The 57,671-nt window shown below is 38.4% G+C and carries 62 protein-coding genes and 4 tRNA genes (2 of these 66 running past the window's edge); 8 read left to right on the top strand and 58 right to left on the bottom strand.

Going from position 1 to position 57,671, the window contains the following annotated elements; translation table 11 throughout:
- From VCHSUH04_RS03355 to VCHSUH04_RS03215, 29 genes are all read right to left on the bottom strand, one after another.
- Positions 1 to 724 carry the 5' portion of a LamB/YcsF family protein gene (locus VCHSUH04_RS03355; RefSeq protein ID WP_105085346.1) on the bottom strand. It extends 47 nt beyond the left edge of the window, so 724 of the gene's 771 nt are visible here — the first part of the coding sequence; the start codon lies at positions 722 to 724; the stop codon falls past the left edge of the window.
- A gap of 271 nt (positions 725 to 995) precedes the next feature.
- Entirely contained in the window at positions 996 to 3,200 is a 2,205-nt protein-coding gene (locus VCHSUH04_RS03350) for an ATP-dependent Clp protease ATP-binding subunit (RefSeq protein WP_105085345.1), read from the bottom strand.
- Between the two features lie 303 nt (positions 3,201 to 3,503).
- A complete protein-coding gene (locus VCHSUH04_RS03345; protein WP_105085344.1) occupies positions 3,504 to 4,703 on the bottom strand; it encodes a type I restriction enzyme HsdR N-terminal domain-containing protein in 1,200 nt (399 codons plus the stop codon).
- 57 nt (positions 4,704 to 4,760) lie between these two features.
- Positions 4,761 to 5,918, bottom strand: coding sequence for a type I restriction enzyme HsdR N-terminal domain-containing protein (locus VCHSUH04_RS03340; RefSeq protein WP_105085343.1), 1,158 nt, complete (start codon positions 5,916 to 5,918; stop codon positions 4,761 to 4,763).
- 143 nt (positions 5,919 to 6,061) lie between these two features.
- Positions 6,062 to 6,138 (bottom strand) — tRNA-Arg (locus VCHSUH04_RS03335).
- A gap of 110 nt (positions 6,139 to 6,248) precedes the next feature.
- Positions 6,249 to 6,322, bottom strand: a tRNA-Gly gene (locus VCHSUH04_RS03330).
- Positions 6,323 to 6,331: 9 nt separating this feature from the next.
- A tRNA-Pro gene (locus VCHSUH04_RS03325) sits at positions 6,332 to 6,408 on the bottom strand.
- A 277-nt stretch (positions 6,409 to 6,685) separates the two neighbouring features.
- Positions 6,686 to 7,891: an NADP-dependent malic enzyme gene (locus VCHSUH04_RS03320; RefSeq protein ID WP_105085342.1), complete on the bottom strand. Its 1,206-nt coding sequence runs from the start codon at positions 7,889 to 7,891 to the stop codon at positions 6,686 to 6,688.
- 267 nt (positions 7,892 to 8,158) lie between these two features.
- Positions 8,159 to 8,941 (bottom strand): adenosylmethionine decarboxylase, encoded by a 783-nt coding sequence (speD, locus tag VCHSUH04_RS03315; RefSeq protein ID WP_105085341.1) that lies wholly within the window; start codon positions 8,939 to 8,941, stop codon positions 8,159 to 8,161.
- A gap of 86 nt (positions 8,942 to 9,027) precedes the next feature.
- Positions 9,028 to 9,525, bottom strand: coding sequence for a metallophosphoesterase (locus tag VCHSUH04_RS03310; RefSeq protein WP_105085340.1), 498 nt, complete (start codon positions 9,523 to 9,525; stop codon positions 9,028 to 9,030).
- A 66-nt stretch (positions 9,526 to 9,591) separates the two neighbouring features.
- Complete coding sequence (locus VCHSUH04_RS03305; protein WP_105085339.1) at positions 9,592 to 10,167, bottom strand: XTP/dITP diphosphatase; 576 nt, start codon at positions 10,165 to 10,167, stop codon at positions 9,592 to 9,594.
- 1 nt (position 10,168) lies between these two features.
- A complete protein-coding gene (gene rph, locus VCHSUH04_RS03300; protein WP_105085338.1) occupies positions 10,169 to 10,924 on the bottom strand; it encodes a ribonuclease PH in 756 nt (251 codons plus the stop codon).
- Between the two features lie 104 nt (positions 10,925 to 11,028).
- Positions 11,029 to 12,447 (bottom strand): histone deacetylase, encoded by a 1,419-nt coding sequence (locus VCHSUH04_RS03295; protein WP_105085337.1) that lies wholly within the window; start codon positions 12,445 to 12,447, stop codon positions 11,029 to 11,031.
- Positions 12,437 to 14,146, bottom strand: coding sequence for a hydantoinase/oxoprolinase family protein (locus VCHSUH04_RS03290; RefSeq protein ID WP_105085336.1), 1,710 nt, complete (start codon positions 14,144 to 14,146; stop codon positions 12,437 to 12,439). Before VCHSUH04_RS03290 ends, VCHSUH04_RS03295 begins: the two co-directional genes overlap by 11 nt.
- 64 nt (positions 14,147 to 14,210) lie before the next feature.
- Positions 14,211 to 14,861: a coenzyme F420-0:L-glutamate ligase gene (locus tag VCHSUH04_RS03285; protein WP_005387981.1), complete on the bottom strand. Its 651-nt coding sequence runs from the start codon at positions 14,859 to 14,861 to the stop codon at positions 14,211 to 14,213.
- Positions 14,862 to 14,873: 12 nt separating this feature from the next.
- The gene (locus VCHSUH04_RS03280) at positions 14,874 to 15,413 is read right to left on the bottom strand and encodes a hypothetical protein (RefSeq protein WP_105085335.1); all 540 of its coding nucleotides are present in this window, start codon (positions 15,411 to 15,413) and stop codon (positions 14,874 to 14,876) included.
- A 12-nt stretch (positions 15,414 to 15,425) separates the two neighbouring features.
- Positions 15,426 to 16,229: a glutamate racemase gene (gene murI, locus VCHSUH04_RS03275; RefSeq protein WP_105085334.1), complete on the bottom strand. Its 804-nt coding sequence runs from the start codon at positions 16,227 to 16,229 to the stop codon at positions 15,426 to 15,428.
- Entirely contained in the window at positions 16,222 to 16,641 is a 420-nt protein-coding gene (locus tag VCHSUH04_RS03270; RefSeq protein ID WP_105085333.1) for a thioesterase family protein, read from the bottom strand. Before VCHSUH04_RS03270 ends, murI begins: the two co-directional genes overlap by 8 nt.
- 118 nt (positions 16,642 to 16,759) lie before the next feature.
- Positions 16,760 to 17,104 (bottom strand): YkvA family protein, encoded by a 345-nt coding sequence (locus VCHSUH04_RS03265; protein WP_060924113.1) that lies wholly within the window; start codon positions 17,102 to 17,104, stop codon positions 16,760 to 16,762.
- 19 nt (positions 17,105 to 17,123) lie between these two features.
- On the bottom strand, positions 17,124 to 17,975 hold the full coding sequence (locus VCHSUH04_RS03260; protein WP_105085332.1) for a hypothetical protein: 852 nt from the start codon (positions 17,973 to 17,975) through the stop codon (positions 17,124 to 17,126).
- A 138-nt stretch (positions 17,976 to 18,113) separates the two neighbouring features.
- Positions 18,114 to 18,881, bottom strand: a complete 768-nt coding sequence (locus VCHSUH04_RS03255; RefSeq protein ID WP_105085331.1) for an SDR family NAD(P)-dependent oxidoreductase — start codon at positions 18,879 to 18,881, stop codon at positions 18,114 to 18,116.
- 11 nt (positions 18,882 to 18,892) lie between these two features.
- Entirely contained in the window at positions 18,893 to 19,687 is a 795-nt protein-coding gene (locus VCHSUH04_RS03250; protein WP_105085330.1) for a TSUP family transporter, read from the bottom strand.
- Between the two features lie 65 nt (positions 19,688 to 19,752).
- Positions 19,753 to 20,049, bottom strand: coding sequence for a YerC/YecD family TrpR-related protein (locus tag VCHSUH04_RS03245; RefSeq protein WP_004693609.1), 297 nt, complete (start codon positions 20,047 to 20,049; stop codon positions 19,753 to 19,755).
- 9 nt (positions 20,050 to 20,058) lie between these two features.
- Positions 20,059 to 20,712: a methionine ABC transporter permease gene (locus VCHSUH04_RS03240; protein WP_105085329.1), complete on the bottom strand. Its 654-nt coding sequence runs from the start codon at positions 20,710 to 20,712 to the stop codon at positions 20,059 to 20,061.
- A complete protein-coding gene (locus VCHSUH04_RS03235; protein ID WP_105085328.1) occupies positions 20,693 to 21,739 on the bottom strand; it encodes a methionine ABC transporter ATP-binding protein in 1,047 nt (348 codons plus the stop codon). The genes VCHSUH04_RS03240 and VCHSUH04_RS03235 overlap by 20 nt, the downstream gene beginning before the upstream one ends.
- Before the next feature lie 55 nt (positions 21,740 to 21,794).
- The gene (locus VCHSUH04_RS03230) at positions 21,795 to 22,652 is read right to left on the bottom strand and encodes an aminotransferase class IV (RefSeq protein WP_105085327.1); all 858 of its coding nucleotides are present in this window, start codon (positions 22,650 to 22,652) and stop codon (positions 21,795 to 21,797) included.
- A 171-nt stretch (positions 22,653 to 22,823) separates the two neighbouring features.
- Entirely contained in the window at positions 22,824 to 23,945 is a 1,122-nt protein-coding gene (locus VCHSUH04_RS03225) for an acyltransferase (RefSeq protein ID WP_105085326.1), read from the bottom strand.
- 10 nt (positions 23,946 to 23,955) lie between these two features.
- Entirely contained in the window at positions 23,956 to 25,761 is a 1,806-nt protein-coding gene (locus VCHSUH04_RS03220) for a DUF4127 family protein (protein WP_105085325.1), read from the bottom strand.
- Positions 25,762 to 25,889: 128 nt separating this feature from the next.
- Positions 25,890 to 26,537 carry a trimeric intracellular cation channel family protein gene (locus VCHSUH04_RS03215; RefSeq protein ID WP_105085324.1) on the bottom strand — a complete coding sequence of 216 codons (648 nt, stop codon included), beginning with the start codon at positions 26,535 to 26,537 and terminating at the stop codon, positions 25,890 to 25,892.
- Positions 26,538 to 26,620: 83 nt separating this feature from the next.
- On the opposite strand from VCHSUH04_RS03215, the gene tadA reads away from it, so the two are divergent.
- The 3 genes from tadA (at position 26,621) to VCHSUH04_RS03200 (ending at position 28,831) form a co-directional block, all read left to right on the top strand.
- Positions 26,621 to 27,166 (top strand): tRNA adenosine(34) deaminase TadA, encoded by a 546-nt coding sequence (tadA, locus tag VCHSUH04_RS03210; RefSeq protein WP_199176430.1) that lies wholly within the window; start codon positions 26,621 to 26,623, stop codon positions 27,164 to 27,166.
- A tRNA-Ser gene (locus VCHSUH04_RS03205) sits at positions 27,120 to 27,210 on the top strand. Before tadA ends, VCHSUH04_RS03205 begins: the two co-directional genes overlap by 47 nt.
- A 433-nt stretch (positions 27,211 to 27,643) precedes the next feature.
- The gene (locus tag VCHSUH04_RS03200) at positions 27,644 to 28,831 is read left to right on the top strand and encodes an MFS transporter (protein ID WP_105085323.1); all 1,188 of its coding nucleotides are present in this window, start codon (positions 27,644 to 27,646) and stop codon (positions 28,829 to 28,831) included.
- 48 nt (positions 28,832 to 28,879) lie between these two features.
- Here VCHSUH04_RS03200 and VCHSUH04_RS03195 read toward each other — a convergent pair whose 3' ends face one another.
- The 4 genes from VCHSUH04_RS03195 to VCHSUH04_RS03180 all read right to left on the bottom strand — a co-directional run bounded on the left by VCHSUH04_RS03195 (position 28,880) and on the right by VCHSUH04_RS03180 (position 32,340).
- Complete coding sequence (locus VCHSUH04_RS03195; protein WP_105085322.1) at positions 28,880 to 30,127, bottom strand: serine dehydratase subunit alpha family protein; 1,248 nt, start codon at positions 30,125 to 30,127, stop codon at positions 28,880 to 28,882.
- A 1-nt stretch (position 30,128) separates the two neighbouring features.
- A complete protein-coding gene (locus tag VCHSUH04_RS03190; protein ID WP_105085321.1) occupies positions 30,129 to 30,500 on the bottom strand; it encodes a RidA family protein in 372 nt (123 codons plus the stop codon).
- A 117-nt stretch (positions 30,501 to 30,617) separates the two neighbouring features.
- Complete coding sequence (locus tag VCHSUH04_RS03185) at positions 30,618 to 31,394, bottom strand: hypothetical protein (RefSeq protein WP_105085320.1); 777 nt, start codon at positions 31,392 to 31,394, stop codon at positions 30,618 to 30,620.
- 1 nt (position 31,395) lies between these two features.
- The gene (locus VCHSUH04_RS03180; protein ID WP_105085319.1) at positions 31,396 to 32,340 is read right to left on the bottom strand and encodes a hypothetical protein; all 945 of its coding nucleotides are present in this window, start codon (positions 32,338 to 32,340) and stop codon (positions 31,396 to 31,398) included.
- A gap of 273 nt (positions 32,341 to 32,613) precedes the next feature.
- Between VCHSUH04_RS03180 and menA the strand changes: the two genes are divergently transcribed.
- Entirely contained in the window at positions 32,614 to 33,510 is an 897-nt protein-coding gene (gene menA, locus VCHSUH04_RS03175; protein WP_105085318.1) for a 1,4-dihydroxy-2-naphthoate octaprenyltransferase, read from the top strand.
- Between the two features lie 252 nt (positions 33,511 to 33,762).
- Entirely contained in the window at positions 33,763 to 34,584 is an 822-nt protein-coding gene (locus tag VCHSUH04_RS03170) for a MetQ/NlpA family ABC transporter substrate-binding protein (RefSeq protein WP_105085317.1), read from the top strand.
- Between the two features lie 108 nt (positions 34,585 to 34,692).
- Here the strand turns inward: VCHSUH04_RS03170 and VCHSUH04_RS03165 are convergent, their stop codons facing one another.
- Genes VCHSUH04_RS03165 through VCHSUH04_RS03150 form a run of 4 tightly spaced genes read right to left on the bottom strand, consistent with a single transcriptional unit; the run spans position 34,693 to position 37,760 of the window.
- Positions 34,693 to 35,088: a cytidine deaminase gene (locus VCHSUH04_RS03165; RefSeq protein ID WP_105085316.1), complete on the bottom strand. Its 396-nt coding sequence runs from the start codon at positions 35,086 to 35,088 to the stop codon at positions 34,693 to 34,695.
- A gap of 10 nt (positions 35,089 to 35,098) precedes the next feature.
- Positions 35,099 to 36,400 (bottom strand): pyrimidine-nucleoside phosphorylase, encoded by a 1,302-nt coding sequence (locus tag VCHSUH04_RS03160; RefSeq protein WP_105085315.1) that lies wholly within the window; start codon positions 36,398 to 36,400, stop codon positions 35,099 to 35,101.
- Between the two features lie 53 nt (positions 36,401 to 36,453).
- On the bottom strand, positions 36,454 to 37,116 hold the full coding sequence (gene deoC / locus VCHSUH04_RS03155) for a deoxyribose-phosphate aldolase (protein WP_105085314.1): 663 nt from the start codon (positions 37,114 to 37,116) through the stop codon (positions 36,454 to 36,456).
- A 14-nt stretch (positions 37,117 to 37,130) separates the two neighbouring features.
- The gene (locus VCHSUH04_RS03150; RefSeq protein WP_105085313.1) at positions 37,131 to 37,760 is read right to left on the bottom strand and encodes a 3'-5' exonuclease; all 630 of its coding nucleotides are present in this window, start codon (positions 37,758 to 37,760) and stop codon (positions 37,131 to 37,133) included.
- Between the two features lie 203 nt (positions 37,761 to 37,963).
- On the opposite strand from VCHSUH04_RS03150, the gene pyrF reads away from it, so the two are divergent.
- Both pyrF and pyrE read left to right on the top strand, forming a co-directional pair.
- On the top strand, positions 37,964 to 38,683 hold the full coding sequence (gene pyrF / locus VCHSUH04_RS03145; protein ID WP_105085312.1) for an orotidine-5'-phosphate decarboxylase: 720 nt from the start codon (positions 37,964 to 37,966) through the stop codon (positions 38,681 to 38,683).
- Positions 38,680 to 39,267 carry an orotate phosphoribosyltransferase gene (pyrE, locus tag VCHSUH04_RS03140; protein WP_105085311.1) on the top strand — a complete coding sequence of 196 codons (588 nt, stop codon included), beginning with the start codon at positions 38,680 to 38,682 and terminating at the stop codon, positions 39,265 to 39,267. The genes pyrF and pyrE overlap by 4 nt, the downstream gene beginning before the upstream one ends.
- Positions 39,268 to 39,456: 189 nt before the next feature.
- Here the strand turns inward: pyrE and VCHSUH04_RS10205 are convergent, their stop codons facing one another.
- The 17 genes from VCHSUH04_RS10205 to VCHSUH04_RS03055 all read right to left on the bottom strand — a co-directional run bounded on the left by VCHSUH04_RS10205 (position 39,457) and on the right by VCHSUH04_RS03055 (position 54,892).
- The gene (locus VCHSUH04_RS10205) at positions 39,457 to 39,936 is read right to left on the bottom strand and encodes a transcriptional regulator (protein ID WP_146104563.1); all 480 of its coding nucleotides are present in this window, start codon (positions 39,934 to 39,936) and stop codon (positions 39,457 to 39,459) included.
- Positions 39,937 to 40,056: 120 nt separating this feature from the next.
- Entirely contained in the window at positions 40,057 to 40,479 is a 423-nt protein-coding gene (locus VCHSUH04_RS03130) for a transcriptional regulator (RefSeq protein ID WP_105085310.1), read from the bottom strand.
- A gap of 9 nt (positions 40,480 to 40,488) precedes the next feature.
- Positions 40,489 to 41,064, bottom strand: coding sequence for a DUF1700 domain-containing protein (locus VCHSUH04_RS03125; RefSeq protein WP_105085309.1), 576 nt, complete (start codon positions 41,062 to 41,064; stop codon positions 40,489 to 40,491).
- On the bottom strand, positions 41,057 to 41,380 hold the full coding sequence (locus VCHSUH04_RS03120) for a PadR family transcriptional regulator (RefSeq protein ID WP_105085308.1): 324 nt from the start codon (positions 41,378 to 41,380) through the stop codon (positions 41,057 to 41,059). The genes VCHSUH04_RS03125 and VCHSUH04_RS03120 overlap by 8 nt, the downstream gene beginning before the upstream one ends.
- Positions 41,381 to 41,584: 204 nt before the next feature.
- Positions 41,585 to 42,055 carry a hypothetical protein gene (locus VCHSUH04_RS03115; protein WP_105085307.1) on the bottom strand — a complete coding sequence of 157 codons (471 nt, stop codon included), beginning with the start codon at positions 42,053 to 42,055 and terminating at the stop codon, positions 41,585 to 41,587.
- Positions 42,056 to 42,099: 44 nt separating this feature from the next.
- A complete protein-coding gene (locus VCHSUH04_RS03110) occupies positions 42,100 to 42,654 on the bottom strand; it encodes a DUF1700 domain-containing protein (RefSeq protein WP_105085306.1) in 555 nt (184 codons plus the stop codon).
- A gap of 1 nt (position 42,655) precedes the next feature.
- Positions 42,656 to 42,970 (bottom strand): PadR family transcriptional regulator, encoded by a 315-nt coding sequence (locus VCHSUH04_RS03105; protein ID WP_105085305.1) that lies wholly within the window; start codon positions 42,968 to 42,970, stop codon positions 42,656 to 42,658.
- 275 nt (positions 42,971 to 43,245) lie between these two features.
- Entirely contained in the window at positions 43,246 to 44,340 is a 1,095-nt protein-coding gene (locus VCHSUH04_RS03100; RefSeq protein ID WP_105085304.1) for a S1C family serine protease, read from the bottom strand.
- Between the two features lie 577 nt (positions 44,341 to 44,917).
- Complete coding sequence (locus tag VCHSUH04_RS03095) at positions 44,918 to 45,607, bottom strand: response regulator transcription factor (RefSeq protein WP_005387927.1); 690 nt, start codon at positions 45,605 to 45,607, stop codon at positions 44,918 to 44,920.
- Positions 45,604 to 46,944 (bottom strand): sensor histidine kinase KdpD, encoded by a 1,341-nt coding sequence (locus tag VCHSUH04_RS03090; RefSeq protein WP_105085303.1) that lies wholly within the window; start codon positions 46,942 to 46,944, stop codon positions 45,604 to 45,606. The genes VCHSUH04_RS03095 and VCHSUH04_RS03090 overlap by 4 nt, the downstream gene beginning before the upstream one ends.
- 423 nt (positions 46,945 to 47,367) lie before the next feature.
- On the bottom strand, positions 47,368 to 48,486 hold the full coding sequence (locus VCHSUH04_RS03085) for an IS1249 family transposase (RefSeq protein ID WP_105085302.1): 1,119 nt from the start codon (positions 48,484 to 48,486) through the stop codon (positions 47,368 to 47,370).
- Between the two features lie 263 nt (positions 48,487 to 48,749).
- Positions 48,750 to 50,102 carry a pyruvate carboxylase subunit B gene (locus VCHSUH04_RS03080; protein ID WP_105083499.1) on the bottom strand — a complete coding sequence of 451 codons (1,353 nt, stop codon included), beginning with the start codon at positions 50,100 to 50,102 and terminating at the stop codon, positions 48,750 to 48,752.
- Between the two features lie 528 nt (positions 50,103 to 50,630).
- Complete coding sequence (locus VCHSUH04_RS03075; protein ID WP_105085301.1) at positions 50,631 to 50,957, bottom strand: hypothetical protein; 327 nt, start codon at positions 50,955 to 50,957, stop codon at positions 50,631 to 50,633.
- Positions 50,944 to 52,116: a glycosyltransferase family 9 protein gene (locus tag VCHSUH04_RS03070; protein WP_105085300.1), complete on the bottom strand. Its 1,173-nt coding sequence runs from the start codon at positions 52,114 to 52,116 to the stop codon at positions 50,944 to 50,946. Before VCHSUH04_RS03070 ends, VCHSUH04_RS03075 begins: the two co-directional genes overlap by 14 nt.
- Positions 52,117 to 52,185: 69 nt before the next feature.
- The gene (locus VCHSUH04_RS03065; protein ID WP_105085299.1) at positions 52,186 to 53,130 is read right to left on the bottom strand and encodes a hypothetical protein; all 945 of its coding nucleotides are present in this window, start codon (positions 53,128 to 53,130) and stop codon (positions 52,186 to 52,188) included.
- Between the two features lie 8 nt (positions 53,131 to 53,138).
- On the bottom strand, positions 53,139 to 54,077 hold the full coding sequence (locus tag VCHSUH04_RS03060) for a phosphodiester glycosidase family protein (RefSeq protein ID WP_105085298.1): 939 nt from the start codon (positions 54,075 to 54,077) through the stop codon (positions 53,139 to 53,141).
- Between the two features lie 11 nt (positions 54,078 to 54,088).
- Positions 54,089 to 54,892 (bottom strand): polysaccharide deacetylase family protein, encoded by an 804-nt coding sequence (locus VCHSUH04_RS03055; protein ID WP_105085297.1) that lies wholly within the window; start codon positions 54,890 to 54,892, stop codon positions 54,089 to 54,091.
- A gap of 310 nt (positions 54,893 to 55,202) precedes the next feature.
- Here VCHSUH04_RS03055 and VCHSUH04_RS03045 point away from each other — a divergent pair, with 310 nt between their 5' ends.
- Complete coding sequence (locus tag VCHSUH04_RS03045) at positions 55,203 to 55,994, top strand: carbon-nitrogen family hydrolase (protein WP_105085296.1); 792 nt, start codon at positions 55,203 to 55,205, stop codon at positions 55,992 to 55,994.
- 101 nt (positions 55,995 to 56,095) lie between these two features.
- On the opposite strand, the gene VCHSUH04_RS03040 is transcribed toward VCHSUH04_RS03045, so the two are convergent.
- From VCHSUH04_RS03040 to VCHSUH04_RS03025, 4 genes are all read right to left on the bottom strand, one after another.
- Positions 56,096 to 56,308: a hypothetical protein gene (locus VCHSUH04_RS03040; protein WP_105085295.1), complete on the bottom strand. Its 213-nt coding sequence runs from the start codon at positions 56,306 to 56,308 to the stop codon at positions 56,096 to 56,098.
- Between the two features lie 10 nt (positions 56,309 to 56,318).
- Entirely contained in the window at positions 56,319 to 56,585 is a 267-nt protein-coding gene (locus VCHSUH04_RS03035) for a type II toxin-antitoxin system RelE/ParE family toxin (protein ID WP_105085294.1), read from the bottom strand.
- Positions 56,575 to 56,796, bottom strand: coding sequence for a type II toxin-antitoxin system RelB family antitoxin (gene relB, locus VCHSUH04_RS03030; protein WP_009352129.1), 222 nt, complete (start codon positions 56,794 to 56,796; stop codon positions 56,575 to 56,577). The genes VCHSUH04_RS03035 and relB overlap by 11 nt, the downstream gene beginning before the upstream one ends.
- Positions 56,797 to 57,189: 393 nt before the next feature.
- Positions 57,190 to 57,671: the 3' portion of a phosphate ABC transporter ATP-binding protein gene (locus tag VCHSUH04_RS03025; RefSeq protein WP_105085293.1), read on the bottom strand. Its footprint extends 262 nt past the window's final position; the window shows 482 of its 744 coding nt (coding positions 263-744); its start codon lies beyond the right edge, outside the window; the stop codon is at positions 57,190 to 57,192.

Raw genomic sequence — 57,671 nt, 5'->3', positions numbered from 1 at the left:
GGCCTTCACGGATGTAATTTGTGAAAGCTATCGCTTCTGGGTTATCGCCATGGACGCATACAGAATCAGCTACAATATCAATAGTATTTCCTGTATTTGTTACAACCTTGCCTTCTGTAACCATCATAAGAACTCGTTCAAGAGCCTCTTGAGGGTCTTTTATGAAAGCGCCAGGTTCTGTACGAGGTACCAATGTACCTTCATCAGTATAACCACGATCAGCAAATACCTCCTGAATTACAGGAATGCCTCGACGCTCTGCTTCTTTTGCAATATAGCTACCGCTCAACACCATAGCTGCAATATTAGGGTTTACCGCTTGTAAGCCATCTAATACAGCATCTGCCAATGCAGGAGTTACACATGCGGTGTTATAAAAAGCACCGTGTAATTTCATATGTTGCAATGTAACGCCATAGCTATCACAGAAGGCTTGCAATGCACCAACTTGATATATCATATACGCTTTTGCCTCTGCTGGATTTACTGCCAATGCTCGACGGCCAAAGCCCATTAAATCAGGATACCCAGGATGAGCCCCTACGGCTACGCCCTTTTCCTTGCACATGCGAACTGTAGCATCCATAATGAGAGGATCCCCAGCATGCCATCCACAGGCAACATTAGCACTCGTGACGTGATTTAACACTTCACTATCCATGCCTAATGTGTAGTTGCCAAAACTTTCACCTAAATCACTATTTAGATCTACATAATGTGACATCAATAATCTCCTCCCTTTCTTCATCTCTTTTTTAAATTCTATAGAATATTGAATTTATAGATATGATTATACTAAATAAATCGATATATTAGCAATGATTTTTATCATGTATACAAAATTTCTTTATTAATACACATGTTAAAATGCATATTAAGACACAAAAAAGCACCCCACATTATGTGGGGTGCTCTCAGTATCAATAGGTCTATCATTAGTTTGTATATGGAGAGAGTTGTAAGGGATTCATTAGTTAGTGTCGATAGCCTATCGATTATTTATTATCCTTGGATGCAGCATCATCAGCTTGTTTGCTGTCGTCTGCAGCTTTATCATCTGCAGATTTATCATCAGATGTATTAGCAGCATCTTTGTCGCTAATTACAATATGACCATCTACAACATCAGCAAGCAAGTGTTTTGCATCGATGTGATCCAAGTAGAAGTCAGTTACATTATCGCGGATTTCAGATTCGATAACACGACGTAATGGACGAGCGCCCATAGTTTTATCATAACCTTGTTCCATCAATAATTCTTTAGCTGCATCAGTTACATCAAGAGTGATGTCTTTTTTAGCCAAAGTTTTGTTGACTTGATCAAGCATCAAGTCTACGATTTTCTTCAAGTCGTCTTTGCTTAATTGGTTGAACTCAATTACTGCATTGAAACGGTTCAAGAATTCTGGACGGAAGAATGGAGCAATACGTTCCATTACATCAACTTTGTTTTCATCGTCATTATTTTGACCATAACCAAAGCCTGCGTTAGATGTAGCAATGATAACTGTATTTTTGAAGTTTACTGTGTTACCTTGACCATCTGTTAAGCGGCCATCATCCAATACTTGAAGAAGTAATGTAATAACTTGAGGGTCTGCTTTTTCGATTTCGTCGAACAATACGATGGAGTAAGGATTACGACGAACGCGTTCAGTCAATGTGTTGGAGTTATCTTCGTAACCAACATAACCAGCTGTAGCACCAATCAATTTAGAAACGGCTGTGCGATCACTGTATTCGGACATATCCAAGCGAATGATTGCATCTTTGTTACCAAACATATCAAGTGCTAATTGTTTAGCCAATTCTGTTTTACCAACACCAGTAGGACCTACGAATAAGAAGCTACCGATCGGACGGTTACCTTCGTCAAAGCCTGCACGGTTACGACGAATAGCTTTGGATACAGCTTCTACTGCTTTATCTTGACCAATTACATGAGCTTGTAAACGAGATTTCATGTCTTTCAAGCGTTCAATATCGGATGCACCCATTTGAGATACAGGAATACCAGTCATTCTTTCAACCGCTTCCGCTACGTCATTGACTTGAGCCACAACCTTTTGGTTTTCAGTGTGGTTGTCGATTTCTTCTTGTAATTTTTGAATACGCATTTTTTCATTAATAGCGGATTCGTAATCTTCTTTTTGAGCAAACTCTTCTTGTTTTGCCTTAGCTTCTGCAATATCTGCTTCTAATGTTTTGATATCAGTTACAGGATGTTGGGAAGCCAAGTGAGCTGCTGTTACATCGATCAAGTCGATAGCTTTATCTGGTAAGCTACGTTGAGGAATGTATTGTACGGAATAATCTACAGCTGCTTTCAACACGGCATCTGGCAATTCGATATTATGATGCGCTTCATACAATGGACGAATGCCTTGTAAAATTTTGAAAGTATCTTCTGGAGATGGTGCATTTACCTTAACTTCATTGAAACGACGAGCAAGAGCTGCGTTTTTCATGATTGTGTTACGGTATTCATCTTGTGTTGTAGCACCAATAACAGTCATTTCACCACGGGACAAAGCAGGTTTCAAGATATCTGCTAAACCTTTAGAACCTTGACCATCACCTGTGGAACCAGCGCCCAAGATTTGATGGATTTCGTCGAAGAACAAGATGATATTACCAGCAGCCTTAACCTCTTTGATAAGGTTTTGGATATTTTCTTCGAAGGAACCACGGTATTGAGTACCAGCTTCCAAACCGGAAATATCGATGGAAATAATTTCTTTATTTTTAATAGCTGCAGGAACATCGCCATTGACGATAGCTTGTGCCAAGCCTTCTACTACAGCTGTTTTACCAACACCAGCATCACCTACGAGTACAGGATTGTTTTTAGTACGACGTGCTAAGATTTCTGCTGTTTCTTGGATTTCTTTATTACGGCCAATAACAGGATCGAGTTTACCATCACGAGCTTGTTGAGTTAAGTTTGTACCTAACTTAGCAAGGATACCATCTTGTTTCATTTTACCTTGTTGTGCAGCTTGAGCAGCTTGCATTTCTTCATTAGAAGGCAAACGACCAGTTTGACGATAGAAAGCAAACTCTTCCGGAGTCACTTCACGACCATTAATTTTATAACGACGATTTTCTGTGGAATAACCACCCATGTTACCCATCAATTGATTGAACAAATCATTCATGCTACCGAAATCGCTACCAAAGTTATTGAAATTGTTGTTCATATTAATTACCTCACTTTTTTGACTACAAGTATATCAGTTTGACTTTTTAAGTCTGTTTAATTTCTTGCTTTATTTCTAGGTTTCTTCAACCTTATGACATTATAATAATCTGATTAAGTCAAAAAGTCAATAGGTCAAAGATAAAATTTTTGACTTTTTTTGACTTTTATTTTGACTAATTAGATTTATATGGTAAGAACATAGATAAATACTGTGTTTGTGAGAGATAATTAAATTTACACTTTTGATTTGATTATATAAAAACAAAAAGACCATTCGACGAATGGTCTTTTATTAACAATATTACTTTGATTTCTTATATTCTGCTCTAAATCCATCACGAAGTACAGCATAACGTAACAAATTCCTTATGAAAGATTGTACATTAGAGTCATTCCACTCTAGCAAACGAGAATTATTTAGACGACCAAGATATATTTCATCACCATGAACAAGCTCAGGCGCACGGTCCTTAATATATGCAATAACATCAGCTCTTTTAGCCGCTCCACCTTTACCTCTTGTTAAAGAACCGTTATGTGTAATATCTACTATATTAGTAAGCGGATTATATCGACAGCACCTATCTAAATTTAATTGAAGAGAATGATGTCTTGATTCTTTATTGGTTATAGATACATTTAATTGAGTAGTACCAGTACGGTTCCCCCAATGCGGATCATTCTCTGTATGTGCCGTAGCACATATACTAATACCTAGAACTTGGTCTCTATTGAGATAATCTTTTGCAATAAACATATGAGACCAAACTTGATAATTACCACCGCCACTATTACCAAAATGTGGCATACTTACACGGCAATCGTCGGATACACCTAATTTTTCCAAAAACTTACTATTTTTAATCTCTTTATAAATAATTAGATTGATCAAATTAAGAGCAAAGCCTTTTATATATTGAGGCGTATATTCACTAATATCACAATTCTCTGCAAATGCCTCTTGAAACTCGTCTGACATAAGCTCTTCATATCTAAATGCCTCAAAGGGTTCCGGCTCGACAAAAGAAATTTCTTTCCTTAAAAGCTCCTCTAATAAAGGAATATCCTTAACTTCATGATATGCTCCATCATTATAATAATATATAATGGCCTCTATACCATTAACCAGCATAATATACTCAGCGTTAAGTATCTCTCTATATCCCGAAGCTTGCTTAAAGACCTCATCACCAAGTATGTTAATATGAGCAGCCTTACATTCTATAATCATTAGTACATCTGTACACTCGTCATCACGATAGATAACAATATCTGCTCTTCCACGGGCGCCCTTTTTAGTATGCGCCATTGACTCTTCTACAAAAATCCGATTAACAGGTATCCCTAATTCCTGTTGCAAGAATACAATTGTTTTTTGACGAACACACTCCTCCGGTGTCGCAGCTAACAAAAAACAACGTATAGGATCATATATACAATCTCCATCTCGTTGAAATTTTTCAAGTTCTATCTTATCAAAAATCTCTTCTATATACTTCATAATAGATTATCTCCTAACGTTATTAGTCCAGTCTTAACAATTAAAGCCTTATAGATATTACTTCCTTTTATATTTTGTACGTACTTCATCACGAAGTATTCCATATCGAAGTAAGTTTTTTATAAAGTTTTGCACGTCCGAATGCTCCCACTCCAACAACCTAGAATTATCTATGCAACCAAGATATACTTTATTCTCTCTAATTAAATCTGGTGCTTTATCCTTTACATAATCTATAACAACTTGACGTTTCATAGATCCACCTCTACCAAATGATAATGCTCCATTATGTGTAACAGTTACCATATTGGTAACTGGATTATACTCACAAAATTTATCCAGATCTAATTGTAAAGAGTGATGTCTATTTTTCTTATTTGTTATCGATACATTTAACTGAGTATTATAATAACCAATCATACTAAGACCCCAAATTAAGTCTTTATTCTTATTGTCTTTAGCGATAAACAAACGTGTCAACTCCTGATAGTTATAACCAGCACTATTTCCAAACCTAGTTCTTTTTACACCAAAATCCTCTGACACACCTATCCCAATTAAATCATCATGATTAATAGCAGTTTTTAATAAAATTAAATTTAAGAAATTAAGTGCAAATAATTTTATATCATGAGGTGTAGAATCACCTAAATAATTTTCTTTTTGAAATGCACGTTGAAGGTCCTTTGATAAAATATCATGATAACTATATGCTTTTATCGGCAATGCTTGAGCATACTCTACTTTATCATTTAAAAGTTCCCTATAAGAAGGAATACCTTCAATTTCTATAGCAAGTCCAGAATTATATTTATACATTATAATCTGATGCCCATTAATCAACATATAATAATCAGCATCAAGAATTTTAAGATACCCTTCAGCCTGCTCACGTACTATATAACAAGATACATCCACCTCAGAGGCCTTACATTCAATTACTAAAAGTGCATCTTTTTTCTTATCATCCCTATAAACAACTATATCCGCTCTTCCCCGTTTTCCTCTTTTCACATGAGCCATAGATTCTTCAACACTAATTCTTTCAATAGGCACACCCAAATCTCGTTGTAAAAACAGAATTGTTTTCTGTCTTACTTCCTCCTCTGGTGTACACTGAACAAAAATATTGCGTACAGGATCAGCATAAGCCCTTCCTCCAGATTTATATTTTTGCAACTTTATATCTTTAAAAATCTTCTTTATATTTATCACAATACGTCCCCTAACACGTCCGCAACACTTTTCATCTATTTTTCATTTTTACTATTATAACACATATAAATTTTACTGTCTTTTAGACCAATGTATATAGTAAAAAAGCGGATAGCTCATCACGAGCTATCCGCTTATTTCTTTGGTGATCCAGGAGGGATTCGAACCCCCGACCCACGGCTTAGAAGGCCGTTGCTCTATCCAACTGAGCTACTGAACCATGTGGATTACCTATATATGTAATTATCTATTATAGTATAAATTATGTAGTATGTATCGTCAACTGTGCTCTATTTTATTTTAGTTTACCCTAAAAAAGGCAAAAAAAAATGGAGCGGGTGAAGGGAATCGAACCCTCGCGACCAGCTTGGAAGGCTGGGGCTCTACCATTGAGCTACACCCGCAAAAAAAAATGGTCGGAGCAGCAGGATTCGAACCTGCGACCCCCTGGTCCCAAGCCAGGTGCGCTACCAAACTGCGCTATGCCCCGTCATTAATTACTTGCTAATTATAGCAAACCTGGTAGTTGATGTCAACCACTACTCTTGCTGAGTTTTTACTCTATTGAGTATCGCTCTGCAACGAAAATTATTATATCATCGATACAAATTAGTGACAAGTACTTTTTTACAACTTCATTAATTTTTTAAATTTTATTAGTTCATATTCAAAAACATGCACCCCTTTCGAGGTGCATGTTTGTATTGTTTATATTATCTTACTTAGGTTTTAAGAGGCTATTAAGCATTAAGCTCATAGCAATTAGATTAACCTTCGTAGCTGCCGTCTTCTACTACTTGTGGATTTCTTGCAATACCTTGTTTTACAGCAACTTCAGCAACTGCTTTTGCAACTGCTGGAGCTACACGAGGATCGAATACGGATGGCATAATGTTTTCTTCGTTCAATTCGCTGTCCGGAATCAAGTTAGCCAATGCGTCAGCAGCAGCCAATTTCATTTCATCAGTAATTTTAGATGCACGAACATCGATAGCGCCGCGGAATACGCCTGGGAATACTGCTACGTTGTTGATTTGGTTAGGAGCGTCAGAACGGCCTGTACCAGCAACGCGGATACCAGCAGCTTTCATATCAGCATAGGTTGCTTCTGGGTTAGGGTTAGCCATAGCGAATACAATTGCATCATCAGCCAAGTTTTCCAAGATTTCTTTTGTGAAAGCACCTGCAGCAGATACGCCAAGAAGAATGTCAGCACCTTTAGCATTTTCAGCCAAGTTGCCATGTTTTTCTTCAAGTTTAAGCAAGTCGATCAATTCAGCTTGTAAGGAATCAAGACGTTTATAGTCTTTGTGCAATACGCCGGAGGACACTAACAATGTAATGTCTCGAGCGCCTGCAAGGTATAACAAACGAGCGATGTTTGCACCAGCAGCACCAGCACCATTTACAACGATTTTAGCAGTTGCTAAATCTTTTTTTACAAGGCGAAGAGCGCCTTTTACACCAGCTAAACAAGCGATAGCTGTACCGTGTTGGTCATCATGGAATACAGGGATTTCCAATTCTTCTTTCAAACGGTTTTCGATTTCATAACATTTAGGAGAAGAGATATCTTCCAAGTTAATACCAGCAAAGTTCTTTTGCAATAATTTTACAGTGTTGATCAATGTATCAGCATCTTTAGTATCTACAACCAATGGAATGCAGTCTACATCGCCGAATTTTTTGAACAATAAGGATTTACCTTCCATTACTGGCAATGCTGCTGCAGCGCCGATATCGCCAAGACCAAGTACACGAGTACCGTCAGATACAACGGCAACCATGTTGGAACGGCATGTTAATTCGAAGGATTCTGCTTCATTATCTTTAATACGCAAGCATGGTTCTGCTACACCTGGTGTGTAAGCTACAGATAAATCATGAGCGTCTTTTAATTCATATTTTGTTCCTACAGTAAGGAAACCTTTTAATTCACGTTTTTTTTGTACAGCTAATTCACGTACATCCATAACAATTCTCCTTTGTGGATAAACTCGGACTCTTTTGAGTCGGTAATTAATACCTTTACTAATTTTATTATACAAAATGATATATGATAATTCAAGTTTTTTCGATATAGTCTTTCGAAGGTTTTAGAATTAAATTCTATTAATTTATATTAGTAAAAAAAATGATAAATAAAGAAAAAGTAGATAAGCCAGACAAGGCTTATCTACTTTATGTTTTATTCGTATTATGCGATATGTTTTAACATATCTATAACATATGTATTTTATTTACGCTTTTACAGATGGCAAATTACGGCCATAGAAAATTTCCATCATTTCTTGTTTTAATTGATGTTTAATTTGCTTGATTTCTCGTTCGCTCAATTCCGCTTCAGTAATACCAAAGAGATAGTTATCTAAATCAAATTCTTTTAACATCATTTTTGTGTGGAAAATATTTTCTTGATATACGTTCACATCAATCATGTTGTACATGTTGCGAGTTTTTGCATTGATGTAGTTTTGGATAGAGTTGATGCGATGATCGATATAAATTTTCTTGCCAGATACGTCGCGTGTAAAGCCGCGTACATGGTAGTCCAGTGTAAGGATATCGGAATCAAAGCTTTGAATCAAATAGTTAAGTGCTTTAAGAGGAGAAATCTGACCACATGTGGACACTTCAATATCTGCACGGAACGTACTAATCCCTTTGTGCGGATGGCTTTCAGGGTAAGTATGTACAGTAAGGTGAGATTTATCAAGATGCATGACTACATCTTCCTTTTCAATTTCCTCTTCAGAAATCAAAATCGTAACAGACGCACCTTGAGGGTCGTAGTCTTGTTTCGCTATGTTGAGGATGTTAGCACCGATAATACGGCTAACTTCCGTCAAAATAGCTGTTAAACGATCTGCATTGTATACTTCATCAATGTACTGAATGTATTGTTTTTTCTCTTCTTCCGTACGAGTATAACAAATATCATAAATATTAAAACTCAATGTCTTTGTGAGATTATTAAAACCATATAATTTCATTTTAGGCTTTGCTTTAACTGGTGTATCCATGATATGTCATAACCCTTTCCATGCATAGACTTACTATTTTTTTGAAAGCTTTTCGAACCATTGAGGTCAAAGCTTTCACCATATAACTAAACAATATCTTGTTTATACACAAACTCTACATCAAACTGTCCATTATCGTAGGTAACGATAGCAAATGTACCGCCTGAGCGGTCACGAGCCAACGATATACTGCCGGGATTCACAAATACCGCATCACGAACTCGAACCTCACCATGATGATGACTATGACCGGACACGATGAGTCGCGCCCCCATATCAGTGCCTAACTCAATCAGTTTTTGTATTCGATTATAATATGATACCTCATGACCATGAGTCATGTAAATATAGGTATCCTCTAGAGGAATCAACTGTTCTCGCGGTTCAAGAGGCTGTACACGGTCATTATTACCGCGTACTGCATATACAGGAATATCAGTATGTTCCTGCATATAGCGTGCATCATCGCCATAATCACCAGCATGAAGCCACATATCAATTTCTTGGTCTGCTGTAGCCTCCAAGACAAGATCTATATCATCTAGATACCCATGGGTATCACTTAAAATACCAATTCGTTTCATTTTATAAGTTCTCTAATACTATTATATTACATATTTATATGAACTATACCATATAGTTCGAAAATATTAAAGCTTGTTAATTAATTTGCGTAAAGCACGGCCACGATGGCTGATGGTTTCCTTTTCTTCAATGCTAAGTTCTGCCATTGTCTTTTCAAATTCAGGTACATAGAAGTATGGATCATAGCCAAAACCATTGTCCCCTTTTGGCTCATCTTGAACAAGTCCATCACAATAGCCTTCAGCTGTCACTTCACGGCCATCAGGATATACGAGTGCTAAGGCGCATACATAATGAGCTGTACGATCAGTTTTTCCTTGTAACTCGTGAATTAGTTTTTCATTGTTAGCGTTATCATCACCATGATGACCGGCATAACGAGCAGAATATACGCCTGGCGCCCCATTAAGAGCATCTACGGTGATGCCAGAGTCGTCCGCAAGGCATGGACGATTGGAAGCCTTCGCGTAGTAGCGCGCCTTTAAAAGCGCATTTTCCATAAAGGTTGTACCTGTTTCCTCAGGTTCCTCAATGGTGATGACCTCTTTTACCGGTACACAGTCGATAGATAAATGGGAAAAAGCCTCAGAAAATTCACGAATTTTCCCTTTATTGCCTGTAGCTAATACGATTTGTTCCATCTTACACCTCCGGAGCTGTAGGATATACTTTACCTACCTTATCTGCTGTCGTACCAAGTACTTCCCGTTGTTTAGCCATAAGCTCATCTGTAGCATCCTCTGCTAAATCGAGTAATGCATTAAGCTCATCACGATTGAACGTACCATGTTCGCCTGTACCTTGTACCTCAACCATATTGCCAGAGCCTGTGCGTACCACATTCATATCAACGATAGCCGCACTATCTTCTTCGTAGCAAAGATCCGTAATAGGACCTTCTGGGCCAATCCCTACGGAAATAGCTGCGCAGAAGTCAGTAATCGGGAATTTACCGGCCCCACCAAAGGTGAAGTCCACCGCATCAACGAGGGCCACAAAAGCACCTGTAATAGAGGCTGTACGCGTGCCACCATCGGCTTGGATTACATCGCAGTCAATCGTAATAGAACGTTCACCAAGCGCTTCAAGGTCTACAACAGCGCGTAATGCACGACCGATAAGGCGTTGAATTTCTACAGTGCGGCCCGTTTGTTTACCCTTTGCAGCTTCACGGCTTACGCGAGTTTGCGTAGAACGTGGCAACAAGGAGTATTCTGCTGTTACCCAACCTCGGCCGGAACCTTTGAGCCAACGCGGCACAGAATCCTCCACAGTAGCTGTACAGATAACCTTAGTCTTGCCGCACTCAATGAGTACAGAACCTTCTGCATACTCTGTAAAATTCCGTGTTATTTTAATAGGTCGCAATTGACCTGCTGTTCTATTATCGCTGCGCATAGGAACCTCACCATTCTAAATCTAAACATTAGAACGCCCCTTACACAAAGGGGCGTTATCTTTTCCTATTATATCACAATTTAACTATTTTTTATCACTACGAATCAGATTATGTATTGTCCATCGCCAAGTGGATCCACCACAACATAACGACTTGCACCGCCTTCTGCTTTAGCCCGTTTGGCCTCTGTAATGGCATCTTGACGAGTTCCCTCATCAGCTTGCCAAGGAATGAACATGGCATAAACACTTTGTGGCCCATAGGGTCCATATTGACCATGTGAAAGTACGCTATGCCATCCAACTTTATCTTCGTACATACGCACCTTTTCAAGCCGTTCCTCTTGTACACCTGTTTCATCATAGTACACATTGTAACGGTTCGACCATATATCTCCCACACCGGTGCGTTCCTCTTCGGCCATCTTATGGCGATTAGCCCATTGCACCTTCCATTTAGCAATGAGGTCATCTATATAGGTAGTTACATTTTGACTTTGCTTATATTTAACAGGATCAAAGGCAGGTTCTACGACCTTGCTGTAATCAAGGCCTGCCATAGATAATATGATACCTGTATTTACATAAGGCAACGCTTCCTGTACAGAGTAACCACCTTCTAATACAGCTATATCTGCTTGCAATAAATCTACAAGCTCGGCATAGCCTTTTGCGGTAACTTGCATATTCGCCAAAGGATCGCTAAAGTGATTATCTTGCCCCGCTGAATTGATGACGATATCCGGATTAAACTCCTCTAATATAGGTAATACTAATTCGCGCATAACCTTCATCAACCCTTCGTCACCAGTTCCTGGGGGCAATGGAATATCTATATTGCCACCAATAGCTTGAGGACCGCCAAACTCATCCATAAAGCCAGTGCCTGGATATAGCGTGCGTCCATCTTGATGGAAACTAATATATAGAGTATCGGGATCGTGGTAGAACACATCTTGAGATCCATCGCCATGGTGCACATCTGTATCCACTACAGCAACCCGTTTTATACCATAGGTTTGACGCATATGTTGAATCATAACAGCTTCAATATTTATGGTACAGAACCCACGAATACCATGAACCATAGCCATCGCATGATGTCCTGGAGGTCTAACGAGGGCAAAGGCACGGTCTACCTCTCCGCGCATAACCGCATCAGCAGCCACAATAGCACCACCTGCAGATACACGATGTGCTTCCGTTACCCAAGACTCTAAGTCAGGTGCCCCTACATGAACACGCTCTATCGTATCCCAATCAGCTACAATAGGATTATATTCCCTAATATTTGGTATATCTAATAAACCTTCCTCTACGATTTGATCTCGCGTATAAAGCAAACGCTCCTGTCGTTCAGGGTGAGTTTCTGAAATTTTCCAGTCAAAAGCAGGGAAAAATACTAGACCTAAACTGTGATGATAGTTAGCTTTATTAGTAGCAGAGCTCATAGCCTCATCCTGTTTAATATCCATATTTATAATGCCATGACGCTCACGATAGGATAGACCCTTATTCCACATAGTATTTCACCCCCGCTTCTAGTTGTACTTTCACCGTAATTAGACGTTCCATCGATTGCCAACCCTCAACAACAGGGAAGTCTTCAATACTAATAACCTCGACCTCTTGCGTTTTATCTAGGCCCAAGCGTAATGACTCTTCAATAAGAGCCTCTTTTGCGCGCTCTACTACTTGTTCAGCTCGTTTTAAGGTACAGGTTTGTTGTTTAATCCCTAGTTCAGGAATAACGAGTAAGCGTCGTTTTGTATCGACATGAACAGTGAGTTCAATGGTCGATAGTGCTAATGCTGCTCCGATAGCATTAGCCACCGCCGCATTTTCTGGTATGGTAATCGGTAAATCCATATATTTACCTATGCTAGGTCCAAGGCTTGGTGCCGTTCCACCTACTACCACGATTTGAGCCGGTACAAATACATCGGGGTTCACAATATCCGCTACTACATAGATAGGTCGTTTGTTTTCTGCCCTTACCACCTCATCTATGCCATGCTGAATTATTTGTAACGCCTTATTTACGATTAATTGAGCAACGTCAGAAGCAGTTACATTCTCCCCTAATTGTTGTTGATTCTGAGCTGTATCTCCGTTTGTACTAGCAATTAGTCTACTAGCCAACACCTCCATAGCTCGTTCAGCTAATTCAACCTCACCATAGCTCGCATACCCTAGTACGATGAGAGTATCCCCTAGTGTAGGTTCTGTCCCACCTAATGCTACCGATGGGCCCACCCGTTCAGGTCCGACAGTAATTTCACCATCTACAATGCGAACGACAGATTCACCACCGATGCCGACGGAGGTAACCGCAAAGGATCTCACTGCACTTGGATATTCACGAATGGATACGCCATTCTTCGTCATCAACGGTCTGCCTTGTTTCCACAAAGAAATATCTGTAGTGGTACCTCCAATATCTAAAGCAACTGTATGTTCATTCCCAATAGCTCCAAGAGCAGATAAACCCAGTACGGTTGCTGCAGGTCCTGTAAAAGCAGTTTCTACAGGTCGACTTACCATATGTTCCATAGGCAAAGAACCTCCATCGGCCTTTAATATATGAAGTGGAGCCTTAATGTTTCGCACGCTTAACGCATCTTCTACATTCTTCTTAAATACTGTAAATACCGGTGTTACAGCACTATTAAAATATGCGCTAATAGTGCGACGTGGAAAATTCAAAGAGCCGCTTAATAAGCTACCATTAGAGATAGTATTATATCTATCTTTCAATGCTTCTGTTATAGATGATTCTTCTTGAGGATTCCGTACCCCAAATTTAGCAGATACAGCAGCCAAATCTGTGCCACTGCGAGATTGTACCATTTCAGCTATATCTCGAACTGCATTTGTAGGTGTACGTTCCACCACAATACCTCTATGATCAGTATAACCTTGAAGATAGATAGGATTTACAGGGAATATATCGTCCACATTTCGGCCAGGTCCCGTTACTACAAACAGGTCTACCACTTGTTCTTTCTCTTCCACGATGGTATTTGTTACCACAGTAGTAGACAACGTAACTTGATCAATATTTGTAGTATCACAATGTTGGAGAATTGCATCAAGGGCCTCGCCTATGCCTTGCATTAAATTATCTTTGGTAGTCCGTCTTTTAGCAGATGCTACTACACGATGGCCATCGATGATGACTGCATCTGTAAAAGTACCACCTACGTCTAAACCTAGTAACATACGACCTCCTAATTAGTATAAAAAAAGGCTGTACCCATCTCTATGTGATGAGTACAGCCTTCTGTTATTTACCAGATACAGATGCGTAATTTTTAATGATAACAATCGGAGTCATTTGGCTATCATTACCAAATGGATTGTCAATCAACAATTGTGCAATTTTATTACCATCAATACCACGGCTTGTACCTAACACAGCGGAACGTTTCAAGTCATTAACGTCAGCTACAACAGCGCCATAACAGCCTGTGCGAGATACGATTTTCTCAGCTACTTTATCTGGATCCTTTGGACCAAATACGATGTGCTTGTCAAATGGAGGCATTGTACCAGTTACATCATCTGTTAAAGATGCTGCACGAGCAATTGCATAGAATACACCTGGTTTGCGGAAAATCTTAGCAATAGCGCCTAAAATGAAGGCACCCAATACTTTCCATTTACCATCTAGATTCATAGCGGATTGCATGCCATAAATGGACGCCATAGATCCATCTGGATGGATAAAACGATTGATTAAACGCGCTTGCCAACAAACATTTAGCTCTTCAGGACGTGTAAAACGACCTTGTGTAATAGCTACTACAGATTCAGCTACACATACGATATCTTCAGGTCCAATATTATGACCGCCAAATTCAACGATAGCATCCACGATGTCATCATTATCTGTAAGAATACGTGTTGGCACACATACTAACTCTAATTCTGCCATTGTTATGCCTCCTTATTGAACCAATGCTGCTTGAACTTCTTCAGCAGTCAAACGAATACGTTGTTTATCGATATGATAATCTGTACGACCTACGATTTGGTAGTAAATATCGATGTCCATATAAGGGAAGCCCTTAATATCTTCACGAATATTGCCATTTTTACCTGTTAAGGTAACGAATACACGAATAGTACCGCCTTTACGAGGTTTAATAATAACAGCTTCAAAATAGCCATCATGACGAGGACGATTAATGTCCATAGCCCATGCATCTACTTTCACAGCATCAAAATGTTCCTCTGGCAACAATGGACGTGGGAATAAGTCCATAATTGTACCAAGTTGACGTCCTTTGTTCACAAATGGAATATCACAGAACAAGGTAATAGATTCAAAATTACGGTCAGATACTTGAAAGTTTGTTGCACGTTTTGGCAATAAAATAACCTTTTCATTACCTTGTTTCAATACGAACAAACGGAATAATAAATACAAAGCTGCAATAGCTACAATAATAGCTATTACTACACTTAGGATGTTATAAAACCACATAGGGCATCTCCTTTATAATGTAATATGTTCAATGCTGCGACGACTTGTATCAAGGAAAGAGGCACTCAGCGTATCACCAAGCTCAATATCCTTTGTAAAATACAATGACACAGTCCCCGCCGTTTTTTGAGGGTTAAATAAGTCTTTACCCTCTAATCTACGGCGAACAAGTTCACTCGTTTCAAAAGCAGGGTCAATGAATTGAATGCGCCCTGACGTTAGTTCCTCTAGCAAAGGTTGTACAAATGGGAAATGAGTACAGCCCAAAACTACAACCTCAATTTCTCGGGACAATAAAGGCTCTAGATATTCAGTACATACATCGCGTACAAAATTGTCATCTAAATGACCTTGCTCAATGAGGCCTGCCAATTCAGGACAAGGTTGTTCCCAAACAAGCACTTCATGATCAACTTCAAGGGCTACATGTTTATGAATATGACTATTCACAGTTGCTGCCGTCGCCATGATACCAATTGTCTTGCTTTTGCTTTCACTAATCGCTGTTTTTACGCCTTGTGATACGCCAATAACGGGTACAGACACCCGTTCACGTACCGCATCAAGGGCTACAACAGTAAACGTATTACAAGCAATAACCATCAATTTTACAGGCTGTTTTTCAAGAGCCTCTGCAATATGACAAGCTAAATAAGTAATTTCATTATCACTACGATTCCCTACAGGGTTATTCGCATTATCACCAATATAGATGAAGTCTTCGTTAGGGAATTGTTCTTGTAAGACCTTTAAAACAGATAGCCCGCCTACACCGGAGTCAAACACGCCGATAGGCAATTGTTGTACATTACTCATTAGGCATCTCCTCAACAGCTGCTAACATAGGCTGATAAAAAGTATCGTCTAATCGCACAATTTTACCTGTTGATTTTGACATAAATGCATTCTTAGTCTCTCCCGTAGCTAGGAGAGCACCATCACTGGCACGGCGCATACGATAACGAAATACCATCTGTGCACGTGTCATCTTAACTAGATACGTTTCAATATGAAGCTCATCATCAAAATTTGCTGGTTCTTTATAATTGCAAGATACGTTCATAATGGGAAATACAATATCCTCATTCATCATATCCCACAGGGTTACACCGATTTGACGAAGGAATTCAATGCGTGCCATTTCAAACCATCTAAAATGATTACTATGGTGCGCAATACCCATCATATCGGTTTCGTAAAAGCGTACATTTACTGAAGCAATATGCATATATTTATCCTTCTTTTTTCATAGAATACAACCTTCATTGTATATCTATTACTTTAGCGTGTCAAATAAATAAAGGCAGTTCAATCGCAACGGATCAAACTGCCTTAATGGTTAAAAGCTAGTTACTGCCACCAAATGGGAAGTATTTTTTTGCCTCTTCTTGATGACGAGTTTTAATGTAACGATTGGCAACCTTGAAGGCAAGTCCAAGCACTGCTACATCATCTATCCAACCTAATACAGGAATTGTATCCGGTACAATATCAATAGGTAATACGAGATACCCTAAGGCACCAGCAATGACTGCTTTTACATATTTTGGAGTGTCCTTGTCACGCATACAAAGGAACAAGGTCACTGCTCGTTGTACAAAGGCAAGCTTCTTACCATATCGTCCTAAAAAAGCGGCGAATTTAGATTCGTTAAAATACTTACCATATGTAATAATTTTTAATGGATTCATCTTCCTAATCCTTTAGCGCCTATTTGCGCAAACCACCAATTTTATCTTTTGCTGTATTAACAGTGTTTGTAGCAACATCTTTTGCTGTTTCAACAGCATCATTAGCTTTAGTTTTTGCAGTTTCTACTGCAGCTTGTGCAGAAGCTTTAGCTACTTCTACACCACCTTTAGCTAATTCTTTAGCTACATCAATATTTTCTTTAGCAACATCAATTTTCTCTTTTGCCGCATCGGTTACTTTCGCCACAACTTCTGCTGCATTATCATGGATTTGATATTTTGTTTCTGTATTCCATTTATCGATAGCAGGTGTTACTTTTTCTTCGTAAACTTGTTTCAACGTTTCTTTAGCAAGACCTGTTTCATTAGCAATACCAGCCCAAACGTCGCGTTGACCTTGTGTGAAAGGAATGCTAGCGCTTGCATCACGGATGATATCACCTGCTATAGCTTTACCGCTTTCAAGGAATTCAGCAACCATTGGTTTATAACGTTCGATATCAGAAGGCATACCATCTTGGATCCAAATGTGAGCAATTTTACCGATAGCATATGTTAAACCAACTGCTACAGGAACGCGAACTGCTTTTAGAGGAATAAGAAGAGAAATAGCCGCTGTACCTACAGCTGTGCTAAGACCACCAACTAGCCCCACTACGGCACCAGACTGCAATTCTACTTCATAAAGATGTGCAATGCGAGTTACCATATACGTTGCATTGGCGCACAAAGCAACACTGCTGAATTTAGGGGACAATGCCAATGCCGCTGCACGACTTGCACCCCAGAAAATAAATTGTTCAACTTGATAGTCACGATCTTGAGAACCATCCATAAGTGGCTCAAGTGTTACGCCATTATATTCTGCCATAAGTATTCTCCTTTGTTGTGAACCAACTATAGGTCATATTATTAGTATTATTATACCATTCTATTGATATAAGGGGAATGAATTTTTACAATTCTCCTAAGATTTAAAAAAGCAAAATATTATCTAAGATTTTCTATATTACCAACTAGTGAGACCACCATCGATAGTCCATGCTGCCCCCGTTACAAAGGAAGCTTTATTGCTCAATAAAAATACAATAACCTCTCCAATTTCATGAGGTTGACCAATGCGACCCAATGGGTAATGTTGTCCCATTTCAGCCTTGGCAGCCTCTGCATCTTGCTGAGCATTTGCAATTTGTTTATCTACTAAAGAGGTATCCACATCACCAGGACAAACACAGTTAACGCGCACATTATGTGGTGCCATTTCAAGGGATAGTGATTTCGTAAAACTCACTACCGCACCTTTTGAAGCACCGTATACAGAGCAAGCCACATTGCCTTGTAATCCTGCATCACTAGCTACCGTTACGATACTGCCCTTTGTAGCGCGCAAATAGGGCAATGCCGCTTGGCACAAGAAAACCGTACCTTTCACATTGGTACCAAACATTTCATCAAAAGCCGCCTCTGTCACGTCTGCTAGAAGCTCTTCCTCATAATAGCCAGCCGCTGTTACGAGAGCAGAAACACCGCCGAATAATTTAACGGTTTCTTTTACAATACGCTGACAATCTTCAATCTTCGATACATCTCCTTGTACATACTGTACCCTTGAAGAATGGCGGCGCAATTTCATCTTAGCTTTTTGTCCTGACTTTTCATCACGACCATTGATGACGACACACCAGCCTTCCTTAAGAAGCAATTTTGCCGTAGCAAATCCGATGCCCGATGTGCCACCACTAATCAATGCCACTTGTACATCACTTTTATGAGGCATACCTTGCCCTCCTATAATGTGGAAACATAGTCATAGACTAATTTCAACAACATAACTGTCGTTACCGACAAGAATACAACACGTACCAACGACGATCCTTTAGCAATAGCTAAATGAGAACCTAAATAAGCACCTATAATTTGTCCAACACCTGTAGCTAGACCGTACTTAATATTGACGTGACCTAGATACAAAAAAACAATTAATGATGCTAAATTACTAGTAAAATTCAATATTTTTGCATTTGCAGATGCATGCAGAAAATCAAAGCCAGTAAAGATAAAGCCCATAATCAAAAATGTACCTGTACCAGGTCCAATAAAACCATCATAGACACCAATACCAAGAGCGAAAGCCATGCAAATATATAGAGCTTTACCCGCTACTGCTGAGGTACGATTTATTTCGCCCCAATCCTTTTTAAATACCACAAAAAGTGTGACACAAACGAGTAGGACGATAATAATTGGCTTTACATACAAGGGTGGCAATGATACAACTGCTAAGGTACCAAGCATGGATCCTATAAATGTAAAGGGTAGTAATTTACGAACTAGAGAAAAATCAACCATATGATTTCGCAAAAACGTAATAGATGCACTGCCAGCACCAAAAATACTGGATAATTTGTTACTGCCCAAGGCCATACTCGGCGGAAGGTTGGTTAATAGCATAGCAGGAACAGAGATTAGGCCCCCACCACCCACAATGGAGTCTACAAAGCCGGCAAAAGCACCTGCTACAGCGAGCAAAACGAGAATTAGGATATCAAATGGTAAACCTGTTACCTCAATAAGCCACTCCATATAAACCTCCTACAGATAGCACATCAACGGTCGCCAAAAGGCCACCGTTGTCATGCTAGTTTATTTTATTTTGCACCTAGACGATCTAAAGCTAATGTGTATCCATCAGCACCATAGACTAAGCATCGTTTGACACGACTAATAGTAGCCGTGCTCGCACCTGTTTCTTCTACAATTTTTTCGTAGCTATCACCGGCGCGTAGCATTTTTGCTACTTGTAAGCGTTGAGACAAAGCCTTCAATTCATTAATCGTACAGATATCTTCAAAGAATGCATAGCACTCCTCTGTATTTTCAAGCGTTAATATAGCGGTGAATAACTCATCGTTTTGTTGACTTCTCAATTTTTCATTGATGCTCATAGGATCCTCCTACTTCTTATTCATCGCTTTAGACCAAGCATCACCAATCATTTGTACAACTTGTACCAAAACAATCAAGATGATGATGGTAGCAATCATAACATCAGCTTGGAAACGTTGGTAACCATAGCGGATAGCAATATCACCAAGGCCACCGCCACCGATAGCACCAGCCATTGCAGAGTAACTGATGAGGTTAACGATAAGAACCGTTACATTATCGATAATCGTAGGCAATGCTTCAGGTAATAATACTTTCCAAATGATTTGGAGTGGGCTTGCACCCATAGATTGAGCCGCCTCAATAACACCAAAGTTAATATCTTTAATAGATGTTTCTACAAGACGCGCTAAGAATGGTATTGCAGCGATTGTTAAAGGTACACAAGCTGCAGTTGTACCAATAGATGTGCCTGCCACCATACGAGTGAATGGAATGATAGCTACCATCAAAATGATAAATGGTATGGAACGTGTTGCATTGACGATAGCACCTAGCACCTTATTAAGCGCTACATTTTCTAAAATATGACCCTTAGAGGTTACTACCAAAATAACACCGAGAGGAATACCAAATAACATAGCCATGACCGTAGAGATAATGGTCATTTGCAATGTATCAAGGGTACCAGTTATGAGAAGATTAATGATTTGCTCTGACATAACCGATCACCTCGCTTTCAATTGGTAATGTTTTGATGTAATCTAGACCCTCTTGAGCATTTTCAGGGTCACCATTCAAGATAACGATAAGGCGACCAACGCATGTATTTTGGATATAGTCGATGCCACCAAAGAGGATACTTACATCGAGGTTAAAGCGTCGTACAAGGCCTGCTACTACAGGTTCATCAGTAGCTTGGCCTGTAAATTTAAGGCGTACTAATGGAGCTGTACCAGCAATCCATTGGTCATGTAATTCTAAATGCTCTAACGCTTCTGGCGGTAAGTTCTCACTTACTACAGAACTAATGAATTCTTTTGTAGTATTTTCACGAGGATGTGTAAATACTTCAACAGTACTACCTTCCTCGAGTATTACACCACCTTCGATAACCGCAACACGATCACAAATTTCACGGATTACGTGCATTTCATGAGTGATGAGAACGATAGTAAGGCCCATTTTTTCGTTGATATCTTTCAACAATTTCAAAATGGATTCTGTTGTTTGCGGATCAAGCGCAGATGTAGCTTCATCACAAAGAAGAACCTTTGGATTAGAGGCTAAGGCACGAGCGATACCAACACGTTGTTTTTGACCACCCGATAGTTGAGATGGATAGTTGTTCATACGCTCAGTAAGACCTACGATATCAAGAATTGGCGTAATGCGATCCTTGATTTCAGATTTGCTCAAGCCTTGTAATTCCAACGGGAATGCCACATTGTCATACACTGTACGAGAAGACAAAAGGTTAAAATGTTGGAAAATCATACCAATGTCTTTGCGTGCTTTACGCAAATCGGATTTGCTAAGTGTTGTTAAATCTGTACCATTGACGATAACAGAGCCAGATGTAGGAGCTTCAAGCATGTTGATGCATCGAATCAATGTGGATTTACCGGCCCCAGATTGACCGATAATACCAAAGATTTCACCTTCTTTAATATCAAGGTTAATATCTTTTAAAGCTTCCACACGAGTAGCACCTTCATAGACTTTACTAATGTGTTTTAATTGAATCAAAATAATGTCCTTTCTTAAGGTAAAAGTTTACCATGTAATGAAAGTAGATAACCTATTAAGGCAAACCTTCTTCCATCAACTTTTCTAATGCTTCGCGTAGACGAAGTGTAATAGCACCTGGTTTACCACCAGATACTGGATTTCTGTCTAGCTTAGTAATTGGGATGACACCACCAATTGTATCGGTAAAGAATAATTCGTCCGCATCATCTACAAAGGCGCGATCGAATTCTTTTTCGATAAGAGTAATACCTAGAGATGGTGCTACGCGGGTCAAAATCATTTGGCGCGTAATACCTTTTAAGATATGATTATCTGCTGGATGCGTATACAAGATACCATCTTTAACAGCAAATACATTAGATGTTGCACCTTCTGTGCAAACGCCATCACGGAATAACATGGCAGTATAAGCAAATTTCTTCTCCGCTTTAGTTTGTGCCAAAATATTCGGAATCAAGTTAGTAGTCTTAACATCTACATGGTCCCAACGCTCATCAGGTAATGCAATCGCTTTTACACCTTCACCCAATTTATTAACCTCATCCATATCCAAATTGCGGATAGACATGAGCATTTGTGGTTCAAGTTTAGAACGATCGTATGCATGATGGCGTGGCGCTACGCCACGAGAGATTTGCAAATAAATATAGCCCTCTTTGATTTCACTTTGCTCGATTAAAATTTCGTGCAATTCTGTTAAATCATCTGGGGTCATTTTTACTGGAATATCCATTTCACGCATAGAGCGATACAAGCGATCTTGATGATAAGACAATGCGAAGCAACGGCCTTTTACGACACGTACCACTTCGTATACAGAGTCACCAAATAAATAACCACGGTCATCAATACTGATAACTTTGGCACCTGGTTCAACGAACTCGCCATTAAAATATGTTAATTCTTGCATAGGAGCACCTCTTTTTCTATATCGTTACTCTATCAAGTAGTAATCATCATGGACTTATTATATCACAATTACTTTCAAATTTTCACACTTTACTTTGTGAAAGATACAATTTAGATATACAAAAATCCGCTAGGATGCCATAGTTAAAAACTATATCCTAGCGGATTACTACTAATGTCCCAATATAAATTTACGAATTGGTTTAGGCACATAATTGAGAGCGACTGTAGTTAAATATGACAGGCCTAGCGCCATAGCATACATGGCAAGTACATTGACCACTGTATAGAGGAGATTATATTTAGCCATCACGCCAGAGATGATCAACAACCAGAATGGATGTGCTAAATAAATACCGTAGGACTTATCCCCTATTTCTGACCAAGTAGATTCCATAGTCGCATTCATTGGTAAGGTTTGGAATAGGAACAAACTAAATAGTGTTCCTAGTCCAGTATAGAGAACACCCATTGGACTCATTTGATGAACTGTATAAATTGCTTCAAGCACTGTATAATGCCATACGTCCATGACATAGTAGTAGGATCCAAGCATCAACAACATAGAGCCTACTGCACTAGCACCTAACAAGTAACGATAACGCCACATGTATTCGCATACTGTTTCATATCGTTCGGCACATATAGCCCCCAACAGGAATATCCACACATAATGGATGACCCAATAGTTAAGTCTCATATCAAAAAGATATTTCAACACAGGGTTATTACTAAGATGTTCTGTTACCCAACGGCCAAGCATGTAAGATGATACATAATCGATAGCAACTTGGATAATAAATAGTAAGATCATCCAAAATACAGGTCGTTTTAAGATAACTTTCACCATAGCTCGCCATAGCGGCATCATCACGTAGAACCATAAGAGGATAACCATAAAGTATAAATGATACATAGACGTACCAAACAATAGATTTACCGCCAATGGCCCGGGATGTAAATTGCCTAGATTATGTGCCGTCAGCCCCGTATAGAGCAAGTAAAATAAAGACCACGTAATATATGGAAATAGCACCACCTGAATACGGCGGTGCATAAATTCCTTATATGAGAATGGTCCCTCTACAGATGTATGATAAAACAGTCCAAATGCAGAGAGGAAGAAAAATGCCGGTACCCCAAAGCGCGATAGAATTTCTAAGACGCTAATAAGTTCTAAATTTACAAAAGGATTTTGTAATGCATAAGAACCTACATGAATGCCGATTACACCGAGCATACAGAGGCCACGCATATATGTAATTTCCGGTAAAAATGCTTTTTTCATAGCCATTCCCTATTCATTATTGACCAGGTACAACAGCAGGTGTCGGCACAATGCGTAGACCTTGAGATGTAGTAGCTGGTTGTTTTACTACTGGAATTACAGATACTGTAGAGAGTTCAGTTTGAGTCTTTGCTGGTTTGACTGGCACAGCTTGACCATTAGCCTTAGCTGCAGCTTCTGCCTTAGCCTTAGCTTCCGCTTCCGCTTTAGCTTTTGCCTCTGCTTCACGTTTCAAACGCAATTCTTTTTCAAGCGGTACTACAGGTTTATCATAGATCGTAATATCTGTTTCGAATAAGCGGCCCCAAGGGAATGTAGCTTTTACTGTACGAGGGTCGACTTTAAGGTATTTTTCAGCAAAGTCTTGGATACGTTCACCTAAGTAACTTTCAAGACGTTCATTCAACTCGCCAGAGTAACGTACATTATCTGTGCGAATAGAGTCTTGCATACGGTAAATATCTTTACGGATATTTGCTTGGTACGCCCAGTTATCTAAGTATTGTTGAGTCAACATCTTACGGTGACCTTCTGGGCTCATAGTTTTGAGCAATACGCCTTGAGCAATGGCATAGCCTATCGTATTACTTGCTGTATTCCAACCATTATACGCACCGATTTTGTATAGCAAATCGCGCTTATACATAGCAGATACCAATGTATTATCAGCACCATTGTTATAAGCAATATCAGCAACACTGACGTTTACACCAGAATCAACAGCTTGTTGAATGCGATCTACGAAAGCATTAGTAGAATTAGAAATCATCGGGAAGTTCTCGAAACTTTCAGATTCACCAGTACTTGTAGTAAGTGGTGTATTCACGGCTAACAACACAGTTGGTTTACCTTGTGTCACCATAGTGCCACCTACGGCCTCAACGTGTTGTGCAATCGTTTTATCAACTGTTTGGTCTTCGTAACCTGGCAAAGTTTTACCGCCACCACCGAGTGGGTAAATTACGGAGAATGTAGGTTTTTCTGTACTTTCATCTGTACGAGAACGAGCCATCAACAATAGACCAAGTTGGTCGGCACCAGGGAAGCTACCATATTTCTCAGCAGGAATATCCTTAGAGTATTTACTTAAGTAACGACCTTCTAATGCAGATTGAGACAATTGAGATGTATCATCATGACCCAATGCAAAGTAATCGAATACACCACTACGAGTTTCATCGATTAATTCTTTGTTGATTTTCATATTTTTTTGACGGCGGTCAAACCAATCTTGTAGATATTCTACAGGAACAGAGGCTTGCAAGCTCATCAATTTTTGAGTTTCCTCTTGTGTTAAGGACCCAGAATCTAATTTATCTTGTAATGCTGCAATTTGGAAGATAGTAGGACCGTATTCAGCATAGTAAGCTGGCTCAGTACCGCCACCACTAGCACGCGGAGAACGCATTACAGTGCCAAAGCCATAGATACGAACCTTTTTATTACGAGCTTTTAAGGCTTCAATACGTTTCAAACGACTTTCCAATGTTGAAAGTGGAATATTATGTTTACGAGAGTCTACAAGGCCACCATAGATAAGAGTATCTGTACTCAATACCATCACATCAGCACGACCTGCATTTTGTTCAACCCAAGCCATAATTTGGTCAGCTTGACCTTGGTATGTCTTACCAGAAATCAAATTTTGAGGTGGCGTCAATATAGTCATACCTGCTTCACGAGCTGTATCTACAGTATATTGTAAGCTTACAGGGCGATCATCTTGAGGTACGTACAATACGGTTTCCGCATCAATTTTAATAGATGTACCAGTAGCGATGGCTGCAGCCATAAGTGCTACTTTCAACCATTTATTCGTCATAAATCAAATCTCCTTCTGTGTAGCGAGTACTCCCGACTCGCAAAATGAACTGTTATATAATACTCTCTTTTTCTGACACTTTTATGAAATGTTCATATGCTCAATAGTATAATTATATCATTTGACTATTATTTCGCAACCGGCTTGGTTTTTCCTACCTTAGGTAGACTCCAATTGTACTTGATGGCTAATAGACGGATAACGAGTACCACTGTGAAAGCACCATATACGGCCATACTATCCCAACTCGATGTGACCATAAGATAATAAACGATGCCTCCAATAATACTAGGCAAGGCATATACATCCTCTTTCAAAACAGATGGGATGCGTTGCGCCAACATATCGCGGATAATACCGCCACCAACAGCAGTGATTGTACCGAGCAATACAATAAAGATAGGCAACTCTGGATAGAGTTTAAAACCTGCAGAAGCACCTGTTACAGTAAATGATGCCAACCCTAACGCATCGGCCAACAAGTAACTAGCTCGACTACGAGGCCCCATCGCATGCTTACGATATCGACTGTTATAAATCAAGAACACGATAACAGTTACCACTAAAACAACAGTAACATACACTACATTTCGCAATGAATTCGGCGGAAAATAGCCGAGCAACACGTCCCGTACAATACCACCACCAATAGCAGTAGCCAATGCAAGAACAGTCATCCCAAATATATCCATCTTTCGGGCTACCCCAACGAGTGCACCGGATACAGCAAAGGCAATGGTGCCAATCATATCAAATATATACCAAATAATGTCCATAATTCCCCCAAATAATCTATTCGCATAACTGCGTACACTATGATAGACTTTATGTAAGATATTATACATGAAGAGGTATGCCAATGACAAAAGACATTACACCTATCGATATTGAAAATATGGATGAACGCACACGGGATGAGTATTTCATGGCTATCGCCATGGAAGAAGCTCGCAAGGCTTATGAACTTGGAGAAATCCCTATTGGTGCCATTCTCGTAAAAGATAATACAATCGTGTCACGCCACCACAATCGTCGTGAACTTGATCATGATGCAACGGCTCATGCAGAGGTCCTCGTAATCCGCGAAGCATGCGACATCCTCAAGCGCTGGCGGTTGACTGCTTGTACCCTGTATGTTACGATAGAGCCGTGTCCGATGTGCGCTGGAGCCATTATTAACAGTCGTATTGACCGTGTTGTATATGGTGCTAGCGATTACAAAGGAGGCGCTGTAGAATCGCTATTCAATGTGCTCTCTCATCCTGGTTTAAATCATGAACCAGAACTAGCATCTGGTGTGCTTGGTGATGAATGTAGCCAAATTATGAAAGACTTCTTTAAAGAGCGCCGTAAAGCACGGAGGAGTACCCAAGAGGCTGAAGGGTCCGCACTCGAAATGCGGTAGGTCGGGCAACCGGCGCGGGGGTTCAAATCCCTCCTCCTCTGCCATTCTTTTAAATGATAATATTTGCCCCATTTATTGCCCCATAACATTTTTCAAAATCATATAATCATCTCTTACACCTTGCTATATAAGCAGGGTGTTTTATTTTACGGCACTTTTCAGCATGCTAGGCAAATATATATCAATATCGCTACAAGTCAAAGCAATTTCTGTAGCTACTTTATTAAGTAATGCGCCTTTCGCAACGATTTTCCCCTTTATATAACGCAAAATGCTTTCTATGCTTTTTTCGCTAATTTATATTAATTTACTATTATTGTCCACTTATAGTTTTAATCATCAGCTAAACGGTATTTGAGTTGTATTTTTTAATTATATAATTACATACATTTATCATTATTTTTGCAATTATATGAGTTATAATAGATACAAATAAGTAGTTTAACATTTACCTTATATACACAAGGGGCAACTACCATGAAAAAATATTACCCTTATCTCATTACAGTGAGTCATATGATTAACGACTCCTGTCAAAGTGTGTTGCCTGCCCTCTTACCATTGTTCATTTATACCTATGGACTGAGCTTAGAGCAAGCAGGTTTTCTCATCTTAGCTAATACAGCATTATCATCATTATTACAGCCTTTACTAGGCTATATTTCAGACAAGATCAATCAACCGCGGCTCATTGCCTTCGGCGTTTTATTATCTGCATGTAGTACAGGTATGATGGGTTTTGTTACCTCTTATGAAAGCCTCCTCGTTTGTGCCACATTAGCTGGCGTTGGCTCTTCCATCTTCCATCCTGAAGGCGCGAAGATTATGAACCGTCTCGGTGGAGGCAAGAAAGGGAAAGCCATGGGTACCTTTGCTATCGGCGGCAGCTCAGGCTTCGCCTTTGGCCCACTCTTTGCAGGTGCTATCGCCTATACAGTAGGCCCACATGGATTAGCGGCTTTCACCGTAGTAGGTATTATTATATCTACTATATTGTTCGTACTAATGCCTCGCATCGTAGCTCATGCACGTACTATCGACCAAGCAGTAGCTACTGAAAATCCAACAGTGGCAGCAAAACCGCTGAAGAACTACTGGAAATACTTTGGCATCTTGTTCATCATTATCTTGAGCCAATCAGTAAACTTCCGCGTTATCAATGCGTTTATTCCGATTTTCTGGACTCGCGAGCTCGGTACAAGCCCAGAACAAGGCAGCTTTGCCTTAACTGTATTCTTTAGTATCGGCATCTTCATGACCTATATTGGCGGTCTATTGGGCGATAAATATGGTCCTATCAAGATTATCAGACTATCCCTATTAGTTTGGTTACCTGCTATGTTCCTATTAACAGAGGTGCCAACCTTCTCACCACTCATCATGATGCCTGTAGCCTACTTGTTACTACTCATGATTGGTGCTGCTAAAGCGATTAGCTATAGCCCAGTTATCGTACTAGGCCAAACCTACCTCGCTAAAAGCATCGGCTTTGCATCGGGCATTACCCTCGGCGTGAGCCAAACCATCGGTGGCGTCATCGCACCTGTAGTAGGTAACCTAGCAGATACCTACTCCCTACCAGTCGCTATGATGACGCTTGTGCCATTCCTCGTAATGGGCCTTGGGGCATCATTGATACTCAAAGATCCTAAAAAATTACAATAATTACAATAGAGAAAAGCCCCCTTACGGGGGCTTATATAGTTAGCTAAATTAGTGTTTTAGCATTTCATTCAAGATAACTACGTCCGTTTCTTTCATACCTTGAGCCACAGCACCGATACTACGGATAGTATCATCAACGGAGTAGGCTACAAGGCCATCGCCTTTTTGGTAGTTCTTGTTAAGGCGAGCTTGTTTATATCCCATAAAGGCGCCATCAAGGGAGATAGCAATTTTACCTGCGCAAGATGGTTTTGCTCCATCGCAAACGATACCGGATAAGCTGGCAAGACCATTTACAAGTGTATTCTCGATGATATCCTTGCTATCACCTTTCAAGAAGGCAATACCGGCTACACTTACCACACCGGCAGATACAACGCCGCAATATGCGGACAATTTACCAATACCAGATTTAACGTACAGTGTTAACAAGTTAGCAAAGACTAGCGCTCGATATAATTCATCATCACTTTTACCAAGTTCCTCGGCAGTCGTAATAATTGGTACAGATACGGTTAAACCTTGGTTACCAGAGCCAGAGCAGATAACTACAGGCAATGGACAACCGCTCATGCGCGCATCGGATCCAGCCGCTGCACGAGCTTTACATTTCGTTTCTAGAGACGGGTTTTCTTCATCCAACAACAAGAGCTGTCCAATATTGGAGCCATAATCATTAGACAAACCTTCTCGAGAAATAGCTGTATTGTATTCTACTTGTTGTTTGATTTGAGGAATGATGCCAGAAATATCTGCCGTTTTAGCAAATTCGTAAATGCTATCAAAAGTCATAGCATATTCAGTTTTAGCCGCTTTCTTGATTTCATTGGACGTTTCAGAAATAATCTCACCATCTACAGCAACATACGTTACATTCGTGTGATTATTTTCAATACGAACTACAGCCGTATGTTCATCTGTTTCAGCAGTGATTTCGATATAAAGATTATCTACACCTTCAGCGAGTGAGACCGTACAGAAGTTAGCATTCAACAATGTGCCAAGCCATTTACGATCTTCATCTGTAGCAGATTCTAGTACCTCTAGCTCACGCTCAGGATGACCTACGATGGCACCAAGGGTAGCAGCCGCTTGAAGGCCCTTTCGTCCACCAGAGTTAGGAATTACTACGGATTTTACATTTTTAATAATATTCGCGCTGCATCGTGCGTGAATATGATTAGGAAACTCATCTAAAACAGAGACTGCCTTCGCAGCCGCATAAGCCAATGCAATCGGCTCAGTGCACCCGAAGGCAGGACGCATCTCTGATTGTAATAAGGAAATATAATCCATCTTATACTTCCGCAATAATTTCCACTTCTACCAAAGCACCCAATGGAAGGTCTTTTACGGCTACGCAAGAACGAGCTGGTTTAGAAGTGAAATATTTAGCATACACTTCGTTAAATGCTTTGAAGTCAGCGATGTCAGCCAAGAAACAAGTAGTTTTAATAACTTCAGAGAAATCAGAACCTGCTGCAGCCAATACAGCATCAATGTTTTTGCATACTTGTTCAGTTTGCTCTACGATACCGCTTGCAACAATGGAACCAGTTGCAGGATCGAGTGGAATTTGACCAGAAGCGAATAATAAACCGCCTACTACTTTAGCTTGGGAGTAAGGACCTACTGCTGCTGGAGCTTTGTCTGTGTGAATTGTGTTCATAATAATTCTCCTTTAAAAATATAATAAAAAATAATATAGATCATTCTAATGCCGACATACTCACATTAGTAATTACCTTGTATATGACATACTCTGTGAAAGTATATCTATAACAAATTATTTAATAGATTTGAAGGCATTGTCAAATATCGTTTTGAAATAATCCCGCTGTACATCAGTTGTTACACCTACGTATAGTACCGGTTTACCTGGCTTTAACACAAATGCAGCATTTGCATAAAGCGGAGTTTGTACATTTCCATCTGCATATAACAAGCGAGAACTTGCTGCATAAGTTTGATATTTTGTACCAGCCACAGGATGTACTTGTTCCGCATTTTCTACGGTAAGCGTTCTAGGTTTTATAAGCAGTTCACCTGACCGAGTCTTAAGATTAGCATAGCGTTTCGGATCATTTAAAGGTACTACAGTTGTAGTAGTTGGAATTTGCTTGTTAATAGCACCTAACATGAGTTGTTCTGTAACAGGGTCAATTTGACCTTTATCTAGAGCCGCCATAGCCGCTACAAACATAGGATCATTAGCTTTGTCCTTAGCCACTTGCTGTGCAATTTGTTTAACATCTACAGCTACTACTAACGCATCCTTTTGACCTGTTTTGTCAGCACCTTTTAATTGGTATACGTCAAAAGTAGTGCCAAAGTTTTGAAGAAGCTCCTTGGCCATCATATTTGCCATTGAAGATTTTGAAGGATTCTCATTCAATTGTTTTTCTACAAAATCACGTGTATTTGTTTTAGATGCAGAAACAACATTTACATTGTTAGGCACTACCATAGAACCTGCAATAGTTTGCACATCCTTAGCAAAACCTACGCCAGATACAGTACCTAATAAACAGGCTGCACAAGCCAATACTTTCAAAGATTTCATATTATTTACCTCCCTTGAGAGATTGTGTTTGATACATATGATTCAACTCATTAGCCCAATAATCATAGCTAGAATCATCAGATGATAAAATCTGTAAGGATACCCCTTTATCTGTAGGAACAGCATAACCAATCAAAGCATAAGAATTTCTAAAGCCATCATAGCTAAGACCACCACGCAAATCGCCTGTTACAGCCGTACCATAACGTGTTTGAACAGGTTTATATCCTACATGAGTTGCATCTAGGCTCACTTGTTTTGCCATAAAGTCTACATAAGAACGGACCTCTTCTTTACTTTTAGGAGATAAATTCTTTTCTGTAGCAAGCATTTTATCAAAGGCACCCATAATGTAAGTAGGTAACTTGTCATTTAGCATCTTCAAATCTTTCGCTAATTTAGCACCTTCAATAGTATTGCCCTTCAAGCCTTGTAATTGTTGTTGAGCCTTCTCTTTAGAGTAGGAATCTACATATTTAGAGATAGAGCTTTTTATTTTAGCTTTTTCTGCGTCTGGAACCTTTTCTAAAATAGTTTTATTCATATTAATCACTTGATCTATAGCATTTTTAGAATAGTCTACAACAACTAACTGCCCTACATGGTGACCTTGTTTGTCAGTTCCTTGTAATTGATAGAGGGAATAACCATCAAGAACATCCCCTTTCATCGGTTCAACAGAAACACCAGTTTGTGCTTTCACAGTATTATTAACCACATCAATAGCAGTTTTATTTGTCATTTTAAGAAAATTATTTTCTTCTTGATTACGCAATTTAGGATCAGTGGAAATATGCATAACCTTAGCTACCTTCACTGTAGGAGACGTATTGCCATACAAACCATAACCTAAATCTACTGTATCAGCACATGCCACTGCACCCACGCCAACAGTCAAGCACGTCGCACAAGCCAATGTCATCATTTTTTTATTGAGAGCTCTCATAAGACACCTCACGATTTAACAATACATAATGTATACTATGTTAGATAGATTATTTATATTAGTAACTTACCATATAAATGGATTATTCTATATGGCTACAAAGCTTATAAAATAATAATCTATACTGCATATACTAATTATTATACTATATAGAGATGTATAACTGTATAGTGTAATTTACAACCTATCAGTTCTGCTATACAATACTTAAATAGATATGTAAACATAGAGTATGAGAAATAGAAAGGAGTGCACACTTGGTGTGCTTTTATTATGATACAAGAAATAATTCCACTCACTAGGCCTCGTACATTAGCGGCCGCTTTAGGGCCTACCATTTTAGGTGCAGCCTTTAGTTATTACGCATTTGGTGCTGTAAAGGGTACCGGTCTCGCCATTTTCCATACGATTTTAATATTTTTAGCTGTTGTAACAGCTCAAATTGTTGCTAACTTATGGAATGAATATAAAGATTTTAAATCTGGTCTCGATGCGGGGCAAAAGGTCGGCAATGCTGGCTCTATTACTCGTGGTGCCATCACACCTGAGCTCATCGTTACCATGATTAAGGTACTCATGGTTGTACCTATTATCATCGGTCTTTACCTATCGGCAACTATCACCTGGTACTATATTCCATCCGGTTTTCTTTGCATTCTCATCAGTTTTCTCTACTCTGGTGGGCCAAAACCAATTTCTCGCACACCATTTGGTGAAATTTCCTCTGGTATCGCTATGGGTTTTGCCATCGTCCTCATTACGGGTTATGCATGGACGCGAGACTTATCTTTAGCATTATTAATCCCTGCTATTCCATCTACATTGCTCGTTGGTTCCATTATGCTCACGAATAACATTCGTGATATTCGAAATGATGAAAGCCATGGTCGTCGTACATTACCAATCGTATTGGGTCGTGAACGGGCCCTCAGTTTAATGAGCATCACCTACCTATTCAACTTTATTTGGATCCTTGCATGGATCATCGTAGGTCATATGACATGGTTCTCACTCTTCGCCTTTCTTGCAGCACCACTAGCTTTCAAAACAGTACATACCTTAAGTACAAAAACAGATGAGTTCCTACTCGACAAAGCTATGGGTACAACTGCAGGGGCTGCAATGATTTACCAAATCATGTGGTCCATTGGCCTTATCATAGGTAAATAAGGTGGAACCATAGATACAATTATTAGCAAATAAGTGTTTACCAATACGTACATACATTAAATATAGTTACATAAAATAAAGAGAGATTTCCAAATACTATCAACTATTTATAGATGTTAGTTTGGAAATCTCTTTTTGGTATAACTTCAAGCTATGGAGAACTCATAATAATTCCTTCTTGATAGATAGGAAATAATTTAGTACTATAAATGTAATATTTTATATGAAATGATTGTAAAAGGAGTGTATCTAATGAGAAAATTTTTAGCATTAGCAGCTACTGTAATCCTTGGCGGTGCTTTATTGATCGCTGGTTGTGGTAATGACAATAATAAACAAGCTGCTAACAACGGTAAACAAGTATTAAAAATTGGTGCTACTGCAGTACCTCACGCAGAAATTTTGGAACAAGTTAAACCTATCTTGGCAAAAGATGGTATTGATTTACAAATCACTGAATTCACTGATTACAATACACCAAACCTTGCTTTAGGTGATAAAGAAATCGATGCAAACTTCTTCCAACATGTACCTTACATGGATGAATTTGCAAAAGCTCACAACCTTCCACTAGTATCTGCTGGTGGTGTTCACCTTGAACCAATGGGCTTATACTCCCGTCAAATCAAAGATTTAAAAGATCTTCCTAAAGGCGCTAAAATCGCTATCCCTAATGACCCTACAAACGGCGGTCGTGCATTATTATTATTGCAAAAAGAAGGTCTTATTACATTGAAAGACTCCAGCAATATCTTGTCTACAATTCAAGATATCACTTCCAATCCTAATGGTTACCAATTTGTTGAATTAGAAGCAGCTCAAGTACCTCGTTCTCTTGACGATGTAGCTTTAGCAGCTATTAACACAAACTATGCATTAAATGCAGGTCTTAACCCTGGTAAAGATGCATTGGCAATCGAATCTAAAGATTCCCCTTACGTAAACATCGTAACTGTACTTAAAGGCAATGAAAACGATCCTCGCATCAAAAAATTGATGGAAGCTCTTCATACCCCTGAAATCAAAAAATTCATTGAAGAAAAATACAAAGGTGCAGTTGTTCCTGCATTCTAAGGTATACTAAAGAGAGACCACATAAGTGGTCTCTTTTTTATTGTCTTAGCTTGTCGCCTTAACTTATAGTCTAAATTTGTTGTTTTAGCTTATTGTTTTAACGTGTAACTACATGCTATGTGCACCAAATCTAAAAGGTAATAGTTCATCTAGCTCAACTACTGTATAATCCCCTTTCAGATTTGCCATAATAATATAAGGTATTTCAAATTCAGATATTACTTGACGACAAGCCCCACAAGGCGAACAAGGCCCTTCTGTATCGGCTACTACCACAAGGGCTTTAAACCTTTTATGCCCTTCTGATACAGCTTTAAATATAGCAGTTCGTTCTGCACAGTTCGTTAAGCCATAGGAAGCATTTTCTATATTGCAACCTTCATAGATTCCCCCATCCTCACACAGAAGGGCTGCACCTACTCCAAAATGGGAATAAGGGCTATAGGTTTTCTCACGCGCTACTATAGCATGGTCAATAAGATTTTGAATTTCTTGTTCCGTCATATGGATCTCCTTATTCCACCATATCAAGAATCGTATCTACCACCACTGGTGCTGTTTTACCAAATGTAATGGCCTCTAAATATGTTTTGGCTGCATTTACGAGCAAGCTTTCATCAGAAGCATACAAGGTAGCAATACTTTCACCAGCTGTAACAGCATCACCGGTTTTCTTGTGCATTACTATGCCTGCACTATAATCAATAGGTCCATCCTTAATGGTGCGACCAGCTCCAAGCATAACAGATGCAATACCACATTGTTCTGTATTCATATGTGTAATATAACCGTCTAGAGGCGCTGTAACCTCATAAGTAAATTTTCCGATAACTAATAAGCTTTCATCATCAAGAACTCGGCTATCTCCACCTTGGGCATCAATCATCATATGCAATCGTTCAAGAGCAGCTCCCGAATTAAGGGCCTCTTGTACGCGACTAAGAGCTGTTTCATAATCACAAATTTGGCTCAACACAAGCATATGAGCTGCCATGATAAGACATTCATGAGTTAAATCCTCTGGGCCATGACCTTTCAAGGTGTCAATAACCTCACAAATTTCCAAAGTATTACCAATGGCGTGACCTAGTGGGCGGTCCATATCGGTTAAAACAGCCTTAACAGAACGACCATTTTCCTTACCAATATCTACCATAGCTTTTGCCAATGCGCGAGCATCATCCAGAGTTTTCATAAAGGCGCCACTACCAACCTTTACATCCAGCAAAATGGCTTGTGCACCAGAGGCTAATTTTTTACTCATTACTGAGGATGCAATAAGTGGAATACTATCTACAGTACCTGTTACATCACGCAACGCATAGAGTTTTTTATCCGCCGGAGCTAAACCATCAGACTGTCCGATAACGGCAAGTCCTATTGTATTAACTTGATTAATAAATGTCTCTTGGTCCAATGACACCTTTAGATTTGGTATGGATTCCATCTTATCGATAGTGCCACCTGTATGACCAAGGCCACGGCCAGACATTTTCGCCACCTTGCCTCCGCAAGCCGCCACAAGGGGTGCAATGATAAGCGTAGTCTTGTCGCCTACACCACCGGTACTATGCTTATCTACAGTAATGCCATTAATACTAGATAAATCTACCATATGACCTGATTGAGCCATAGCTAAGGTCAAGGTCCCAAGCTCTCGAGCGCTCATGCCATTAAACACAATGGTCATCAATAAGGCACTCACTTGATAATCTGGAATGTCCCCATTCACATAGCCATCGATAACAAAACGGATTTCTTCATCTGTTAACGGTAAATTTGCTCGTTTTTTCAGGATAATATCATATATACGCATAGTTACACCGCCATTCTAAGAAACCACCTAAGCACGGCCTAGGTGGTTTTCTATTATACTTCTTCGTCTAAGTGATCTTTTAGTAGTTCTACAGCTGCACTGGCACCAATACGGCTACAACCTTCTGCAATATAAGCTTTCATATCAGAGATAGAACGAATACCACCGGCAGCCTTAATTTTTACATTAGGGCCGATGTGTTTTTTAAAGAGTTGAATATCTTCAATACTAGCTCCACTGCTACCAAAACCTGTAGATGTCTTGATATAGTCAGCACCACCGTCTGTAACACATTTACATAGGGCTACCTTTTCAGCATTAGTTAGATAACAGGTTTCGATGATAACCTTTAAAATTTTATCTCCACAAGCCTCTTTTAATGCCTTAATTTCAGATGTAACAGCCTCAAAATCGCCTTGTTTTACATTGCCAAGGTTTATGACCATATCAATTTCAGAGGCGCCTTCTACAAGGGCTTGCTTTGTTTCAGCTACCTTCACCTCTGTCGTTTCATAACCTAAAGGGAATCCAATAACAGTGCATACATTAAGCTCTGGATACGATTCATGAGCAGAAGCCACAAAATCTGGCGGAATACAAACAGAGGCTGTATTATAAGCTACCCCGGCTTCACAAATCTCTTTAATGTCTTCCCATGTAGCTGTTGGACGCAATAATGTGTGATCCACATAAGATAATAATTCTTTACCTAACATAGTGTCTCTCCTTACTAAAAGAATGACATTTGCTCTGGCTCAGGTTCTTTATGCAAAGCCTCTTGAGCAGCGCGATTTTTGTCATCAATAAATGGTTCTAGTGGTACACCTGTAGCCTTCAATAAATCTGGCAAGCTATTAACGCCCTTAACTTTAGCTGCCTCTAATACAACCTTAGCACATGTTTCCGCATCATCTAATGCGTAGTGATGTTTAAACTCGACTCCGATGTATGCAGCCATTGTATTTAGCTTATGGTTTACTAAATCTGGCCATACTGCACGTGAAAGTTTCACCGTACATGCATAATCAAGATCGGGCCAAGGGATTTTATAATAATCTAGTGTAGCACGCAATACATTCATATCGAATTTTGCATTGTGAGCTACCATGATATTGCCTTTTAAGTGATTTTCGTAGATAGCATTCCACAATTGATCAAATGTTTTCTCGTGGATAACATCCTTTGGTTGAATGCCATGAATTTCAATACATTCATCATCGAAGCTCATGAATGGTGGCTTAATAAGGCTGTATGCCTTTTTGGTAATCTGTCCGTCCTTTACGGTAATAACCGCTAAGGAGCACGCACTATTTTTAAATTTATTAGCTGTTTCAAAGTCTAATGCAACAAAATCTAACATAGGACTCCTTTCAAATCTATATATTTTAAACTCTATATATAAGAATTATATTCATTTTCTCCATTTATTATAGCATGAAACAGTCTATAATCTACTATTCAAGGGTGACTAATAGTCACCTCTTTCACATCAAATTTAATTGACAGATGGGCCCTCTGTATGTGAAAATTATTTAGATATATATGTAGTATGGAGGTTGCAAGATGGCAGATGACAGATTAATCGTTGCCCTTGATGTATCCACAATGGATGACATGAAAGAAATCGTAACATCCCTTGGTGATGCGGTTAGCTTTTACAAGGTCGGTATGGAGCTATTCTACGCCGAAGGAGAGCAAACAGTTCGCTTTTTACAAGAGCATAACAAACAAGTATTTCTTGATTTGAAATTGCATGATATTCCAAACACAGTAGCACATGGCGTATCTTCTCTAACACGTTTGGGGGCTAACTTGATCACTATGCATGGTCAAGGTGGTCCAGTTATGATGAAAGCAGCTGTACAAGCAGCTCGCGAAACAGCTGAACAATTAGGTGTTGAAAGAGCTAAATTGTTGGCCATTACTGTGTTAACTAGCTTTGATGATGAAGCGTGGACATCTACTGGTGGACAATTGCCTATTTCCGACCAAGTTATTCGTTTAGCGAAACTCGCTAAAGAATGTGGTATGGATGGCGTTGTATGTTCCGCATTAGAAGCTAAGATGATCCGTGAAGCATGTGGTGATGATTTCCTCATCGTAACACCTGGTATTCGCCCTTCCTTTGCAGCAACAAATGACCAAAAACGTATTGCTACTCCTGCTAGTGCATTACAAGATGGCGCATCTCGCCTCGTTATTGGCCGCCCTATTACACAGGCTGAAAATCCTCGTGAAGCAGTTCGTTTAATTATTGAAGAAATGGAGAATGTATCCAAATGATGACAGAACAAGAAGTAAAACAATTATTGATCGACACTCAAGCTATTTTAGAAGGTCACTTCCTTTTGACATCTGGACTCCACAGCCCAATGTACGTTGAAAAATTCAATGTATTGCAACATCCTAAATACACTGAAACTCTTTGTAAAGAATTAGCTGAACGCTTCCGCGACCAAAATGTAGAACTCGTTATTGGACCTATGACTGGCGGTATCTTACTTGCTCACGAAGTGGGTAAAGCTCTTGGCACACGTGCGATTTTCACTGAACGCGAAAAAGGTGTTATGACATTGCGTCGTGGCTTCAAAATTGAGCCAGGCACACGCGTACTTATCGTTGAAGATATCGTAACTACTGGTGGTTCTGTACAAGAAGTAGTAAATGTTGTAAACCAATCTGGTGGTGAAATCGTAGGTGTAGGTTTGCTCGTTAACCGCTCTGGTGGTAAAGCAGAATTCGGCGTGCCTCACGAAAAAGTACAAGCATTGCTTAACCTCGAAGTTCCTACATACAAACCTGAAGAATGCCCTCTTTGCAAAGACGGCGTAGCTATGACAGAACGTGGTTCTAAACACATCAAATAAAATTATAAACAGATACAAAAAGAGCTCCTTCACTGAGGAGCTCTTTTTGTTTGTGTGTAGTTATTGTGTGTAAGAGAGAGATTCTGATACGAATGTATCACGTAGAGTGTATGGCTCTACAGTGGCCATGAATGCACTTTCATGACCACGTCTCTATTTAGTGTTCAGAGAGAGAATCCAATAAGAGTATTATTGGTGTTGTGTAGTTTGTGATGCGCCTTGCTCCATTGGTGGTTGTGGAGCATTGCCATTAGGCTGTTGAGGTGGTTGGCCTTGTGGTGGCATTTGATGATTATGACCTTGTGGTCTCATTTGATGATTTTGGCCATCTGGTCTCATTTGGTGATTTTGACCTTCTGGTCTCATTTGGTGATTTTGACCTTCTGGTCTCATTTGGTCACCATCAACATGTGGAGGCATATTATCATCTTGATGATTCATTGGCATATGCCCCATTCGATGTTGACCATGCATTTGATTATTTTGACATTCTGATGGCATATCACCTTTTTTATCTTGGAAATTGTTTGCATCATCATGATTTCGTTCTACTAACAAGTTCATCTTGATTGGCTCATTATTATTTTGTACGTCATTAGTAGCAGCAAATGTTACACCGCCAATCCCAAATGCTGCGGTTAATACTGTAGCAATTAAAAGTTTTTTCATATTTTTACCTCTATCTAATATTTAAATACGATGAAATCAACGATATCCTCAGATATATCTAACTCTATATCTGTTAATACCTTTAAAATATATAAATCTATATTAATAGTTTTATATATTTTATTGAGCTTGTGTCTCACCATTAGGTGCTTGTTCTGAAGCATTACCATTAGGTTGCGAACCTTGAGGTGGTTGGCCTTGAGGTGGTTGGCCTTGTGGAGACATTTGACCATTTGAGTGCATATGTCCACCATTGTTTGGCCCCATACCGCCTTGAGGCATCATTTGATTTTGACCATTTTGATTCATATGCTCACCATTGTTTGGTCCCATACCATCTTGAGGCATCATTTGATCATTTCCATCCATCATATGTTTATCCATATGCATATTAGGACCATCATGTCTATGTGGTTTTCTAAACTGTTGTTCATTCATTTTCATCCATTCGCCAAAATTTGGTAGATCATTTACAGCAAATGATGTACCTGCCCCAACAGCACAGATTACTGTTAGAATGGCAGCAATTATAATTCGTCTCATAGGTCCTCCTTAATCTACATTGCTGAAATAACGTTCGCGTACACCGCGAAGTTCAACACCAACAAAGATACATGTAAGGCCCCCAAAGAGACCTACACCACCAAGTGCAACTAAAGTTACTAATGATAATACAGGAAATGCTGTAATATTTTCAAATGGTTGCCATGAGCTACCTAGTAAATAAAGGATAGCCGGTGTAATAATAAATATTAAAACACCTACAATATATGATAACGCACTACCAATAGATAGTAATGTTTTGGATGCTTTTTTAGCCATACCAGGTAACTGCGGTAATAAACGCTCTTTGTAATCTTCAAATCTTGCATAGATAGCTTCCATATTAACAGATTTACTTTTACTACCATCTTGAGTCAAAGTCTCTGTAATGATACCTGCATCTACATAAGATGCATAGATTTCTTCTGGAGTCCCTAATGCTTTAATAATTTCACTATCTGAAAGACCTCTTTCATACCCTACTGCAAAGTGTTCTTCATAAACCTCTATAATACTTTCAACATCAGCAACATGTGCCTTTTTGAAGATATTACGTAGTGCTTCTAAAAAGCTATTCTTATTCATTATAGTCGACTCCTTTCAACAGGATATTTACAACGCCAGAAAACTCATTCCATTCTCGACGCATCTGATTGTATGCTGCACGCCCATCATCTGTAATATGATAGTATTTTCGAGATGGTCCAGAAGAGGACTCCTTCAAATACGTTTCAACATACTTTTCTTTTTTTAATCTATTAAATAATGGATATATAGTTCCTTCTGAAATTTCAATATATTCTGAAATAGTACTAACAATTTCATATCCATAGCGATCGCTTTGTGTTAATAATGCTAGTACAAGCATGTCCATAACACCTTTTTTTAATTGGACTTGCATAGTTCCTCCCTTTTGACGCCATCAGGCTTGTTCTCGTGAACACCCAATTCTAGTCAATCAAAATCATTTACGGTCACTATCATGTACTGACATATACATAATAACATAAGGTACCTTGAATTGCAAGGTACCTTGCAAAAAAATAAATTAGTTTTCTATTATAAAAGAGTAATTATAATTAATTACTCTTTTCATATATGTACTTTATTGCCCACTTTGATCGGCACTTGGTTGAATATTAGGTGCTTGAGTTGCTCCATTAGCAGGTTGTTGAGCTGGTTGAGCTGGTTGAGCTGCTTGTTCTGATGCTGGTACAGAACCTGTTGCAGGCATTTGACCTTGTGGTTGAGTTGGTGTATTAGGCATATTATTCATTTCGTGATCATAGTCTCTATGGTCTTTATGATCTTTTTGATCTTTATGGTCCTTATAATCCTTTTGATCCTTATGATCTTTATTATCCTTAGAATCTTTTATCTTCTTATGATCTTTATCGTTATTAAACTGTTTATCCTTTTGTTGATCTAGGCCATCATGTTTTGATGTATGCTTAAATTGCTGCGCATTATCTTGTTTCCATGCAGTATAGCTTGGTAAATCATTCATAACAAAAGAAGTTGCGCCCCCTACTGTGCAAATAGCTGCTAAAATCGCTGTAATTATAATCCGTTTCATAGTATCTCCTTAGTTCATTCTATCCAATATTTTAATGTATCAAATTAACGCTTACATACATTATTAAGCTCACTGCCAGCATAGATGCATGTCAAGCCACCAAATAAACCTAAACCCGCAATTCCTGCTAGAGTAACAATCGACACAGCAGGAAGTGGTGTAACATTTGCCAACGGTTGCCATGAACCACTTAACAAAAATAAAATTGCTGGTGTCACGATAAATAGTAATACCCCAACAATATAGGTAAGAGCACTAGCTACTGTTAATAATGTATGAGATGCCTTTTTGGCCACCCCTGGTAACTGTGGTAACAAAAGAGCTTTATACTCTTCAAGTCGTTTATATATTGCTTGCATGTTAACTGTTCTTTTAGTACCTTCTTGTCCGATTTCATCAGTGATGATACCTGCCTCTACATAGGATGTATAAATTTCTTTTGGAGTACCTAATGATTTAATGATTTGTTCATCATCAAGACCTTTCTCATACCCTACAGCAAAATGTTCTTCGTATACATCAATGATACTTTCTACATCTAAAACATTTGCTTTTTTAAAAATAATACGTAATGTGTTCAAAAATTCTTGTTTATTCATTTTAGTCTACCCCTTTCAAGAGCATATCAACAACGCCAGAAAATCCATCCCATTCTTGTCGCATCTGATTATAAGCGACTGTACCATTTGGTGTTATTTTATAATATTTTCGCGATGGTCCGGTTTGTGATTCTAGTAAATATGTTTCTACATATTTTTCTTTTTTTAATCTGTTAAAAAGTGGATAAATAGTACCTTCCGAAAGTTCTATATATTCGGAGATTTTACTGACTATTTCGTACCCATAGCGATCATTTTGTGTTAGTAACGCTAATACTAGCATGTCCATAACACCTTTTTTTAATTGAACTTGCATAGTTCCTCCTTTTAGGCTGTGCTTGCCTGCCAACTTAAAAGCTCTCTTACTGTCACTATCTTGTACTGACAAATACATAATAACATAAGGTACCTCGGTTTGCAAGGTACCTTGTAAAAAATATTTACTTTTTCTATTTTTTTAGATAGAAAATCACCCTAAAGGCAGATAAACACTATGTTTATTTAACCAAAAAAATTTTTGAAATTTATATGGTAATGATCTAAAATGAAGAAAATCAAAAAAAATCCTCATCAAAGATGAGGATTTTCTATTTATTTTGAAGATGCTTGTCCTAATTTAATCTGTGCGCTCTTCATTTTACCATTATGGGTATAAGATACTAAAATTGTATCTCCAGGGCTCTTAGCATCGATTTGTTCTTTTAATTGAAGTAATGTAGTAATATCCTTACCATCAATTTGAGCGATTGTATCACCTTCTACTAACCCTGCTTTAGACGCAGGACCATTAGGATCTAATTGTACGATAAGAAGGCCATCCCCTTCATAACTTACATTATTGCGTGCTGCCGTTTGACGATCTACAGCCCATACACCGATATATGGGCGAACAACCTTACCATTTTTAATAATAGAGTCTACAACTGTCATAGCTGAATTGATTGGAATGGCAAAACCCATACCTTCAACGCCTTCTTTAGAAATCTTAGAGCTATTGATACCGATTAACTCACCATCTGCATTAATGAGAGCACCACCAGAATTACCAGGATTAATAGCTGCATCAGTTTGAATCAATGGGAATCGTTGACCTTGATCATCAATAGTACGCGCCAAAGCACTAATTACACCAGATGTAACAGAACCTTTAAATTCTAGACCTAAAGGATTGCCAATTGCGATAGCAGGTTCCCCTACTTGTAAAGAGTCAGAGTCACCAATTTTAATTGGTTTAATATCCTTTGGAGGATCGATTTTAACAACAGCCAAATCTGTTTGGGCATCTGTACCGATAACTGTACCTGTTACGGTGGAACCATTAGACAAAGATACTGTCACCTCTCCATTTTTAGCACCCGATACAACATGGTTATTAGTTATAATATGTCCATCATTATCAATAAGTACACCAGATCCTACTCCTTCTCCAGCATAGATAGTACGATTAAAAATATCCTTTTGGAAAACTTGCGTAGTAATACCTACTACAGCTGGGCCAGATTCTTTAGCAGCTTGAACCACGTACGTATTACGTGTATCTGTAATTGGCTTTGTCTGTTTCGTTTGTTCTCTCACAGTAGCTTGATGTGTAACAGGATTACCAAAGAAATAGTATCCTCCACCTATGCCAATTCCAAGTGCGAGCACACAGGCAATAATTGATTTCTTATGTTTTGAAAAATTCATTAATCTCTCCTTATATTATTTCTTATTAATCTCTTCGAGCAATATTCATCATTATCTCGAATACTAATCGGAATAAAATAAACATGTTAACAACAATGTAATATCATGTTATATCTACTTTCATCACAATCAATTTTATAAAATCAATTGTGATAAAACTATTATAGTACTCATTCTTTTACAATGCAAGATAACAATATATTAAAACAATAAAAATATAATGACTAAATAATAAATACAAAACTATAGAAAAACATAAAGGGCATTCACTAGCCGTCGCTAGGAATGCCCTTTATGCATATAGTTTGAGAGTGTAAGGACTGTTGAGAGAGAGTATATGTGATCTAGATAAGTTTGAGAGAGAACTTATTAAGAGAGAGAAGTTTAGTTATTTCTTATCTAGAATCAATTGTCAGCCTTACCTAGATAAGTATACACGGAATATCTAAACTATCAAAGGAAGTATATAAACATTTTTTAAACCTTTGATTATATCTATATAATAACTCTCTACAAACACATATTTTATCAACAGCCAACAGATACGTGAATTAAAAATGAAACCATTTTTCAGTCATTAAACAAATTTATAACCAACGCCCCATACCGTAATAATATGCTTACTATCGGATGGATTATCTTCAATTTCTTCACGCAAACGATTGATGTGTACCGCTACAGTAGCATAGTCACCATAGGAGTCAAGCCCCCATACGCGAGAATATAATTCTTCTTTACTAAATACGATATCACGGTTGCGCATCAAGAATTCTAACAATTGGAATTCTTTCTTTTTAAGATGAACTTCTTTTTCGTTCACCCAAACTTTCATCATCTTAGGATCAAGGCGAATTTCACCGGATTGAATAGCATTAGTTTCCATTGCATCGCGCTCTGTTAAGCGTTTATATTGCGCCAACATAGCTTTGATTTTTGCAATCAACACAGATGGAGAGAATGGTTTTTCGATATAGTCATCAGCACCTACGCCGAGGCCACGGATTTTATCGATATCATCGAGACGAGCTGTTACCATAACAATTGGTACACGAACCTTGTCACGAATTTGGCGGCAAACTTCAAAACCATCCATTTCTGGCAACATAACATCAAGGATGATAAGGTCTACAGGAGTATTTAAGGCAGCCTCAATACCCTCAGTACCATTAGTCATAATAGTTACATCATAACCTGCCACCATCAAATAATCACGCTCAATATTGGCGATATCCAAATCGTCTTCAATAATTAAGATATGTTCACTCATGATTCTTCTCCTTGTTTAGGAAATTCTAATATAATACGTAGACCATGTGGTCTTACATTTTCAATCACAACTCGGCCTTCAAAGATTTCCATAATTCGACGAATAATCGACAATCCAAGACCACTACCTTCTTGTGGATTCGTACGAGATGAATCTACACGGTAGAATGGACGCATTAGACGTTCTAGAGATTCTGGTGGTACCCCTGGGCCATCATCACTGATAACACAGTATACAAAATCATCATCACTAGTTACATCAATAACACAATGACCAACATCGGCCATTTTATACTTAGCACTATTGTTCAACACATTTTGTAAAACCCGCTGTAACAATTGTGGGTTTGCATTAATGAAAGCATTTTCCGCTGCTATACGGAATTTAATTTCTAGACCTCTTGTTTGATAAGGAGCCAAATGATCTTCTACAAAATCACGTACATATTGACCAAGTTCAATTCGTTCAGATGGACGCGACTCTTTTTTATAATTCAAAGTTGTAATGAGGAATAACTCCTCTAACATCGAATCTAAATCATTAGCTCGTTTTAAAATAATTCCCATGTAGCGTTTTTGTTGTTCTTCTGTTGGTGCAATACCATCACGAACACCTTCTGCATACGCTTTAATAGCTGTTAACGGCGTTCGAATATCATGGGATATCCCTGCTAGTAACTCTTTTTGTTGCTCCTGCTCCATTTCAATCTGACGATTAGCCATTTCTAAGGATTTTGTCATATTCTTAACATGAATCATGATAAAGCGTGTAACAAATCGGTTAATAGCAAAGAATGTAACAATAAAGAGTAATATAGCCACTACAATAATATAGAAGGAAACTGATTCCATTAAGCTATCACTACCATGAGTAGCGCGCTTTATAGCAATATGATATACGTAAGCATGACGCCCATCGTATTTCCGCATTTCATATACGAACGTATTATTGGACTGATATACAATACCTTGTAATTCAGGGTTTACATCAATAAGACCAACAATAGCAGAAGCGCTATAGATTTGAGGATTACCATAGCTGTACACCATATTACCTTGATCTAGTACCTCTACATATACTTCCTTCGGATCGAGTAGACTATAGCTAGGCTTTACTAAGGTATCTATTAAGTTGTTTTCTAAACCATAAAAGGTAATTGTTTCAGTGATTCGACTGACACTTTTAAACTGTTGTTCCTGCTCAATACGCAAATAGTAACCGGCATTAGCCAATATGCGCAGACCTGTAAAGTATAGCAAAAATAAGATAATTGCTATCAAAATAGGCACTACAAAGAGCACAACATTGGATATCCAAATCCGTATTTGTAAATTCACAGGGTTACCTCAATATCATAAATAGTAGATACTTCTTATAGTTTACGCTATTTTTAATACTTAAAGCAAGTAAAAAGAGTAAAAAAATGATTTAACCTTCATATTTTCTTCATTGTCAGTTTATAATTACTAGATATTACATAAGGTCTATATGCCTTTTATTACCTACTATTTTTCAGTTTTTAATATAACTTACACGCATCCGGGTAATCTATAGATATATACTACAAGTAATTTTTAGTACATCAAAGCTAGTGACAAATATCTATCAATACAATAGCCTCTATATTTTTTATAAAAACTCTAAATATAAATACTAAGTCTATAAAAATAATTTTTTACATCATAATATGATCATCATAATAAATGCACTATTCACATACATAATCTAATTGGGGTTATAGGACAAAAAGTGTTGCTATTTCAGTCCCAAAGATTGGTAAATAGGCGATCATAATTATGCAAATCACTCCAAACAATAGCATCACCCCAAGTTGGAATAGAGGCTTCTAACCTAGATTGTTCATGTATGGTATGATATATATCAGAAATACTCTTGTTGGTCGGCATAACCTTAAGTATTTCTGCATTAGAAAGCGGGTTCGGTGAGTGCATATAGCACCACCAGAACACCGCTTTTATTCGTCTTTCAATAGACATTCCTCTATGATTACGTAACATAGCGCGTAACTGAGCATTTACGCCACCTTCTATACGATTATTAGTAGCTGGACAGGTACATGTTAACGATGTACCTAAGTAAGTAAACAAACATCTTTTATTGATTAATTTAACTAAGGAATTTTCTGCTTTTATAAGTCGTTCGTGTTTAGGTCGTATCGTACCATTTTCATCAACGGTCATTTCTGATAGAAATACTCTATGTCGTACTTTCCATGACATAACGTTTTGTACCCACTTCACGGCATGATCTTGCGTGTGTATCGTTAATAAATCCCTTGCAATTCCATATAATTCACAGCCAGCAATCGTTTTAGGACGTATTGTTGTATAGCGTTTTACTTGTTGAAATGCGTGAAATAAGCATCTTTGTAGTTTGGCTTTCGGCCAAACTTTTTTTAATGCCTTTTGAAAGCCGGTACCACCATCGGATACAACTACTGTAGGTGGTGAAATACGTCGTAATAAAGCCTCCCAAGCCTTAGAATGTTCATATCTACAAACATACCATCCTAAGACATGCGTCTCATTACAACAGATTAAAATGCAAGCATTTCTAGCTAAATAAATACCATCAACAAATGCTACGCTACTTGATGATTCAACTTTTGGTGGTAACGGCCAAAGCTCCCAAAACTGTGATGTTTTTCTCCGAAATGAACGTCCATCACCAGCCATATCTAACTGTGTGTGTTTACCAAATAACCAATCCAAAAACATCTGTAAATTATTGTTAGTTTTATTCACTTTATTTGTGAATGAGCAAGAACATTGATTACAATACCAACGTTGAGAACCCGCATTTGTTTTACCATTTTTCTTACAAACGAAACCACAACTTGGGCATCTGACTAGTTTCATAATTATACTCCTTCTAAAAAATATATCTTTCTAGAAAGATAAAACCTTATTTGAGTCAGTAAAATCAAGGGGGTTCAGACTTTTTAGCAACACTTTTTGTCCTATATGTAAAAGTTACTCAAAAAGATAAAATGCCGATAGAGCCAGTATTTAACTAGCTCCATCGGCATTAACAGCAACACTTTTTGTCCTATAACCCTCTAATTGCCTTATTTTGGCATAAAAAAAGAGGATTCCTAAGGAATCCTCTTTTACTTTTTAGATTAACGACGGTTAGCTTCAAAGAAGTTAATAGCAACTTCTGGGAACATAGCGTATGTTAATACGTCTTCTTCAGTGATGCCAGTGTAACCTTTGGAGTTCAAGTCTTCAGTGTAACCTGCCAATTCAGGTTCGATAAGATCTGCTGGACGGCAAGTAATAGGTTCTTCATCGCCGATGATAGTGTGACGAATTTCGTCAGAAATTTTACCAGGCAACGCACCATATTTACCGCGTACAAGGTCTTTAACTTCGTTAGGAACCATTTTGTAACGGTCGCCCATCATAACGTTCATCATAGCCATTGTACCAACGATTTGGGATGTTGGAGTTACCAATGGAGGATAACCCAAGTCTTCACGAACGCGTGGCATTTCATCCATAACGTCGAAGAAGCGATCGCCCATACCCATTTCGTTCAATTGGTTTTGAGTATTGGACAACATACCGCCAGGAATTTGGTAACGACGAACAGCTGGGATTACATCGCTAGCTGGTTTCAAGTTGAATTCTTCAGCGATTTGTTGTTTTACTTTACGGAAGTGGTCAACTAATGGAATGTATTTATCAAGGTCAAGACCAAGATCCCATTCAGTACCTTTGAACATTTCGATCATAGTTTCAGTAGCTGGTTGGCTAGTTGCATGAGCGAATGGAGAGATAGCAGTATCGATGATATCTACGCCAGCTTTAGCAGCTTCCCAGTATGTAGTGCTTGCAAGACCGCAAGTGAAATGGCTGTGCAAGTCGATTGGCAAATCGCCAAAACGTTTTTTGAATGTGGAAACTAAATCGAATGCATCAGCAGGTCCTAACAAACCGGACATATCTTTAATGCAAAGGGAATCAGTACCCATTTCAACCAAAGTTTCAGCTACTTTCAAGAAGCTTTCAGTTGTATGAACTGGAGAAATAGTGTATACCATAGCGGATTGAACGTGTGCGCCTGCTTTTTTGGAGTACTTAATAGCAGCTTCCATGTTACGAGGGTCGTTCAATGCGTCAAAAATACGGATACGGTCGATACCATTTTTTACAGCAGCTTTACAGAATGCTTCTACTACATCATCAGAGTAATGCTTGTAGCCCAACAAGTTTTGACCACGAAGTAACATTTGTAGTGGTGTATTTTTTACATTAGCTTTTAATTTGCGAAGGCGTTCCCATGGATCTTCATTCAAGAAACGAAGACAGCTATCATAAGTAGCGCCGCCCCAACATTCAAGAGCTTCATAACCAATTTCATCTAAAAGGCCAAGCACTGGTTCCATTTGTTCATAACGCATGCGTGTTGCCAAAATAGATTGATGACCGTCACGAAGAACGGTTTCGCAGATTCTTAATTTTTTAGCCATGTTAATCCTCCAAATCGAAATAGTTTTGTGTATGTAATTTTATACATCCACCACACAACTATCTCATACCTATTTTTTTACGATTTTTATAGCACTTGCTCACACAAGCAAATACTCTACAAATCGTTAAGACATACTTATATTAGACTACTTATAGAATTCTTTGTCAACAACCACATTATGCAATTTTCTCATAATTTCATGTATTCTTTTATGATTTTTTCGTGATGAAACTCACAATAAAGTGCTAAAAAGCTAGAGTTTAACGTGTATTTTTAATCAAACGCTCTTCTTATTAATTGCTCTTTTTAATGAGAAATAGAAATTTATATCGTAATAATTTTTAGTTATTATTTATCAGCCTTCAAAGTATATCGGTATTTATAAATCTAGTAATTCGATAATCATCGGTACACTTATAACCTCATCAATTTTATTGATAAGATCCCCGAATTCTTATGTTTTATAAATATACAAAAGAACCTACCTTTTATAGGTAGGTTCTTTGACTAAATGTTCTTTATCATATTATTTTTCAGGTTTTACCTTTTTAGGCGCCGTTTCAAGAACGATATTCTTACCATCTCGTTTTACTTGAATAGAGAAAGCACCTTCACCTTCTTTAAAGTATTCCATCTTAATGTCGAGCAACATTTTACCAATTAATGTTTCTACCTTATCTGTAAGGAATTCACGATAAAATGCATCTTCCTTCTGTTTGGGACTTTGATGTACTACAGGTTTCTTTGCAGAACGTTCCATATCTAGCATAGTATCTTCAAAATTTTCAGTATCTTTAAAGTTTTTCATCATATCCGCATCAGATAAACCTTTTTGAATTTTAAACTTTGCCATATTTATCTCCTATCAATTCGAAAATCGCCTTTTTCACTCGTACTGAGTCAATACCAGACATACAATATTGATCAGGCTTAGGACAACGTCGTTTACGACAACCTAAGCAATCTAACTCATCATTAACAAGAACCTTAAAGTTTCCCGTTAGTGGCCCCCATAACTTAGAATCCGTAGGGCCAAATAATGCCACTACTGGTTTATTTAAAGCCAATGCAATATGTAATGATCCTGTATCAGCAGTCACTACTACATCGCTATTTTCAATTAAAGCCCCTACCTCTTGAAGTGTAGTTTTCCCCAGCATATTTAGCATAATTTTATCAAGGCCATCAGCTGTTAAGGAATCCATCAATGGTTTGTATTGAGTAGCCTCCTTTGGACCACCTAAACAAACAAAATTAGCTCTATACTGAAGGGATTTAATAAGAGAATACCATTTCTCTTGAGGCCACTCTTTCGTCGCCCAAGACGTGCCTAACACAAGACCTACGCGTAGTGGCTTTTCTACTCCGCTACGCTCCAAAGATGTGTCATAACTAATTGATTTCCACTGTTCTTCTGCCCAAACATGCAAATCAGATGGCACAAAAAAGTCCATATGGTATAGCTTTTTACCAGTTACCCCATTTGCTATACAAGGTTTTACATCATCCTCAGAAACAGCACTGGATACATTTAGGTCACTATGCTCTGTAACGGCAGTATTCAGTAATTCTGCTACCTCTATATATCGCTTGATAACATGATCCGTACTCGGCTTTGCTTTGTAGTTTGTAAACAGCCAATTTAGTTCTTTTGTACCACCAAGGCCAAGGCGAATAGGTGCACCTGATGCTAATAAAACGAGCCCTGTTATGAGTCGCCCTTGTACATCGACAGCCACATCAAATTTATAGGGTTTCAACTTGTCTCTAAGTTCCCACCACATGCGCCACATCGTTGGAATATGTAGTTTTTTAGAATGTGCTTCGTATTCATCCCGTTCCCACGGAATGATTTCATCTACATAAGGATTTCCCTTTAAAAGTTCTACCATGCTAGGTGTTACAATCCAATGGAGCTTTGACTCTGGATAGTGTTCTTTAATCCAGCGTGCTGCAGGTGTAGCATGTAGTATATCGCCTATGTAGCTGAGTCGTACAAATAATATATTCATAGATATCCTTATAGTACAAACGAGTATAGGAATAAAGCCTTTATAATGAATCATTATAAAGGCTTTTTCTTAAGATTTCTTTTTACTGTCACTACTGGAAGATTTAGAAGATGTATCATCTTCTGTTACCTTCGTAGTTTCATCACTACCATTCTTGATAATGTCTTTTACATCAGACAATGTCAATTCATTGAATGTAGTAGGATGATTGTATTTATAAACTGGTTTGAAGCCTACACCGAGTTTACCTGTGTAAACAGTTAAGGCATTGTTATCCTCATCAACACGAGCAATATAGATAGTTTTATCCATATCCACACCGATTAAACGGAAACGCCCTGGTGGATTAATTACACGCCAGCCACCTTCGATACCATTAAACATGAAAATATCGCCGGTCTTAACATTATCATAGAAGAATCGATCTTCATCATAGAATACGCCAATATGTCCAATATCAGTAGCTTGCATATAGACACGACGCGTATCATAGTTTGCATCGGTACGATAAATACGATATGCGTTTTCTTGAACTTTTACCTTCATATAAACAACATTCGTCGCTTCGGAGTAAGCAGCATCTACAATTTTACTATTACGAGGCAAATCTTCAAGTTTTGTATCTACTTCATGTTCAGGATCGTCCGCATTTAGACGGGCCATAACAACCTCTCTAGAGTCATACAGCCCCATGATAGCATAGTTACGGTCAGGCATCCAGCTGAAGTAACTAATAGAACGGCCCTTCAAATCAATCGTTGTAGGCTTACTTTCATTAGCCTTGTAGATTTTCAAAGAGTTTTCTGTAACAACCGCCATAAATTGACGGTCATAAGATACATATTTAGTACCTTCCTTTACATCTGGGAAGTTCTTAGTATCATCTTTTGATGCACCAGCAACATTAAAATCTGTAGTTGGTGCAAACATATATTGGTCAAGGTATAGGTACACCCCACCTTGCAGAAGAATACCTACCGCAAAGGCGCTCAGTACACGCGTAAAAGGTTTCATATGTCCTCCTATTTCACGATAAACGCCGTTGGGATCATGCGTTCCCCTAATAAATCGGCTGGTTTGTTCACTACTTTACCGTTAAGGTACAACGTAGAACTAGAACCACCATCTAAATTCGCTGCAATGTAGCAACCTTTTTCATATAAAATATCTTGTACATCACGCAATGTAGCACCAAGAGAATAACCTGGTTGACGACCATCAATTACAAGGAACAGTACTGTACCATCTTTCTTTTGACCGATTGCAGTACGTGGGCCTACGCCCCAGCCACCATCACCTTCTGTAATCATCTTCTTACCATCGACGATAAGAGGCGGTCCAAAGGTAATACCTTCCATGGCTTTCATATCTCCAAGTTGAGTTTTATCATAGTTACCAGCGATAAGGTTACCAGATTTAGAGAAGCCTACAAAATCAACGGCTTCATCAGGTCCTACATCTTTACCGATAATATATTCACCATCATGCAAGATAAAACCATAAGGTAAACGACCGGTACCAGTACCGTTTGGATCATGGAAGCCCCCGCCATTAATAGCGGCTACAGCATTATTCATCTTCGCAATATTACTCGTAGTATCGCCTTTTTCTTGAATATTAGCAGCGGTACCTACTTGAATACGACGAGGATCCGGAATTTCAAGAATATAACCTACATAACGAGCAGACTGGATTTTTTCAAGATTTAAAGACTTGTCTTCACGAGCATTAAACTTGAATAAATCTTGGCTTTTAACAACCCCAACAGTCCCCAAAATAGATTGCAGTTCATCTTCATTGAACAGCCACGTAATGTAATGAGGATGACGAGATTGTAAGATAGCACCGATAACGGCGCGTTTTACATTATTAAATGGTCCAAAGAGCACCACGAATGGTGAGGTCACAACGGTAAATAGGAACACCATGATGATGAACTTTACCCAATTCTTTTTGAACAATGTATTTCTCCTTATAAATCAGTGAAATGCTCGGTACTAATGCGTTCTTCAAAATGTTTAATATCAACAGCATTACCAACCCAAACACGCAAAATGTTATATGGATTATCACCTGTATGAGCCCAGCCAGATTTCATGGCCATGCTCATTTTAATGCCTGCTTTCTTAGTAGCTGCATCGGTGAATTCATTTTTATCTCCATAAGGGTAGCAGAACCAAGGATTATCCTTGATACCTACTTCTTTTGCAAGAGCTTCTTGAGCCTTCGTAATATTTTCTATTTGCTTAGCTTCAGACAATTGTCCCATTTCGATATGTTGGAACCCATGATTAGAAATGGTGATGCCATTCTGATGCATTTCACGAATTTGGTCCCAAGTCAACCGAGTGCCTACATCGCCAGGATTGATAAACACGGTAGCGGCAAAACCATATTCTTTCATGAGTGGATATACGATAGAATACGTATCAGCATAGCCGTCATCAAAGGTTAAGACAACAGGTTTTTCAGGCACTGCTGCACCATTTACAACATAATCATATAGTTGTTCCATCGTTAATGGATTATAGCCATTATCTTTGAGGAACTTCATTTGTTCTCTGAATAAATCCTCACGAATAACCGCATCATTATCTTTATCGTCGCCAATTTTATGATACATAAGAACAGGAATACCTGATGGATGTACCATCTTAACCTCTTTTACTGGTGGCGCTGAACTAGTAGGCTCTGTTTTTTGTGAAAGTAATCCACACCCTGTCACAAGCATTGTCAAGGCCACAACTAATAGTGTTACCAATGGAATCCGTTTCATAGGTCCTCCTCTATTAGAACACAATTATATACAGTATATTATAGCATTTCTATGAAGATTAGTAAAAATTAACGTATTAGTACCTCGTCAGTCACTTCTCTAGGTCTAGGATACATAGCTTCATCTGGAATTTTTATGCCAATGATTACCTGTACATCTAGTACTATCTAAATCTATTCTATCCATTTCTACAAAAGAATAGTATTTAAACTATTATTACCATATTGTAATACTATCAATAATGCTTTAATATTCTAATTATATACTATATAGCGTAAACTATACTATTTAAATACACAGAGGATTTACCATGAAAAAACGTCTTACTCTCATACAAATGGATGTCCACGTAAACGACGTAGAATATAACTACAATCGCGTTCAAGAATTACTCACTCAATCACTTACAGAAAACCCTGATATTATTGTTTTACCTGAAACTTGGAATACAGGCTTTCACCCATCGGATGATTTAATTACAATTGCCGACAGAAATGGGGAAAGAACAAAATCATTACTCACCGCCTTTGCAAAGGAGCACAAGGTGAATATCGTAGGCGGCTCTGTTGCTGTGGCAAAAGATGATTTGATATTCAATACATCCTATGCTTACAACCGTGAAGGTAAGCTCGTAGGTGAATATTCCAAAATGCACGGCTTTAGCCCCGCTAAAGAAGACAAATACTTTGCTAGCGGTACTCATACGTCCCATTTTAAACTTGATGGAATCCCTTGTAGTACAGTCATCTGTTACGACATTCGTTTTCCTGAGTTAGTGAGAATGGCTGCATTACCAGGTACTGAATTGCTATTCGTACCTGCTCAATGGCCTACGATGCGTCTACGTCACTGGCAAGTACTCAATGAAGTACGGGCTATAGAAAACCAACTCTTTGTGTGTGCCGTAAACGGCTGTGGTACAGTAGGCCGTGTTCAAAGCACGGGCCACTCCGCAGTATATGATCCATGGGGTACCAACCTACTCGAGATGGATACGACCGAAGGCATTGCTTCCGTAGACATCGACCTTACCGTTGTGGAAGACATTCGCAATAAAATCAATATCTTTAGAGATCGTAAACCTGAACTGTACAACTTATAACATAAAATGACATCATAAAGGCACATTGTGTTGAACCACCTCCATTTATCATGGAGGGTATTCATTTAACAATGTGCCTTTGTTTTAGATTTATTCAGTATTTAAAATTCTATGAGTTTCCACATTTCCTCTGGAACTTGTTCTAACGGTTTATTTTTTGCCATAGCTTCTTTTAGGATATCAATGGTATCTTGTACTTCTTGCTTATCCTTTGTATCTGGATCGTGAAGAACGACACGGTCCAAGGAGTCTGGTCCAAATTGTTTTAAGTATTCTTTTTCTACTTGATTAAGTTCACGACGTAAGTATTTCATGGTATATCCTTTATTTGTAAATATCTTTTCGGTGCCCCACTTCTAAGGCTAAAATAACACATCTACCGTCATTAATATCAGCTATCACTCTATAATTACCAATGCGATAACGCCAAAGCCCGGTCTTATTACCTGTCAATGATTTTCCTGAGTACCTAGGGTTCTCAACATTATCTACATTCTTTATGAGCCAATTAAAAAGATAACGTTGCGTTGATTTATCTAATTTAGAAAATTGCTTGTCAAACCGTTTAGAAAACTCAAGTTTATAAGCCATATTTTGCACGCATTTCCGCTACAGAATAGGTAACTGGATCTTGCTCGTATTCTGCTAATGCTTTTTGACCTACCTTAAGATCAAATTCATCTTCAATCTTTTCTAGTAAAGCCTTCTTAAAGAGGGTAGAAAGTGTTTCATCCATAAACTCAGCATAGGTTTTAAATAACTCTTCTTCTTGTTCATTTAGACGGACTGAAATATTTGCCATATAAAGCACCTCCTTATGTAATACATTGTATTACATAAGGAGGTCCTAGTCCATATCTTAAAAATACGCCAGCATTATTTTAATAAAATTTTATATTTTAGGAGTCAGAGAATAAAAATGATTTATGAGTACATAATACTATATATTTCATTACTCAGATTAGGTATACAAAAAAGACACACCACCCTTCTCTCGTCTCTCAGCGGCATGCCTTTTTATGTATATAGTTACTCTCGAACTATATCGTATGTCAGTCTGGCTAAACTCTCTCACAGTCCCTTTAACGACACGCCAGTATGTCACCTATAATATACAATTATAAACTGATTTTGTCAATATTTTATAAATAATTTATCAATATAATGATTATTAATATATTTACAAGAGTTACTGTTAGCCACAAAAAGCTAAATAATCCTTAGTTAAAATATCTCTTGGATTAGAAAATATTTGCTCTGTAGTGCCCCACTCTACCACTCGGCCATCATTCATAAAGACAGTGTAGTCTGCAATACGTCTAGCTTGTTGTAAATTGTGAGTAACAATGACAATCGTTTGTTTTGCTTTTAACTCTGTTAGCAAGGCCTCAATATGCAAGCTATTTTTTATATCTAAAGCAGAGCATGGTTCATCAAAGAGTATTACGCGAGGATCTACGGTCAAGCTTCGTGCAATACACAGGCGCTGTTGTTGACCACCAGATAAAGAACTTGCCAAACGCTTTACATCACCATTAATTTCGCTATATAATCCAGCCTGCTCTAAACATTGTATCGCTTTAGCCTTTCTGTCTGTAGAGGATAACTCTTTATAATAATTTAGAGCAAATAACATATTGTCTTCAATGGTACCAGGAAATACGGTCGGGTGTTGTC

Source organism: Veillonella sp. T14073-2 (assembly GCF_002959875.1).
GTDB lineage: Bacteria > Bacillota > Negativicutes > Veillonellales > Veillonellaceae > Veillonella > Veillonella infantium.
This window is presented reverse-complemented; position numbering and strand designations above follow the sequence as displayed.

Coding starts and splice junctions, on each gene's coding strand:
- VCHSUH04_RS03150 (WP_105085313.1), bottom strand. CDS start 37,760: ATGTTAGATTTTGTTGCATTAGACTTTGAAACAGCTAATAAATTTAAA.
- VCHSUH04_RS03265 (WP_060924113.1), bottom strand. CDS start 17,104: ATGAATCCATTAAAAATTATTACATATGGTAAGTATTTTAACGAATCT.
- VCHSUH04_RS03065 (WP_105085299.1), bottom strand. CDS start 53,130: ATGAAACCTTTTACGCGTGTACTGAGCGCCTTTGCGGTAGGTATTCTT.
- VCHSUH04_RS03125 (WP_105085309.1), bottom strand. CDS start 41,064: ATGAATAAGAATAGCTTTTTAGAAGCACTACGTAATATCTTCAAAAAG.
- VCHSUH04_RS03305 (WP_105085339.1), bottom strand. CDS start 10,167: ATGGAACAAATCGTATTAGCTACAGGCAATAAAGGGAAAATTCGTGAA.
- VCHSUH04_RS03220 (WP_105085325.1), bottom strand. CDS start 25,761: ATGACGAATAAATGGTTGAAAGTAGCACTTATGGCTGCAGCCATCGCT.
- rph (WP_105085338.1), bottom strand. CDS start 10,924: ATGCGCAGCGATAATAGAACAGCAGGTCAATTGCGACCTATTAAAATA.
- VCHSUH04_RS03055 (WP_105085297.1), bottom strand. CDS start 54,892: ATGAAACGGATTCCATTGGTAACACTATTAGTTGTGGCCTTGACAATG.
- VCHSUH04_RS03045 (WP_105085296.1), top strand. CDS start 55,203: ATGAAAAAACGTCTTACTCTCATACAAATGGATGTCCACGTAAACGAC.
- VCHSUH04_RS03085 (WP_105085302.1), bottom strand. CDS start 48,486: ATGAAACTAGTCAGATGCCCAAGTTGTGGTTTCGTTTGTAAGAAAAAT.
- VCHSUH04_RS03225 (WP_105085326.1), bottom strand. CDS start 23,945: ATGGCTATGAAAAAAGCATTTTTACCGGAAATTACATATATGCGTGGC.
- VCHSUH04_RS03075 (WP_105085301.1), bottom strand. CDS start 50,957: ATGGCAAAGTTTAAAATTCAAAAAGGTTTATCTGATGCGGATATGATG.
- VCHSUH04_RS03270 (WP_105085333.1), bottom strand. CDS start 16,641: ATGCATATTGCTTCAGTAAATGTACGCTTTTACGAAACCGATATGATG.
- VCHSUH04_RS03195 (WP_105085322.1), bottom strand. CDS start 30,127: ATGGATTATATTTCCTTATTACAATCAGAGATGCGTCCTGCCTTCGGG.
- VCHSUH04_RS03185 (WP_105085320.1), bottom strand. CDS start 31,394: ATGAAATCTTTGAAAGTATTGGCTTGTGCAGCCTGTTTATTAGGTACT.
- relB (WP_009352129.1), bottom strand. CDS start 56,796: ATGGCAAATATTTCAGTCCGTCTAAATGAACAAGAAGAAGAGTTATTT.
- VCHSUH04_RS03285 (WP_005387981.1), bottom strand. CDS start 14,861: ATGGCAGAATTAGAGTTAGTATGTGTGCCAACACGTATTCTTACAGAT.
- VCHSUH04_RS03295 (WP_105085337.1), bottom strand. CDS start 12,447: ATGTGGAATAAGGGTCTATCCTATCGTGAGCGTCATGGCATTATAAAT.
- VCHSUH04_RS03170 (WP_105085317.1), top strand. CDS start 33,763: ATGAGAAAATTTTTAGCATTAGCAGCTACTGTAATCCTTGGCGGTGCT.
- VCHSUH04_RS03215 (WP_105085324.1), bottom strand. CDS start 26,537: ATGGACATTATTTGGTATATATTTGATATGATTGGCACCATTGCCTTT.
- VCHSUH04_RS03080 (WP_105083499.1), bottom strand. CDS start 50,102: ATGGCTAAAAAATTAAGAATCTGCGAAACCGTTCTTCGTGACGGTCAT.
- pyrF (WP_105085312.1), top strand. CDS start 37,964: ATGGCAGATGACAGATTAATCGTTGCCCTTGATGTATCCACAATGGAT.
- VCHSUH04_RS03165 (WP_105085316.1), bottom strand. CDS start 35,088: ATGACGGAACAAGAAATTCAAAATCTTATTGACCATGCTATAGTAGCG.
- VCHSUH04_RS10205 (WP_146104563.1), bottom strand. CDS start 39,936: ATGAAAAAACTTTTAATTGCTACAGTATTAACCGCAGCATTTGGGATT.
- tadA (WP_199176430.1), top strand. CDS start 26,621: ATGACAAAAGACATTACACCTATCGATATTGAAAATATGGATGAACGC.
- VCHSUH04_RS03130 (WP_105085310.1), bottom strand. CDS start 40,479: ATGAGACGAATTATAATTGCTGCCATTCTAACAGTAATCTGTGCTGTT.
- VCHSUH04_RS03320 (WP_105085342.1), bottom strand. CDS start 7,891: ATGGATGTACGTGAATTAGCTGTACAAAAAAAACGTGAATTAAAAGGT.
- VCHSUH04_RS03180 (WP_105085319.1), bottom strand. CDS start 32,340: ATGAGAGCTCTCAATAAAAAAATGATGACATTGGCTTGTGCGACGTGC.
- VCHSUH04_RS03280 (WP_105085335.1), bottom strand. CDS start 15,413: ATGTGGTTTTATAACATCCTAAGTGTAGTAATAGCTATTATTGTAGCT.
- VCHSUH04_RS03110 (WP_105085306.1), bottom strand. CDS start 42,654: ATGAATAAACAAGAATTTTTGAACACATTACGTATTATTTTTAAAAAA.
- VCHSUH04_RS03245 (WP_004693609.1), bottom strand. CDS start 20,049: ATGAGCATCAATGAAAAATTGAGAAGTCAACAAAACGATGAGTTATTC.
- VCHSUH04_RS03290 (WP_105085336.1), bottom strand. CDS start 14,146: ATGTTACTAGGTTTAGACGTAGGTGGTACTTTTACAGATGCAGTCATC.
- VCHSUH04_RS03190 (WP_105085321.1), bottom strand. CDS start 30,500: ATGAACACAATTCACACAGACAAAGCTCCAGCAGCAGTAGGTCCTTAC.
- pyrE (WP_105085311.1), top strand. CDS start 38,680: ATGATGACAGAACAAGAAGTAAAACAATTATTGATCGACACTCAAGCT.
- VCHSUH04_RS03160 (WP_105085315.1), bottom strand. CDS start 36,400: ATGCGTATATATGATATTATCCTGAAAAAACGAGCAAATTTACCGTTA.
- VCHSUH04_RS03105 (WP_105085305.1), bottom strand. CDS start 42,970: ATGCAAGTTCAATTAAAAAAAGGTGTTATGGACATGCTAGTATTAGCG.
- VCHSUH04_RS03350 (WP_105085345.1), bottom strand. CDS start 3,200: ATGAACAACAATTTCAATAACTTTGGTAGCGATTTCGGTAGCATGAAT.
- VCHSUH04_RS03250 (WP_105085330.1), bottom strand. CDS start 19,687: ATGGAGTGGCTTATTGAGGTAACAGGTTTACCATTTGATATCCTAATT.
- VCHSUH04_RS03260 (WP_105085332.1), bottom strand. CDS start 17,975: ATGGCAGAATATAATGGCGTAACACTTGAGCCACTTATGGATGGTTCT.
- murI (WP_105085334.1), bottom strand. CDS start 16,229: ATGAGTAATGTACAACAATTGCCTATCGGCGTGTTTGACTCCGGTGTA.
- VCHSUH04_RS03070 (WP_105085300.1), bottom strand. CDS start 52,116: ATGAATATATTATTTGTACGACTCAGCTACATAGGCGATATACTACAT.
- VCHSUH04_RS03255 (WP_105085331.1), bottom strand. CDS start 18,881: ATGCCTCATAAAAGTGATGTACAAGTGGCATTGATTAGTGGTGGCACA.
- VCHSUH04_RS03200 (WP_105085323.1), top strand. CDS start 27,644: ATGAAAAAATATTACCCTTATCTCATTACAGTGAGTCATATGATTAAC.
- VCHSUH04_RS03120 (WP_105085308.1), bottom strand. CDS start 41,380: ATGCAAGTCCAATTAAAAAAAGGTGTTATGGACATGCTTGTACTAGCA.
- VCHSUH04_RS03035 (WP_105085294.1), bottom strand. CDS start 56,585: ATGGCTTATAAACTTGAGTTTTCTAAACGGTTTGACAAGCAATTTTCT.
- deoC (WP_105085314.1), bottom strand. CDS start 37,116: ATGTTAGGTAAAGAATTATTATCTTATGTGGATCACACATTATTGCGT.
- VCHSUH04_RS03115 (WP_105085307.1), bottom strand. CDS start 42,055: ATGAAACGGATTATAATTACAGCGATTTTAGCAGCTATTTGCACAGTA.
- VCHSUH04_RS03230 (WP_105085327.1), bottom strand. CDS start 22,652: ATGCAAGAATTAACATATTTTAATGGCGAGTTCGTTGAACCAGGTGCC.
- menA (WP_105085318.1), top strand. CDS start 32,614: ATGATACAAGAAATAATTCCACTCACTAGGCCTCGTACATTAGCGGCC.
- VCHSUH04_RS03310 (WP_105085340.1), bottom strand. CDS start 9,525: ATGAAACGAATTGGTATTTTAAGTGATACCCATGGGTATCTAGATGAT.
- VCHSUH04_RS03100 (WP_105085304.1), bottom strand. CDS start 44,340: ATGAATTTTTCAAAACATAAGAAATCAATTATTGCCTGTGTGCTCGCA.
- VCHSUH04_RS03095 (WP_005387927.1), bottom strand. CDS start 45,607: ATGAGTGAACATATCTTAATTATTGAAGACGATTTGGATATCGCCAAT.
- VCHSUH04_RS03240 (WP_105085329.1), bottom strand. CDS start 20,712: ATGTCAGAGCAAATCATTAATCTTCTCATAACTGGTACCCTTGATACA.
- VCHSUH04_RS03345 (WP_105085344.1), bottom strand. CDS start 4,703: ATGAAGTATATAGAAGAGATTTTTGATAAGATAGAACTTGAAAAATTT.
- VCHSUH04_RS03040 (WP_105085295.1), bottom strand. CDS start 56,308: ATGAAATACTTACGTCGTGAACTTAATCAAGTAGAAAAAGAATACTTA.
- speD (WP_105085341.1), bottom strand. CDS start 8,941: ATGGATACACCAGTTAAAGCAAAGCCTAAAATGAAATTATATGGTTTT.